The 56,423-nt window shown below is 61.4% G+C and carries 53 protein-coding genes (1 of these 53 running past the window's edge); 33 read left to right on the top strand and 20 right to left on the bottom strand.

Annotation, left to right across the window (positions count from 1 at the left end; all coding sequences use genetic code 11):
- From AC1DF8_RS17390 to AC1DF8_RS17355, 8 genes are all read left to right on the top strand, one after another.
- Positions 1–519: the 3' portion of an aldose 1-epimerase gene (locus AC1DF8_RS17390; protein WP_478154270.1), read on the top strand. The gene continues 372 nt to the left of window position 1, outside the view; 519 of the gene's 891 nt are visible here — the last part of the coding sequence; its start codon lies beyond the left edge, outside the window; the stop codon is at positions 517–519.
- A 29-nt stretch (positions 520–548) separates the two neighbouring features.
- Positions 549–1,325 carry an SDR family oxidoreductase gene (locus tag AC1DF8_RS17385; protein WP_478154269.1) on the top strand — a complete coding sequence of 259 codons (777 nt, stop codon included), beginning with the start codon at positions 549–551 and terminating at the stop codon, positions 1,323–1,325.
- Between the two features lie 133 nt (positions 1,326–1,458).
- Positions 1,459–2,445 carry a BMP family protein gene (locus tag AC1DF8_RS17380; RefSeq protein WP_113115528.1) on the top strand — a complete coding sequence of 329 codons (987 nt, stop codon included), beginning with the start codon at positions 1,459–1,461 and terminating at the stop codon, positions 2,443–2,445.
- Positions 2,446–2,457: 12 nt separating this feature from the next.
- Positions 2,458–3,906: an amidase gene (locus tag AC1DF8_RS17375; protein ID WP_478154268.1), complete on the top strand. Its 1,449-nt coding sequence runs from the start codon at positions 2,458–2,460 to the stop codon at positions 3,904–3,906.
- Positions 3,903–5,432, top strand: a complete 1,530-nt coding sequence (locus tag AC1DF8_RS17370; protein WP_478154267.1) for an ABC transporter ATP-binding protein — start codon at positions 3,903–3,905, stop codon at positions 5,430–5,432. The genes AC1DF8_RS17375 and AC1DF8_RS17370 overlap by 4 nt, the downstream gene beginning before the upstream one ends.
- Positions 5,422–6,471, top strand: a complete 1,050-nt coding sequence (locus AC1DF8_RS17365) for an ABC transporter permease (RefSeq protein ID WP_478154266.1) — start codon at positions 5,422–5,424, stop codon at positions 6,469–6,471. Before AC1DF8_RS17370 ends, AC1DF8_RS17365 begins: the two co-directional genes overlap by 11 nt.
- Positions 6,468–7,412 (top strand): ABC transporter permease, encoded by a 945-nt coding sequence (locus tag AC1DF8_RS17360; RefSeq protein ID WP_478154265.1) that lies wholly within the window; start codon positions 6,468–6,470, stop codon positions 7,410–7,412. The genes AC1DF8_RS17365 and AC1DF8_RS17360 overlap by 4 nt, the downstream gene beginning before the upstream one ends.
- Before the next feature lie 36 nt (positions 7,413–7,448).
- Positions 7,449–8,744 carry an amidohydrolase family protein gene (locus AC1DF8_RS17355; protein WP_478154264.1) on the top strand — a complete coding sequence of 432 codons (1,296 nt, stop codon included), beginning with the start codon at positions 7,449–7,451 and terminating at the stop codon, positions 8,742–8,744.
- Positions 8,745–8,756: 12 nt separating this feature from the next.
- On the opposite strand, the gene AC1DF8_RS17350 is transcribed toward AC1DF8_RS17355, so the two are convergent.
- Both AC1DF8_RS17350 and AC1DF8_RS17345 read right to left on the bottom strand, forming a co-directional pair.
- The gene (locus tag AC1DF8_RS17350; RefSeq protein ID WP_478154263.1) at positions 8,757–9,770 is read right to left on the bottom strand and encodes a GntR family transcriptional regulator; all 1,014 of its coding nucleotides are present in this window, start codon (positions 9,768–9,770) and stop codon (positions 8,757–8,759) included.
- Positions 9,742–10,731, bottom strand: coding sequence for an alpha/beta hydrolase (locus AC1DF8_RS17345; protein WP_478154262.1), 990 nt, complete (start codon positions 10,729–10,731; stop codon positions 9,742–9,744). Before AC1DF8_RS17345 ends, AC1DF8_RS17350 begins: the two co-directional genes overlap by 29 nt.
- 148 nt (positions 10,732–10,879) lie before the next feature.
- Between AC1DF8_RS17345 and AC1DF8_RS17340 the strand changes: the two genes are divergently transcribed.
- The 6 genes from AC1DF8_RS17340 to AC1DF8_RS17315 all read left to right on the top strand — a co-directional run bounded on the left by AC1DF8_RS17340 (position 10,880) and on the right by AC1DF8_RS17315 (position 16,934).
- Positions 10,880–11,905, top strand: coding sequence for a sugar ABC transporter substrate-binding protein (locus AC1DF8_RS17340; RefSeq protein ID WP_478154261.1), 1,026 nt, complete (start codon positions 10,880–10,882; stop codon positions 11,903–11,905).
- Positions 11,906–11,976: 71 nt separating this feature from the next.
- A complete protein-coding gene (locus AC1DF8_RS17335) occupies positions 11,977–12,996 on the top strand; it encodes an ABC transporter permease (protein ID WP_112969613.1) in 1,020 nt (339 codons plus the stop codon).
- Positions 12,993–13,949 (top strand): ABC transporter permease, encoded by a 957-nt coding sequence (locus tag AC1DF8_RS17330; protein ID WP_183879330.1) that lies wholly within the window; start codon positions 12,993–12,995, stop codon positions 13,947–13,949. Before AC1DF8_RS17335 ends, AC1DF8_RS17330 begins: the two co-directional genes overlap by 4 nt.
- 1 nt (position 13,950) lies before the next feature.
- The gene (locus AC1DF8_RS17325; RefSeq protein WP_478154260.1) at positions 13,951–15,474 is read left to right on the top strand and encodes a sugar ABC transporter ATP-binding protein; all 1,524 of its coding nucleotides are present in this window, start codon (positions 13,951–13,953) and stop codon (positions 15,472–15,474) included.
- Positions 15,475–15,482: 8 nt separating this feature from the next.
- On the top strand, positions 15,483–16,601 hold the full coding sequence (locus tag AC1DF8_RS17320; RefSeq protein ID WP_478154259.1) for a mandelate racemase/muconate lactonizing enzyme family protein: 1,119 nt from the start codon (positions 15,483–15,485) through the stop codon (positions 16,599–16,601).
- A gap of 3 nt (positions 16,602–16,604) precedes the next feature.
- Positions 16,605–16,934 carry an L-rhamnose mutarotase gene (locus AC1DF8_RS17315; RefSeq protein ID WP_478154258.1) on the top strand — a complete coding sequence of 110 codons (330 nt, stop codon included), beginning with the start codon at positions 16,605–16,607 and terminating at the stop codon, positions 16,932–16,934.
- A 38-nt stretch (positions 16,935–16,972) separates the two neighbouring features.
- On the opposite strand, the gene AC1DF8_RS17310 is transcribed toward AC1DF8_RS17315, so the two are convergent.
- The 6 genes from AC1DF8_RS17310 to AC1DF8_RS17285 all read right to left on the bottom strand — a co-directional run bounded on the left by AC1DF8_RS17310 (position 16,973) and on the right by AC1DF8_RS17285 (position 22,388).
- Positions 16,973–17,641 (bottom strand): hypothetical protein, encoded by a 669-nt coding sequence (locus tag AC1DF8_RS17310; RefSeq protein ID WP_478154257.1) that lies wholly within the window; start codon positions 17,639–17,641, stop codon positions 16,973–16,975.
- Between the two features lie 91 nt (positions 17,642–17,732).
- Positions 17,733–18,596 carry an efflux RND transporter periplasmic adaptor subunit gene (locus tag AC1DF8_RS17305; protein WP_478154256.1) on the bottom strand — a complete coding sequence of 288 codons (864 nt, stop codon included), beginning with the start codon at positions 18,594–18,596 and terminating at the stop codon, positions 17,733–17,735.
- Positions 18,593–18,802 carry a DUF1656 domain-containing protein gene (locus AC1DF8_RS17300; RefSeq protein ID WP_112542040.1) on the bottom strand — a complete coding sequence of 70 codons (210 nt, stop codon included), beginning with the start codon at positions 18,800–18,802 and terminating at the stop codon, positions 18,593–18,595. The genes AC1DF8_RS17305 and AC1DF8_RS17300 overlap by 4 nt, the downstream gene beginning before the upstream one ends.
- Before the next feature lie 5 nt (positions 18,803–18,807).
- The gene (locus AC1DF8_RS17295; RefSeq protein WP_478154255.1) at positions 18,808–20,877 is read right to left on the bottom strand and encodes an FUSC family protein; all 2,070 of its coding nucleotides are present in this window, start codon (positions 20,875–20,877) and stop codon (positions 18,808–18,810) included.
- Entirely contained in the window at positions 20,874–21,350 is a 477-nt protein-coding gene (locus AC1DF8_RS17290; RefSeq protein ID WP_113206371.1) for a MarR family winged helix-turn-helix transcriptional regulator, read from the bottom strand. Before AC1DF8_RS17290 ends, AC1DF8_RS17295 begins: the two co-directional genes overlap by 4 nt.
- A gap of 90 nt (positions 21,351–21,440) precedes the next feature.
- Entirely contained in the window at positions 21,441–22,388 is a 948-nt protein-coding gene (locus tag AC1DF8_RS17285; RefSeq protein WP_478154254.1) for a LysR substrate-binding domain-containing protein, read from the bottom strand.
- Positions 22,389–22,511: 123 nt separating this feature from the next.
- Between AC1DF8_RS17285 and AC1DF8_RS17280 the strand changes: the two genes are divergently transcribed.
- Together AC1DF8_RS17280 and AC1DF8_RS17275 are read left to right on the top strand one after the other, a co-directional pair.
- Positions 22,512–23,057: a peroxidase-related enzyme gene (locus AC1DF8_RS17280; RefSeq protein WP_113211025.1), complete on the top strand. Its 546-nt coding sequence runs from the start codon at positions 22,512–22,514 to the stop codon at positions 23,055–23,057.
- A gap of 53 nt (positions 23,058–23,110) precedes the next feature.
- The gene (locus AC1DF8_RS17275; RefSeq protein WP_113013815.1) at positions 23,111–23,725 is read left to right on the top strand and encodes a pyridoxamine 5'-phosphate oxidase family protein; all 615 of its coding nucleotides are present in this window, start codon (positions 23,111–23,113) and stop codon (positions 23,723–23,725) included.
- Between the two features lie 84 nt (positions 23,726–23,809).
- On the opposite strand, the gene AC1DF8_RS17270 is transcribed toward AC1DF8_RS17275, so the two are convergent.
- The gene (locus AC1DF8_RS17270) at positions 23,810–24,220 is read right to left on the bottom strand and encodes a hypothetical protein (protein ID WP_478154253.1); all 411 of its coding nucleotides are present in this window, start codon (positions 24,218–24,220) and stop codon (positions 23,810–23,812) included.
- Between the two features lie 215 nt (positions 24,221–24,435).
- Between AC1DF8_RS17270 and AC1DF8_RS17265 the strand changes: the two genes are divergently transcribed.
- Complete coding sequence (locus AC1DF8_RS17265; protein WP_113148004.1) at positions 24,436–24,990, top strand: hypothetical protein; 555 nt, start codon at positions 24,436–24,438, stop codon at positions 24,988–24,990.
- Between the two features lie 184 nt (positions 24,991–25,174).
- Complete coding sequence (locus AC1DF8_RS17260; RefSeq protein WP_113115509.1) at positions 25,175–25,918, top strand: SDR family NAD(P)-dependent oxidoreductase; 744 nt, start codon at positions 25,175–25,177, stop codon at positions 25,916–25,918.
- Between the two features lie 53 nt (positions 25,919–25,971).
- Here the strand turns inward: AC1DF8_RS17260 and AC1DF8_RS17255 are convergent, their stop codons facing one another.
- A complete protein-coding gene (locus AC1DF8_RS17255) occupies positions 25,972–26,676 on the bottom strand; it encodes a transcriptional regulator NanR (protein ID WP_478154252.1) in 705 nt (234 codons plus the stop codon).
- 182 nt (positions 26,677–26,858) lie between these two features.
- Here AC1DF8_RS17255 and oiaX point away from each other — a divergent pair, with 182 nt between their 5' ends.
- The 9 genes from oiaX to apnL all read left to right on the top strand — a co-directional run bounded on the left by oiaX (position 26,859) and on the right by apnL (position 37,678).
- Complete coding sequence (gene oiaX / locus AC1DF8_RS17250; RefSeq protein WP_183886679.1) at positions 26,859–28,115, top strand: 3-oxo-isoapionate-4-phosphate decarboxylase OiaX; 1,257 nt, start codon at positions 26,859–26,861, stop codon at positions 28,113–28,115.
- Between the two features lie 2 nt (positions 28,116–28,117).
- Positions 28,118–29,452 (top strand): four-carbon acid sugar kinase family protein, encoded by a 1,335-nt coding sequence (locus tag AC1DF8_RS17245; protein WP_478154426.1) that lies wholly within the window; start codon positions 28,118–28,120, stop codon positions 29,450–29,452.
- Positions 29,453–29,552: 100 nt separating this feature from the next.
- A complete protein-coding gene (locus tag AC1DF8_RS17240) occupies positions 29,553–30,380 on the top strand; it encodes a phosphogluconate dehydrogenase C-terminal domain-containing protein (protein WP_112542029.1) in 828 nt (275 codons plus the stop codon).
- Between the two features lie 134 nt (positions 30,381–30,514).
- Positions 30,515–31,456 (top strand): D-ribose ABC transporter substrate-binding protein, encoded by a 942-nt coding sequence (locus AC1DF8_RS17235; protein ID WP_112542028.1) that lies wholly within the window; start codon positions 30,515–30,517, stop codon positions 31,454–31,456.
- 77 nt (positions 31,457–31,533) lie between these two features.
- Positions 31,534–32,178 (top strand): DUF2291 family protein, encoded by a 645-nt coding sequence (locus AC1DF8_RS17230; protein WP_478154251.1) that lies wholly within the window; start codon positions 31,534–31,536, stop codon positions 32,176–32,178.
- Positions 32,175–33,725, top strand: a complete 1,551-nt coding sequence (locus AC1DF8_RS17225; protein ID WP_113013821.1) for a sugar ABC transporter ATP-binding protein — start codon at positions 32,175–32,177, stop codon at positions 33,723–33,725. Before AC1DF8_RS17230 ends, AC1DF8_RS17225 begins: the two co-directional genes overlap by 4 nt.
- On the top strand, positions 33,722–34,786 hold the full coding sequence (locus tag AC1DF8_RS17220) for an ABC transporter permease (RefSeq protein ID WP_112969595.1): 1,065 nt from the start codon (positions 33,722–33,724) through the stop codon (positions 34,784–34,786). The genes AC1DF8_RS17225 and AC1DF8_RS17220 overlap by 4 nt, the downstream gene beginning before the upstream one ends.
- Before the next feature lies 1 nt (position 34,787).
- Positions 34,788–35,822: a Gfo/Idh/MocA family protein gene (locus tag AC1DF8_RS17215; RefSeq protein ID WP_478154250.1), complete on the top strand. Its 1,035-nt coding sequence runs from the start codon at positions 34,788–34,790 to the stop codon at positions 35,820–35,822.
- The gene (gene apnL / locus AC1DF8_RS17210) at positions 35,819–37,678 is read left to right on the top strand and encodes a D-apionate lactonase (RefSeq protein WP_478154249.1); all 1,860 of its coding nucleotides are present in this window, start codon (positions 35,819–35,821) and stop codon (positions 37,676–37,678) included. The genes AC1DF8_RS17215 and apnL overlap by 4 nt, the downstream gene beginning before the upstream one ends.
- 285 nt (positions 37,679–37,963) lie before the next feature.
- Here the strand turns inward: apnL and AC1DF8_RS17205 are convergent, their stop codons facing one another.
- Both AC1DF8_RS17205 and AC1DF8_RS17200 read right to left on the bottom strand, forming a co-directional pair.
- Positions 37,964–39,487, bottom strand: coding sequence for an aldehyde dehydrogenase (locus AC1DF8_RS17205; protein ID WP_478154248.1), 1,524 nt, complete (start codon positions 39,485–39,487; stop codon positions 37,964–37,966).
- 13 nt (positions 39,488–39,500) lie between these two features.
- Entirely contained in the window at positions 39,501–40,133 is a 633-nt protein-coding gene (locus AC1DF8_RS17200) for a GntR family transcriptional regulator (RefSeq protein WP_112542021.1), read from the bottom strand.
- 136 nt (positions 40,134–40,269) lie between these two features.
- Here AC1DF8_RS17200 and AC1DF8_RS17195 point away from each other — a divergent pair, with 136 nt between their 5' ends.
- From AC1DF8_RS17195 to AC1DF8_RS17170, 6 genes are all read left to right on the top strand, one after another.
- Positions 40,270–41,070: an alpha/beta fold hydrolase gene (locus tag AC1DF8_RS17195; protein ID WP_113013826.1), complete on the top strand. Its 801-nt coding sequence runs from the start codon at positions 40,270–40,272 to the stop codon at positions 41,068–41,070.
- Positions 41,071–41,592: 522 nt separating this feature from the next.
- Complete coding sequence (locus AC1DF8_RS17190) at positions 41,593–42,846, top strand: extracellular solute-binding protein (RefSeq protein ID WP_478154247.1); 1,254 nt, start codon at positions 41,593–41,595, stop codon at positions 42,844–42,846.
- A gap of 96 nt (positions 42,847–42,942) precedes the next feature.
- On the top strand, positions 42,943–43,842 hold the full coding sequence (locus AC1DF8_RS17185) for a carbohydrate ABC transporter permease (RefSeq protein ID WP_478154246.1): 900 nt from the start codon (positions 42,943–42,945) through the stop codon (positions 43,840–43,842).
- Complete coding sequence (locus AC1DF8_RS17180; RefSeq protein ID WP_113013827.1) at positions 43,839–44,723, top strand: carbohydrate ABC transporter permease; 885 nt, start codon at positions 43,839–43,841, stop codon at positions 44,721–44,723. The genes AC1DF8_RS17185 and AC1DF8_RS17180 overlap by 4 nt, the downstream gene beginning before the upstream one ends.
- 30 nt (positions 44,724–44,753) lie before the next feature.
- Complete coding sequence (locus AC1DF8_RS17175; protein ID WP_478154245.1) at positions 44,754–46,274, top strand: DUF5060 domain-containing protein; 1,521 nt, start codon at positions 44,754–44,756, stop codon at positions 46,272–46,274.
- An 18-nt stretch (positions 46,275–46,292) separates the two neighbouring features.
- Positions 46,293–47,363, top strand: a complete 1,071-nt coding sequence (locus tag AC1DF8_RS17170; protein WP_478154244.1) for an ABC transporter ATP-binding protein — start codon at positions 46,293–46,295, stop codon at positions 47,361–47,363.
- Between the two features lie 77 nt (positions 47,364–47,440).
- Here AC1DF8_RS17170 and glpK read toward each other — a convergent pair whose 3' ends face one another.
- The 8 genes from glpK to glpD form a co-directional block, all read right to left on the bottom strand.
- Positions 47,441–48,937 (bottom strand): glycerol kinase GlpK, encoded by a 1,497-nt coding sequence (gene glpK / locus AC1DF8_RS17165; protein ID WP_113115496.1) that lies wholly within the window; start codon positions 48,935–48,937, stop codon positions 47,441–47,443.
- A 112-nt stretch (positions 48,938–49,049) separates the two neighbouring features.
- On the bottom strand, positions 49,050–50,780 hold the full coding sequence (locus AC1DF8_RS17160; RefSeq protein ID WP_112542013.1) for an ABC transporter substrate-binding protein: 1,731 nt from the start codon (positions 50,778–50,780) through the stop codon (positions 49,050–49,052).
- A gap of 79 nt (positions 50,781–50,859) precedes the next feature.
- On the bottom strand, positions 50,860–51,141 hold the full coding sequence (locus tag AC1DF8_RS17155; RefSeq protein WP_112969585.1) for a DUF2160 domain-containing protein: 282 nt from the start codon (positions 51,139–51,141) through the stop codon (positions 50,860–50,862).
- 12 nt (positions 51,142–51,153) lie between these two features.
- Positions 51,154–51,981 carry a carbohydrate ABC transporter permease gene (locus AC1DF8_RS17150; RefSeq protein ID WP_112542011.1) on the bottom strand — a complete coding sequence of 276 codons (828 nt, stop codon included), beginning with the start codon at positions 51,979–51,981 and terminating at the stop codon, positions 51,154–51,156.
- 14 nt (positions 51,982–51,995) lie between these two features.
- Entirely contained in the window at positions 51,996–52,862 is an 867-nt protein-coding gene (locus tag AC1DF8_RS17145; RefSeq protein WP_478154243.1) for a carbohydrate ABC transporter permease, read from the bottom strand.
- Between the two features lie 3 nt (positions 52,863–52,865).
- Positions 52,866–53,936 carry an ABC transporter ATP-binding protein gene (locus tag AC1DF8_RS17140; protein ID WP_112542009.1) on the bottom strand — a complete coding sequence of 357 codons (1,071 nt, stop codon included), beginning with the start codon at positions 53,934–53,936 and terminating at the stop codon, positions 52,866–52,868.
- Between the two features lie 9 nt (positions 53,937–53,945).
- Complete coding sequence (locus AC1DF8_RS17135) at positions 53,946–55,025, bottom strand: ABC transporter ATP-binding protein (protein ID WP_478154242.1); 1,080 nt, start codon at positions 55,023–55,025, stop codon at positions 53,946–53,948.
- 42 nt (positions 55,026–55,067) lie between these two features.
- A partial coding sequence (gene glpD, locus AC1DF8_RS17130; RefSeq protein ID WP_478154241.1) for a glycerol-3-phosphate dehydrogenase occupies positions 55,068–56,423 on the bottom strand: 1,356 nt, incomplete at its 5' end.

Below are 56,423 nucleotides of genomic sequence, written 5' to 3'. Positions count from 1 at the left end.
AGCTTCGCACTGACGGCAGACGAGCTGGAACTCTGCATGCGGGTGGAAAATACCGGCGACGAAGCCTTGCCTTTCGGGCTTGGCTGGCATCCCTTCTTTCCGCTGAGCGAGCGCACGACGCTTCTGGCAAAGGCCGATCGCTTCTGGACCGAAGCGGAGAGCTGGCTGCCGGGCGAGCCCGCCGAAATCCCCGCGGATCTTGATTTCTCGCGGGCAGCCGTACTGCCGCAGCGCTGGATCAACAATGGATTCGAGGGCTGGAACGGTACGGCGCGCATCACCTGGCCCGAGACGAAAACAGTGCTCGACCTGACGGCCGACCCGATCTTCCGCCACGCCGTCCTCTTCCTGTCGGACGAGCGTTTCGACCCGGGATTTCGCGGGGACTATTTCTGCTTCGAGCCCATGTCGCATCTTGCCAACGGGCACAATCTTCCTGGTCTCGGCGACCTCACCGTCCTGCGGCCAGGCGAAAGCCTCGCGGGCTCGATCCGTCTGCAGCCACAGGAAATCGGCTGATTATCACGCGCATAAGGAGGAAACAGACGATGCCAAACCGCCTTTCCGGAAAACGGGTCTTCATCACGGGTGCCGCCCAGGGGATCGGACAGGCGATCGCCGAGGCATTCGCGGCCGAGGATGCCCGCCTCTTCCTCGTCGACCGCGATGAAAAGCTGCTCGAGGAAACCGCTGCCGCCCTTGCTGCAAAGGGGGCCGTGCTCGGTTACCAGGCAGCCGATATCACTGATGGCGATGCGATCAAGGCGGCCGTTGTAAAAGCGGCAAGCGACATCGGCAGCATCAATGCCCTCGTCAACAATGCCGGCGTCAATGTCTTTGCCGAACCATTGCAGACGACAGACGACGAGTGGCAGCGATGCTTCGACATCAATCTCAAGGGTGCCTGGCACTGCTGCCGCTCAGTGCTGCCGCAGATGATCGCAGAAGGTGGTGGCGTGATCCTCAATATCGCCTCGACCCACGCCTTCACCATCATTCCCCACACCTTCCCCTACCCTCTCGCCAAACATGCGCTTCTCGGCATGACCAAGTCCCTCGGCATCGAATATGCGTCTCAAAACGTGCGTGTGAACGCGATCGCGCCCGGCTACGTCTCGACCCAGAAGGTCATCGATTACTGGAACGGCTTTGCCGATCCCGAAAAGGCAAAGGCTGAGACCATGAAACTGCATCCGGGCGGTCGCATCGCCACGCCGAAGGAAATCGCCATGGCGGCGGTTTTCATGATCTCGGATGAGTGCACCTTCATGAACGCCACCTGCCTGACGATCGATGGCGGTTTGAGCGTCATGCAGCACCAATAGGAGCGGCCCCTCTCCGTGGCCTCAGAGTGCAGCCGCTCACATCTATTGTCTAGTTTTTGCGCAGCAGCATTACTTGACACAATTTTGGGCGATCCATAGAGTTTTATCCATCTGGTAAAAAAGAGGGGAACTCATGAAAAATCAGATCATTATGTCTCGCCGCACGGTGCTTGCCTCTGGCATGGCACTCGGTGCAACCGCCTTTGCACCCAAGCTCTGGGCGCAGGAAAAACTGAAGGTTGCAGGCATTCACGCCTCGCCTGTAGAAAATGCCTGGAACTCCTGTCTGCACAAGGCCCTTCAGGACGCCGCTTCGGAAGGCGTGATCGAATACGTCTTCTCCGAAGGCGTTTCGGGCACCGACTATCCGCGTGCCATGCGCGAATATGCCGAGCAGGGCAACGCCCTCATCGTCGGCGAGGCCTATGCCGTCGAGCGCGAAGCCCGCCAGGTTGCCGCCGACTATCCGAAGACCGCTTTCATGCTGGGCTCCAGCGGCGAGCCGTCGGGCGACAATTTCGGCGTCTTCGGCACCTGGAACCATGACGGCGCCTATCTTGCCGGCATGCTCGCGGGCAAGATGACGAAGTCGGGCATTGTCGGCTCGGTCGGCGCGCTGCCGATCCCGGAAGTCAACATGCTGATGAATGCCTTTGCTGCCGGCGTGAAGGAAGTCCGCCCGGATGCCAAGCACCTCGTCGCCTTCATCGGCACCTTCTTCGATCCGCCGAAGGCGCGCGAGGCCGGCCTTGCCCAGATCGATGCCGGCGCCGACATCCTGTTCGGCGAGCGCATCGGCACGGCAGACGCTGCCAAGGAGCGCGGCATCAAGTCGGTCGGTTCGCTGATCGACTATACGCCGCGTTATCCCGACACCGTCTTTGCCAATGCCATCTGGGGTTTCCGGCCGATCCTCAATGCCGCGATCGCCGATGTGAAGGCTGGCAAGCCGACCGGCAACAACTACACCCGCTTTGGCCTGATGAAGGAAGGCGGCAGCGATATCGTCTACGTCAAGGGTGTCGCACCGGCCGACGCCGAAGCGGCGATGGAGGCCAAGCGCGCCGCCATCAAGTCCGGCGCCTTTGAGGTTCCGATCATGCCCGAGGAGCCGAAGTAAGCCGGCATCTGCATGAACGGGATTGAGAAAAGCAAGGGCTCTATACCGGGCGGCGACGCGATTGCGCTCGCCGCCCGGATCGGGACCGGTGCATTTGATTGCACCGAAGCGATGAAGGCTGCGATTTCCGCCGCCAGGGCGAAGGATGCGCTGGGCGCGATCTGTCATCTCGACGAAGATCTGGGCCTCGCGAATGCCGCCGCGCTTGATCGCGAATATCGAAACAATCCCGCCATATTCTCCGTCCGGCCGTTTGCCGGCGTGCCAACGCTTGCCAAGGATCTCGGCGGCCCGTTCAAGGGTCTTCCGGTTCGCGCCGGCTCGCATCTCTTCGACGACATGCTCGATCCGTCTGCCGATTCCGATCTGGCAGATCGTTTTCGTCAGGCCGGTTTCAGCCTCTTCGGTCTCACCACCAGCCCGGAAGTCGGCCTCTCCCTCGCAAGCGAACCCATGCGCGGACCCGTCTGCTGCAATCCCCTTGACCCCTCCCGTACCGCGGGCGGCTCTTCGGGCGGCGCTGCCGCTGCGGTTGCTGCCGGTATCGTGGCGATTGCCCACGCAACGGATGCCGGTGGTTCCATTCGCGTGCCCGCCGCCTGTTGTGGCCTAATCGGCCTGAAGCCCAGCCGCGGCGCCATTCCGGGCGGGCCGGGCTTCGGCAATCATCTCGGCGGCCTCGCCAGCGAGCTGGCAGTCTGCCGCTCGGTCCGCGATGCCGGTGCTATCTTCGACGCGCTTCATGGAAAACCCGCCGGACCTTACCCGGAGCCGGCGCTCGACAGGAGCGAAAGACCCCGCCTGCGCATCGGCCTGCTAACGGATACCGGCAGCGACTTTCCGACCGAGGCTGCACGACAGCAAGCCGTAGAGGCCGCGGCCCGCGGCCTCGAGGGGGACGGACATGAGATCGTCATCGTGGAATGGCAGCGGCTTGAAGCAAGCATCATCGCGAGTGCCGTCATTTTCGCCGATATCATAGCAATCAATCTGGCATGGCTCGTCGATAGCTTCCATCTTGACCTCTCGAAGGCCGAACCTCTGACGGCAGCCTTTGCGGTGCGCGGGGCCAGACTTGCGCCGACTGCGCTCTGGCAAAGCCTCAGCACCATGCCGCATGTCAGCCATGACGTCTGGCACCTGTTCGACGATATCGATTGCCTGCTGACGCCGATGCTTGCGACAGCCCCTCGGCCGATCGGCTCCTTCCCGACCGATCATCAGGATACCGACCTGCATCTGAACCGCATGGCGCGCTTTGCGCCACTTGCCTGTCTTGCCAATATTTCCGGCTTTCCGGCGCTGACACTGCCTTTTGGAAGCGATGCGGACGGAATGCCGCTGCCTGTGCAATTGCTGGCACCGATGGGCCGCGAACCACTGCTGCTTGCCCTTGCCTCGCGGCTGGAAGCAGAGCAACGTTGGATCCACCCCCATGCCATTGCGGGACTTGCCTCATGACGTCAGCTCCCGTGCTCCAGCTTGACAATATCAGCAAGCGTTTCGGCGCAATCCAGGCCAATGACGATATTTCGCTGAGCCTCGCCAAGGGCGAAGTGTTGGCCCTGCTCGGCGAAAACGGTGCCGGCAAGACGACGCTCATGAGCATCCTCTTCGGTCATTATGTGCCGGATGCAGGAACGATCCATATCGAAGGCAGCGAATTGCCGGCCGGCCGGCCGCGTGCGGCGATCCGCGCCGGCATCGGCATGGTGCACCAGCATTTCTCCTTGGCGCCCAACCTGACCGTTCTCGAAAACGTCATGACGGGGACGGAAAAACTCTGGTCCTTCAAATCGGAGAGAACGGCCGGCCGCGCCAGGCTTCTCTCCATCGCCTCCCGCTTCGGCCTCGGCGTCAACCCCGATGCCCGGCTCGGCGACCTCTCGGTCGGCGAGCAGCAGCGCGTCGAAATCCTCAAGGCGCTCTATAACGATGCCCGAATTCTCATCCTCGACGAGCCGACGGCGGTGCTGACCAATATCGAGGCCGAGCGCCTTTTCCAGACGCTTCGGGAAATGGCCCGGCAGGGCCTGTCGCTGATCTTCATTTCTCACAAGCTTGACGAGGTGATCGGTGCAGCCGACCGCGTCGTCGTGCTGCGCGGCGGAAAGGTGGTCGCCGAGCGGCGGACCGGCGAGACCAGCAAGGCGGAACTCGCCGAACTCATGGTTGGCCGCCGGGTGACGCGCCCGGTGCGCGAAGCGTCTACGCCCGGCGCGGTCGTTTTCGAGGCTGTCGGCGTCACCGTCACTGACGGCGGCCAGGAGCGGCTGAGAGATATCAGCTTTCAGCTCCATGCCGGCGAGACACTCGGCATTATCGGCGTCTCCGGGAATGGCCAGGCGACACTCAGCCATCTCGTCAGCGGACTGGTGGGCTGGAGCCGCGGCGATATCATGCTCTTCGGACAGCCGGTCACCGACGTCAGTGTCGAAAGTCTCATCGATGCCGGCATCGGCCGCATTCCGGAGGACCGCAATAAGGAAGGGGCGATCGGCGAACTCGCGGTCTGGGAAAATGCCGTGCTGGAGCGCATCGCCTCGCCGCGCTTCTCTCGCCATGGGCTGGTCGACCGCAAGGCCGGCATGGCCTTTGCCCAGGAGATCATCGCGGAGTTCGATATTCGCGGCGGCGGACCCTCGACGCGCACGCGGCTTCTGTCTGGTGGCAACATGCAGAAGCTGATCCTTGGGCGCAACCTGCATGACAGGCCGAAGATCCTGATTGCCGCGCAGCCGACACGTGGGCTCGACGAGGGCGCGGTCGCCGCCGTCCATGCCCGGATATTGCAGGCACGCAAGGAGGGCACGGCCGTGCTTCTGATATCGGAGGATCTGGACGAGGTGATCGGCCTTGCCGATCGCATCCAGGCGATCGTCAAGGGGCGCCTGTCGCCCCCTATCGATGCACAAAGTGCCGATCCCCGAAAACTCGGCCTGATGATGTCAGGTGAATGGATGTCCGAGGCCCAGCATGCGTCTTGAACGTCGCGACCACCGTCCGCTCTACCTGGTCGTGGCAGCGCCTGTCGGTGCCGTCATCGCCGCACTCGCCATTGCCGGGATTCTGATTGCGCTCGCAGGCGCCCCTGTCTTCGAAGCCTATTGGCGCATTCTGACCGGCGCCTTCGGCACGCGGCTTTCGGCGACGGAGACGCTGACGCGAGCGACGCCGTTGATGCTGACCGGCCTTGCCGCAGCTGTCGCCTTCCGCGCCCGGCTCTGGAATATCGGCGCCGAAGGCCAGTTCTATCTTGGCGCCATCACAGTTGCCGCACTTGGCTCCAAGCTCCTGGCAGGCCTGCCGGCGGTACTTCTCATCCCTGCTTTGCTGGTCGCGGGCGCCGTTGCCGGCATGGTGCTGATCCTTGTTCCGCTCTGGCTGCGGCTGCGCTTTTCGGTCGATGAAGTGGTCACCAGCCTGCTGTTGAATTTTGTCGCCCTTCTCTTCGTCTCCATGCTGATCGATGGCGTCCTGAAGGATCCGCTCGCCTTCGGCTGGCCGCAATCCATGCCGGTCAGCGATCATGCTCTGCTGCCGAAACTGGTGGCGCGCTCACGGCTGCATGTCGGCTTCATCATCGCCATCGTCATTGCATTTGCCGTATATTTTCTTCAGTCGCGCACTGTCTTCGGTCTGCGTTCGCGCGCCGCCGGTCTCAATCCTGCCGGCGCCGTCTTTGCCGGCGTTCCGCTTGGTATGACGCTGGTGAAAGTCGCATGCCTTTCCGGCGGTCTCGCGGGTCTCGCCGGTGCGATCGAGGTGATGGGCGTCAAGGGTTATGTAACGACCGATCTCTCGCCCGGCTTCGGCTATTCCGGCATCATCGTCGCCATGCTCGCGAACCTGCACCCGATCGGCGTGATTGCCGCGGCCCTCTTCACCGCCACGGTGTTCGTCGGCGCCGACGGCATGAGCCGGGCGCTCGGCATACCGACCTATATTGCCGACGTGACCGTTGCCGTCTCTCTGCTCACCATGCTGATTGCCCTGTTCTTCACCCAATACAGGATCCGCAGATGATGGCTCTGATCGACATTGTCTCCTCTGCAGGCCTCTGGGCCGCCGTGCTGCGCATCGCCACGCCGCTGATCTTCGGCACGCTCGGCGCGCTGCTCTGCGAGCGAGCGGGCGTGCTCAATCTCGGCATCGAAGGCATCATGACCTTCGGGGCGATGATCGGCTGGCTCGCGGTCTTTCATGGCGCCGATCTCTGGACCGGCCTTCTGGTCGCAGCCTTTGCCGGCGCGGTCTTCGGTCTGCTGCATGCGCTGCTGACCGTCACGCTTGGCCTGTCGCAGCACGTCACGGGCCTCGGCATCACGCTCTTTGCCGCCAGCCTCAGTTATTTCATTTTCCGCCTGGTCGTGCCGCTTGCCGGCACACCGCCGACGATCGTGCCCTTCCAGCCGATCGATATTCCCGTCCTCTCCGGCCTGCCCTTCCTTGGCCCTGCGCTCTTTGCACAGACGGCGCCGACCTATCTGGCGATCTTCCTGGCACTCGCGATGGGCTATCTGATCTTCCGAACGCCACTTGGCCTGACGATCCGCATGACCGGCGAAAACCCGCATGCCGCCGAGGCGCAGGGCATAGATCCGATCCGGATCCGTTATGGTGCAATCATTGCCGGAAGCGCCTTGATGGCGGTCGGCGGCGCCTTTCTGACGCTCTCTGCCTTCAACAGCTTCTTCCCAACCATGGTCCAGGGGCGCGGCTGGATTTCCATTGCGCTCGTCGTCTTCGCCTCGTGGCGGCCCGGCCGGGCCCTGCTCGGCGCGCTGCTCTTTGCCTTCTTCGATGCCTTCCAGCTGCGGCTGCAGACGGTGTTCGGCGGGGTCGTGCCCTATCAGCTTTTCCTGATGACGCCCTATCTCCTGTCGATCGCAGCTCTTGCCGTGATGGCGCGACGCGCCCGCGTGCCGCAGGCGCTGATGCAGCCCTATCGCCGCGGCGAGCGGTGATCCCATCCTTCAGAACCACAACAGACCGGTGCCGCCATGTTTGACCTGATCATCAGAAACGCAAATCTTCCCGATGGCCGCATGGGCATCGACATCGCCATAGAGAAGGGCAAAATCGTCGAGGTGGCGGCGAAGATCGAGGCCAGTGCCGGCGAGGAAATCGATGCGACCGGCCAGCTCGTCAGCCCACCCTTCGTCGATCCGCATTTCCACATGGACGCAACGCTCTCGCTCGGCCTGCCGCGCATGAACCGCTCCGGCACGCTTCTCGAAGGCATCGCGCTCTGGGGGGAACTGCGGCCGATCCTCACCCGCGAAGCCCTGGTGGAGCGGGCGCTTCGCTATTGCGATCTTGCTGTCTCGCAGGGGCTTCTCGCCATCCGCAGCCATGTCGATACCAGCGATCCCAGGCTGGTGACCGCCGAGGCACTGATCGAGGTGCGCGAGAAGGTCGCTCCATATCTCGACCTGCAGCTCGTCGCCTTCCCGCAGGATGGTTACTATCGTTCGCCCGGCGGCGTTGACGCCCTGAACCGCGCGCTCGACATGGGTCTCGATATCGTTGGTGGCATTCCGCATTTCGAGCGCACCATGGCCGATGGCGCAGCCTCGGTCGCAGCACTCTGCCGCATCGCCGCCGATCGTGGCCTGCCCGTCGACATGCATTGCGACGAGACCGACGATCCGATGTCGCGTCATATCGAGACGCTTGCCGCCGAGACGGTGCGCTTCGGCCTGCAGGGCCGGGTTGCCGGCTCGCACCTGACCTCCATGCATTCGATGGACAATTATTACGTCTCCAAGCTCATTCCGCTGATGGCGGAGGCTCAGATCAACGTCATCCCCAATCCGCTCATCAACATCATGCTGCAGGGACGCCACGACACCTACCCGAAGCGGCGCGGCATGACACGGGTGCGCGAACTGATGGAAGCCGGCCTCAATGTCTCCTTCGGCCATGATTGCGTGATGGACCCCTGGTATTCCATGGGCTCCGGCGACATGCTGGAGGTCGGCCATATGGCGATCCATGTGGCACAAATGGCCGGCATCGAGGACAAGAAGAAGATCTTCGATGCGTTGACAGTCAATTCGGCAAAAACCATGGGCCTCGAAGGCTACGGCCTGGAAAAGGGTGGGAATGCCGACCTCGTCATCCTGCAGGCGCGCGATCCGGTGGAAGCGCTCAGGCTGAAGGCGAACCGGCTGACCGTCATTCGCCGCGGCAAGATCATTGCCCGCTCGGCGCCGCGTATTGCCGAATTGAGCCTTGCCGGGCGCCCGGCAACGGTCGATGGCGCAGCTTACGCGCCGATCATCCCGAGCCCATGATGGCGCAAGCGATCAGCGCTCTCCCTTGACCTGGATCAGGTAAGGCGGCGTCAGGCCGGAAGGCATGGTGGGCAGGTGCTGGAGGATCTTCAGGTTGGGATCGAGCGCCCGGCGAAGATGATCGGAAAGTGCTGAACAGGCCTTCTCGATATCGTTGGCGAGCAACGCGTCATAGACACGTGTATGCTCCGAAATCATCATCGAAATCTCTTCCTTGGTGCGGAGCTTGGCGAAGGTCGAGTGGGTGGCGATGAGGACACGCTGGCTTCGGCGCACGGCGGAAAGAAGTACCGTGTTGGGGCAAGGCGCAAGCGAGTCCAGATGCAGATCTGCTTCCGCCTGCTCCAGCTTTTCCGGCGCCTGCGGGTAGGGACCGAGGGTAACAAGCCTTTGCCTGCGTTCCTTCAGGTCCGTCTTCGCGAGCAAGGGATAGGCCTGGCGCAAAGCTTCCGGTTCCAGCAGACGGCGCATGTCGTAATGGTGGCGGAAAACCTTGGCGCTGAGCGGTCCGGCGTACCACCGGTTATTGCTGTCCTGCTCGATGACGCCGCTGCGCTCAAGCTGTGTCAGCACTTCATGGGCGATGGTGCGGCTGACGTCATAGTGCTGGGCAAGTGCGGTCTCGTTCAACAGGAAGCGGCCGTAGGCAAGACAGACGGCGACGGCATGCTCGACTTCCGGGTAGATCTGTTCCCGGCGATTGACCACCGGCACCGTGAGTGAACGAGGCAGGTCGAGGCCCGCAGCAAAAAGGTCCCCGCGCTGCGGCTCGCCGCCCGGTACGATGTAGCCGCGCCCTTCGAAGGTGTGGATAAGGCCGTCCCCCAGGAGTCGCCCCAGCGCAATACCGGCCGGAATACGACTGACATTGAAGGCGCGCGCGACATTCGCCTGGCCGAGAACGAGGCCCGGCGTCAGAACGCGCCGTTCCAGATGGTCTCGAAGAACCTGATAGATCGTCAGGTAGATGGGCTCCGACCGAACCGCAGCGGCGGCTTCAGTCTCCACCTCGCTCGGCATCGTCATGTCTCTTCCAGAGGCTCTCTGCCCATTCCCCGATGTGCCCGATCAGTTTGCGGGCGGTCTTGCCTGCGCGATCCATGATGAAGAAACCGTGGATGGTTCCCTGCCACTCCTCGTAACAGACGTCATTTCCGGCGGCAATCAAACGCTGTGCATAAGCACGGCCCTCGTCCCGCAGCGGATCATGGTCGGCGGTAATCAGCAGGGTCAGCGCCAGGTTCGAGAGGTCGGCGGCAAGCAGCGGCGAAACACGCGGATCGGAAGGCGGCGTGCCGCCAGAGAGATAGTTTTCCGCAAACCAGATCATCGTCGACTGCTGCAGCGAAAAACCGTTCGAAAATTCAGCCCGGCTCGCCGTCGTGCCTGCGAGGTCGGTCGCCGGATAGACCAGAACCTGACCGGCAAGCGGGATTTCGAGATCCCGCGCCCGGATTGCCAGGGATGCGCAGATGCTGGCGCCGGCGCTGTCGCCTGCAAGGATCAGGCTCTCTGCATCAAGCCCGAGTGCCTCTCCCTTTGCTCGAAGCCACAGGAGTGCCACTTCGGCATCCTCCAATGCCGCCGGAAACGGCGCCTCCGGCGCCTTGCGATATTCGACCGAGAGCACATTGGCACGCGCCGCATTGCACAGCGTGCGCACCGGCCCGTCATGGGTTTCGATACTGCCGACCATCCAGCCGCCGCCATGGAAGAAGAGGATGGTCCGCCTGGCGTCGGACCTGCGGTAGAGCCTTGCCTTCAGCTTCATTTCACCGTTTGGGATTTCGAGGTTCTCGATACCCGCAACCTCGTCCTTTGCCCCCCAAAGAAGCGCCAGCCGAACCTCGGAATCGGCACGCGCTTCCTGGGGCGAAAGCGTTTCCAGAGCCGGCCCGCCCAATGCGTCGATCTCCTCCAGCAGGGTTCGATATTCCGGCAGAAGCCTCGATCGATCGACCGGGGCCTGGTTTTCTTGCGGCTTCATCAACTCCTCCCGCCGATTGCCTGCCGAGATGGAACCGGAAGATGACAAAAAAGTCAATGATCGAATATTGCATGCGATATTCGATCATGTTAGCGATTGGGTATGGCAATGCTGGAAGAGGACTGGCTTGCCCAAACGGGAGGATGTCATGACAATTCGCAGTTTCATTGCTGCAGGCCTTGCATGCTCTGTGGCACTTGCGCCGCTCGGCGCTTTCGCCTCGGACAACAAGATCGCCCTGGTTCCCGGCGGTCCGCACCCTTATTTTGCGCCCTGGGAACAGGCCGCCGCCGATGCCGCCAAGGATTTCGGCATTGCCGCGGTCGAATACAAAGTGCCGAGCGAATGGAAGCTCGAGGCCCAGACCGAGCTTCTGGAGAGCCTCGCGGCGCAAGGAACAAACGGCTTCGGCGTGTTTCCGGGTGACGCGGTCGGCGTCAACGCCATATTGTCGGAAATGAAGAGCAACAGCATTCCCTCGGTCGCGCTCGGCGGCTGCGCGCAGGATCCAACCGATGTCGGCCTTTGCCTGGCAACCGACGTTTCGCAATCGGCCTACCTTGGGACCAAGGCACTGATCGAGGCGATGGGCGGCAAGGGCACGATCGTCCATCTTGCCGGCCTGCTCGTCGATCCGAACACGACGCTGCGTGTCAAGGCGGTCGAAAAGGCCGTCGCCGAAACGAATGGCGCCGTGACCCTGCTGCAGACCGTCGGCGATACCGACAGCCAGGAACAGGGCGACCAGAAGATCAATGCCCTGCTTGCCGCGCAGAAAGACAAAATCAACGGGCTGATCGCGACCGGCTATATTTCCTCGGTCGTGGCTGCGACCGCGCTCAAGAACCTCGGGGACAAAAAGATCAAACTCGTCGGCATCGATGACGACAAGATCATCCTCGATGGAATCCGGGATGGCTTCGTCGCCGGCACCATGGCGCAGAACCCTTATGGTCAGGCCTATATCGGCGCCTATGCGCTGGACCAGATGGCCGGCGGCTGCAGCGTCAAGGCCGATGCCCCGTGGATCGCCACGCCGCAGACTGCGCATTTCGTCGATTCCGGCACGCTGCTGATCTCCGCCAAGAACGTCGACAGCTACAAGGACGATCTGAAGGCGCTGACGAAGAAGCTGCAGGCAAGCTTCAAGGACACTTACCTTTCCTGCAAGTAAGAGGAGCGGCGCGGGGACCATCCACCCCGCGCCCAACCATTCCTATTCCACGAGACCGGTCGTCCGAGCGCATGGCACCCATCGACAATGATAGTCCCGTCCCCGATGCAGGCAGACACAGCCTGCTGGGACTGCTGACCAGAGGACCCGCGCAGCTGGGCCTGCTGATCATCCTTCTGATCCTGTGGTTCGTTTTCACCAGCCTGGCGCCCGGCTTCCTGTCGCGTTTCAACCTGAATTCCATGGGCCGCTCGGTCGCGATCGACGTCGTCGTCGGTTTCGCCCAGATGGTGGTGCTGGCGACCGGCGGCATGAACCTTTCCGTCGGTGCGATCGGCGTCTGCTGCGTCATGATTGCCGGCTATCTCATGCAGGCGGCCGGCCTGCCTATTCCTGTCGCGATCCTGCTCACGCTCGCCTTCGGCGGTTTGCTCGGCGCGCTCAATGGGTTGGCGATCGTCAAGACCGGCGTCAACAGCTTCATCGTGACGCTTGCGAGCGCCAGCCTGTTTTCCGGCGGCATGCTGATCTTCACCAAGGGCGTGCCACTAAACGGCCTGCCGGCAACCTTCGGCGCCTTCGGGCGTAGCGGCGTCGGCCCAGTGCCGTCGCTCGCAATCGTTGCCCTCCTGATCGGTGCCCTGCTCTACATTCTCTTCAAGCATACGGTTCTCGGCCGGCAGATTCTCGCCGTCGGCGCCAATGCGCGCACGGCGGAAATGTCCGGTATTCCGGTCGGGCGGATCACGATCTTCGTGCATGTCCTCTCGGGTGTGCTTGCCGGCGCTGCCGCATTGATGCTGACATCGAGGCTTTCGGCCGCCATGCCCGCCGTTGCCGGTGACGACTGGCTGCTGCCCTCCTTCCTCGCTCCCGTCATCGGCGGCACCGCACTTGCCGGCGGCATGGTATCAGTGATCGGCACGATCCTCGGAGCACTGCTGGTTGCCACCATCCGCAGCGGCCTGCTTGTGCTGCAGGTCGGGAATTTCTGGCTGCAGCTCTTCCTTGGCGTCTTCCTGCTCTCGGCCATCCTCTTCGAGCGCTACCGCGCCAAACTCGCCATCCGCGAACAGACGAGGCGCGCATGAAAACGTTGCTTTCCTTCGCAGCGCGCACGCAATGGTCCGGCATCCTTGTCGGCGTCATTGCCGGCGGTATTGCACTTTCCTTCGCCTCGCCTGCCTTCATGACCGAATTCAACTGGTTCGTCATGCTGCGCAGCATCTGCGTTTCGCTGCTCGTCGCCTTCAGCCAGATGGTCATGCTGGGCGTCGGCCAGATGAACCTTTCGGTCGGCGCGCTCGGCGGTCTCGTCGCCGTCGTTACCGGCGGACTGATGGATGTCTGGGGCCTGCCGGCGATCGTCGCCATCGGCATCGGCATCGTCTTCGGCGGCCTTGCCGGCTTTATCAATGGCTGGCTGACGGTGAGGACCGGCATTAACGGCTTCATCGTGACACTTGCGACGGGATCGGCCTTTGCCGGCATCAATCTCGGGATAACCAAGGCCATCCCCTTCTACAATCTATCGCCTGCCTTCGTCGCCTTCGGCAACGGCCGTTTCGGACCCTTTCCGCTCCTGCTCATCGTGCCGCTGCTGGTGACCGTGCTGCTCGTCATCTTCTTTGCCCGCACGGTCGAGGGCCGCTACATGCTGGCGGTCGGCGGCAATGCCCATGCGGCGGAACTTTCGGGCATTTCGGTCGCCCGCGCCACCATCATGGCCCATGTCGTGTCAGGCCTGCTGGCCGCGACCGCCGGTGTGCTGGCCGTCGCCCAGCTCGGCTCTGCCCAGCCGACGATCGGCGCGGACTGGGTGGTCATTTCCTTTGCGGCACCGATCATCGGCGGTGCCAGCCTTGCCGGCGGCTCCATCTCCATTCTCGGCACCCTCATCGCCGTGTTGCTGGTCGGGCTGATCCAGAATGCCATGGTGCTGCTGGCGGTCGATCCCTACTGGGTCACCTTCCTGCTCGGTGCGCTGATCCTTGCCGCCGTCTGGATCAATCGCTACCGGGCGATCCGGGTCGGGGAGGATTGAGATGGCACTCATTCTGGACCGGATCGGCAAATCGTTCCCGGGCGTGCGGGCGCTCAACAATGCATCGCTGACCCTCAACGGCGGCGAGATACACGCGCTGATGGGCGAAAACGGCGCCGGCAAATCGACGCTGATCAAGATCATCACCGGCGTCCACCGGCCAGACAGCGGGACAGTCACGTTCGATGGTATGCCGCTGTCACTTGCCTCGCCGCGCGACGCGATCGCGCTCGGCATTTCCGCGGTGCACCAGGAACGCAACCTCATTCCGCGCTTCTCAGTGGCGGAGAACATTCTTCTGGAGAGCTTGCCGGTTCGCAACGGCCTCGTCGATTTCCGCCGCGCCAATGAAGAGGCGCGCATGCATCTGCGCAAGGTCGGCCTCGACGTCGATCCGGCAACGGAGGTGCGACGCCTCAGCGTCGCCCAGATGCAGATGGTGGAGATCGCCAAGGCGCTCAGCCATCAGGCCAAGGTACTTCTGCTCGACGAGCCAACCGCATCGATTACCGATGCCGAAACTGAAATCCTCTTTCGCCTCGTGCGACAGCTGCGCGATCAGGGAACGGCGATCCTCTTCGTCAGCCACAAGCTGGAGGAAGTCTTGAGCCTTTGCGATCGGGTCACGGTCCTGCGCGACGGCGAAACCACGCTACGCGGTGCGCCGATGACCGGCATGACGCGGCAGACGCTGATCGAGGCGATGATCGGCCGCGCTGAGCGCCCGGTCATCGCGCGCTCACGCAAGCCGCAGGAAGGGGTGGCGAAACTCGAGTTGCGTGATGTCGCCACCGCCGCCGGCCATGACAATGTCAATTTCTCGGTTCATCGCGGCGAAATCCTCGGCCTCTACGGCCTTGTCGGCGCCGGCCGGACCGAGCTTGTCCGTGCCGTCATCGGCAAGGACAAGCTGACATCGGGAACGGTGGTGATCGATGGCAAAGCCGTCCGCATCCGCTCGGTTGAGGAGGCGATCAAGCGCTTCCGCATGGGCTATGTCAGCGAGGATAGGAAGCACGAGGGCGTCATTCTCGCCCATCCGATCCGTTCGAATATCGCCATGACCGTCTGGGGCAGGATTGCCTCGACCCTTGGGCTGATCGGCGCTGGCAAGGAGCGCAAGACTGCCGCGCCGCTCGCCCGGCAGCTGGAAATCCGAACACCCAGCCTGGAACAACTCGTCGGCAACCTCTCGGGCGGTAACCAGCAGAAGGTCTCGCTCGCCAAATGGCTCGCCGCCGATGTCGATATCCTCTTCATCGACGAGCCGACCGTCGGCATCGACATCAAGGCCAAGGCCTATATCCATGAGCTGATCAACGGCCTTGCCGACAAGGGCATGGCGATCCTGCTGATCTCCAGCGACATGCCGGAAATGGTGGCGCTCGCCGACCGCATTCTCGTCATGCACGATTTCAAGATCGTCCACGAACATGAAAACGACCACAAGTATGAAACGGCCAGCCGCGCCATCATGTCGGCGATCCACGCTGCCGAACCCGCTCAGGCCCGTACGGCAAGCTAGGAGGAACCATGGCCCGCATTGAAAAGATCGAACTGCGCATGGTGGACCTGCCGCCGAAGGTGAAGCGTACCGATGCGATCCAGAGCTTCGTCAGCCAGGAAACACCAATCGTCACCATCACCGATTCCGACGGGGCTTCCGGCACCGGTTATTCCTATACGATCGGGACAGGCGGTTCCTCCGTCATGCGGCTTCTGTCGGACCATCTGGCCCCGCTCCTGATCGGCGAGGATGCCGATTGCATCGAGGCGATCTGGCACAGGCTGGAATTTGCCACACATGCCACAACGATCGGTGCGATAACAGCGCTGGCACTCGCCGCCGTCGATACCGCGCTCTGGGATCTCAGGGCAAAGAAGCAGGGTCTGCCGCTCTGGAAGCTAGCCGGCGGCGCGAAGGAGAGCTGCCCGCTCTATACGACCGAAGGCGGCTGGTTGCATATCGAGAAGGAAGCGCTTGTCGAAGACGCCCTGCAGGCGAAGGCCAAGGGCTTTTCCGGCTCGAAGGTGAAGATCGGCAAGCCGCACGGCGCCGAGGACTACGCCCGGCTGGCTGCAATGCGTGCGGCGCTCGGCGATGGCTTCGAGATCATGACCGACTGCAACCAAGGCTTTACCGTCGATGAAGTGATCCGCCGCGCGGCGCGGCTGAGAGAACTCGATCTCGCCTGGATCGAAGAGCCGCTGCCGGCCGACGATCTCGACGGCCATATCCGGCTGTCACGCTCGACCCCGACGCCGATCGCCGTCGGTGAATCCCTCTATTCGATCCGGCATTTCCGCGAATATATGCAGAAGGGCGCCTGCTCGATCGTGCAGGTCGACGTCGCCCGCATCGGCGGTATCACGCCCTGGCTGAAGGTGGCGCACGCGGCCGAAGCCTTCGATATCCCCGTCTGCCCGCATTTCCTGATGGAGCTGCATGTCAGTCTGGTCTGCGCCATCCAGAACGGCAAATATGTCGAATACATTCCGCAGCTGGACGACCTGACGGCCAAGGGCATGGAGATCCGAAACGGTCGCGCCGTCGCCCCTTCCGAACCTGGCATCGGCATCGAATGGGATTGGGATGCCGTGAAGGCCCGCAGCGTCGCCGAGTTCACCACGGAAATCACGCAAGGGCGGTAGAATATGCAGCGCATGGGCATGGTGATCGGGTTGGAGCCCGACAAGGTCGCAGACTACAAGGCACTGCATGCCGCCGTCTGGCCGGAGATCCTGGCGCTGCTCTCGGTTTGCAACATCACCAACTATTCAATCTACCTCAAGGAGCCGGAAAACCTGCTTTTCGGCTACTGGGAATATGTCGGCGACGATTTCAATGCCGACATGGCGAAGATGGCCGCCGACCCGAAAAACCAGGAATGGTGGGCGGCCTGCATGCCCTGCCAGAAGCCACTTGCTACGCGCAAGGAAGGCGAATGGTGGGCAATGATGCCGGAGGTGTTTCACCTGGATTGAAGTCCAGACTTGCGCATGCGTTGAAGCTCCGAGACCGCTCAATAGGATCTGTCGAAGCCGAGCTCAAACCAATCAAGCGCATCATCCGACAAGAGTTCCTTCTTCGCCAGGCCATCCAGTATCCATTTGCCATAGGTATCGCCCTTCGGGAGTGGCCCAATCTTCAGGCGCTCGGCGATCTGCAGGGTGATGGCGGTCTGATCCCTTGCTTTCAAGAGCAAGACCAGCCGCCCCGCAAGGTTTGGGCCGCCCTTCCTCCTCCTGTCCAGCGTTCCAGCCACACAGCCTGTGAAATAGCCGGCTCTCTTGGCCCTCGGAAACCAGGCGCTGCCGTCGTCGAAGGTCGGGGTGCCAAGCCTCTCCTGGATGGATTTGTCCCGTTTGCCCCAATGGAGCACAGCATCAAGCTGATCAACCACCTCGGCGGCCCTATCGCTCGCGAACATGAGACGCACATATTGGCAAAGAGCCGGCGCGCCGCTGCTCCTCTCGATCTCATCACTCACGCCGGCAGGATCGGCGATAATCGCCGCGCCGAGTTCACTAAGAATTTTCTTCCGCTTCTGCTCATTGAGGGCGGTCAGATCGTGCCTGCCCCTGATGAAATCGCTCCAGGTGGCGACGGCCTGGTTGTGCCCCATCGCGGAAATCGCGGATAACATCAGCACAACCGCGACAAGCGCATGCCTGAAAGCGGATTTTACCATTCTGACGGAACTCCGTGGTGTCATTTCGATCTGATGCAGCCTCGACTATTGTCCAGATTCGAAGGCTAGGCGAGAGCGTGGCGGCTTACGATCAGCTCTTATCCACCTCGACAGTCGCCGTCAGGCCGGCAATCAGCCTGACATCGTCAGGAACGTTGTCGATGCTGATGCGCACCGGCACGCGCTGGGCAAGACGCACCCAGCTGAAGGTCGGGTTGATATTGGCAAGCAGACCGGTGCCGGAAGTGCGTTCGCGATCCTCGATGCCGGTCGCAATACTTTCGACATGGCCGTCAAGGCTCTGCGAATGCCCCATCAGGTGGATGGAAACCTTATCGCCGGGGTGGATGCGCGGCAGCTTGGTTTCCTCGAAATAGCCTTCGACGCGCAGCGAATCCGTATCGATCAGCGCGATCTTGGCAGTGCCGGCGCTGACATAGTCGCCCGGTCGCAGGCTGAGATTGGAAACCGTGCCGTTGACCGTTGCCTTGATCTCGGAACGGTCGAGATTGAGCGCAGCGAGATCACGGTTGGCTTTCGCCTGTCGGAAGGCGGCCTCTGCCTGTTCTTCCGCCGTCTGCGCCTGTTCCTTCTGCTGCAGAGAGGCGGCGTCGCCGAGGCGGCCCTGACGCTCGTGCTCGCGATGCGCCTGGTCGAGGGCGGCCTTGCTGCTTTCAAGCGCTGCCTCAGACTGGGTGAGAGCGATCGCGAACCGTTCGCGATCAATGCGGAAAAGGACATCGCCTTTCCTGACCATCTGGTTGTCGGTAACGAGCACGTCGCTGACAAGGCCGGAAACATCAGGCGCGATCCCGACAACATCGGCGCGCAGGCGCGCATCGCGCGTCCAGGGTTCGTCCATGTAGTGGCCCCAGAGACCGCGGCCAACGAAGAGGGCGGCGATGACAACGGCAAGGGTGACGATAAGGCGGCCAGTGAATTTCAGGGCGTTCATGCAAAGTACCAGCGTGTGATGGAGGAGACGGCTCCGAGGACGAGCACGTAAAGGGCAAGGTCGAAGAGACCGCGATGCCAGACGAGGGAATAGGCACCGAGCCAGGCAAGCATCCGTCTGACGACGATAATCAAGAGAAGGCTCAGCACCATGAGAACAAGGAGGCGTGGCACATAGACGCCGTAAACATCAAATTCTGCGGGCATGACAATTACTCAGCGGCAAGCGGTAGAAGTTGCGGCGCAGCCTCGGCTGCCTGCCAGCTTGCTGGCGGAGCTGCGTCAGGGAAAAGTGCGCGCCTGACACCGACAAGCGCGTCGATACTCTCGGCGCCGCGCATGTCGTCTTCGAGCGCGATGATCTTCAGGCTGTCGTCGATCGACTGGCGCAGGCCATCCTGCGGATCGACCGCCCGGCCGGCCTCGATACGGCCGTGGTAGAAATCGGCAATGCCGGAGAGAACAGCGCCGAGCGAAGCCGCACTGGCGCCACGCAGTTTCTTGCGCTCGTTCTGCAGCACTAGCACGTTGAAGCCGATGCGCACTTCGGCAAAGCCATCCACTTTCTTCAGCTCGCGATCCTCGACGACGGCAAGGCGCGGAACGAGCTGGCCGAGGCGATCGAGAATGCGGCCGGAGAGTTTCTCGTGATCGGCGCGGCGCTCGCCGGCAGCCGTCTCGGCAAGATCGCTCCAGCCCGCCCGCACCAGGCGCCAGGCCGCAAGCTCTGCTCCGAAGGGGCGGGCAATCAGAGTCCAGACCAGGGCAAAGCCGATGCCGGCGAGGGCCGCGATGGCCTCATTGGTGAAGGTGGTGAAATCCGAGGCATAGCGATCCTGCAGCGCAATGAAGGAGGCGCTGTTCACGGTGAGCAGCATGGCGAGCATATTGAACTGCGGCTTCGGGATCATCAGGCCGAGCAGCAGGAAGGGCGGAGCGAAGACCAGAACCAGCAGCTCGTAGCTGTTGACCATCGGCAGGATGCCAAAAATGTAGACGAAGGAGATGACGAGGCTGACGCCGCACCAGATGAACATCGAGGTGATGAAGGGGGCCGGCCGATCGAGCGAGGCGAAGAAAGAGCAGGCAACGGCCGCCATGGTGACGAAACCGGCCCCGTTCTGCCAGCCGCTATAGATCCAGAACATGCAGGCGACGAGAATGCCGGCAACAACGGCGCCTGCCTGGAAGGCAAGCAACGCATAATCGAAATGCCTGATACGGCCGACGATCTGGCGATGGCGAAAGGCTGGCCGCCAGGGACCGGAATGTCTGCCGCTGACGATTTCGTCGCGCAGCGTCAGGCAATCCTGCCAGAGATCGACGATCTCCTTTAGACGCGCCAGCGCGCTCGACAAAAGCAGGTCGCTCCAGCGGCGGTCCGGATCGGTCTCGCGCAGGCTTTCGATCTGCCGCACCAGTTTTTCGGCCGTATCGTCAGCCTGCGATTTTGCGCCGCGGCCCAGCCAGTCGGCAACCTCGTTCAAGAGGCAGATCAGGTCTTTTGGGAGCGTCTCGCCTTCGGCCCGCAGGGCATGAAGCCGGTCGGCAAGCGAGGAGAAGAGCGGCAGAAGCATCAGGAGACGACCACGCAATTCGCGCGAATGGCGTACGATATCGCGGCTGCCGGCATCATAGCCGAGCTGGCTGATGATGAGATCGAGGCCGGTGACGTCAGCCGCCAGTTTCTGCCGCTTCAGGGGTGTCGCCGGTGTGGCGCCCTCGCCGCGCAGAATATCGTTCGCCCAGCTTCCGGCATCGTCGAGCCAGGTGGAGATGCGCTGGCCGAGCACGCTGCGCACGCTGGTCGGGAAGACGACGGCGCTGACGAGGCTCGCGCAGACGATGCCGATGATGATCTCTTCCGAGCGGGCGAGCGCCGTATCGAAGATCGTTTCGGGCGAACCGACCGACGGCAGGGCGATCAGCGGCAGGGAATAGCCTGCCAGCATGAAGACATAGCTGCGCGAGGATCGGTCCAGCATCGAAATGAAGAGCAGCGTGCCGGTCCAGAGCGCGATAACAATGCTCAAGAGCTCCGGCGCGTTGACGAAGAGCGGCACGAAGGAGACCGCTGCGCTGGCACCAAGCAGGGTGCCGAGCGCGCGATAAAGGCCCTTGGAGCTGGTCGCACCTGCAAGCGGATTGGCAACGACATAGACGGCCGCCATCGCCCAGTAAGGCCGTGGCAGATCGAGGGACAGGGCGACAAAAAGGGCAAGCATGGAAGCGAGAAAGGCCTTCGCCGAGAAGAGCCAGTCCCGCCAGGAGGGAAGGGTCACGGCGTCTCCTCGAACTTCTGGGTTACGGCCGCAACCTGCGACGGGCTGATCTCTTCGAAGGCAGCGAGGACGCGCACCGCCGCTTCGAGATCGGCTTCACTGACATCAGCGAGGATCCTGCCGCGCAGGTCGTCGAGAATGGCTTCCATGCGGGTTGCGAGGCTCTGGCCCTCCTCCGTCAGCCAGAGACCTTTTGCCCGCCTGTCGATCGGGTCGTCCTTGCGCACCACGAGCTCGAGCGCCTCCAGCTGGTCGAGCAGCCTCACCAGCGACGGCCCTTCGATACCGACATGATTGGCCAGCACGATCTGACGCACGCCGCCGCCGAGACGTCCGATCCACAACAGCGGCGCCGCGCAGGCTTCCGAAATGCCGTGGGAAGTCAGCGCAAGATCCACCGCCCGGCGCCAGTTGCGTCCGGTCGACAAAAGGTTCGCGGTGAACACGCGCTGCAGGGAGGTGAGCGATTGCATGGGCGCTTTAATAGCATCAAAATAGTTAGGATTCAAACGATATTCTGACGAATGCAAATTTCACCGGTATGGAGCGTCCATGATGCGGCGTCACGAAGAATGTGATGCGGCGTTTCGCTGCTGCGACGAGGATTGAAGGGCCGCGATGCTCGCCCGCAACCGAGGTGCGGCGAAATCAAGGAAATGACGCATCTTCAGCGGCATCTGCCCACGCGCAAGATGAATGAGGTGGATGGGCGCCGGTTCGGGTTCGAAATCCTCGAGCACCAGCCTCAGTGTGCCTGCGGAAACGTCTTGTGCCACCTGATAATAGAGCAGCCGGGTGACGCCGGCACCGCGGATCGCCGCCTCCGCAGCCGCTTCCGTCGTGGTGACGGAAAGCCGCGGCGTGACCGCCACCTCGATCGGTTTGCCGATGCCGGACTTCCGAAACTGCCAGCCTGCAAACGGGGTCAGCACTTCAACGCCAATGCAGGGCAGATCCAGGAGATCGGCCGGTTCCTTCGGCACGCCACGGCTGGCAAAGAGACCAGGACTGCCGCAAACCACCCGACGAACCGAGCCGACGCGTGTTGCGACCATGGCGCTATCGGGCAGATTGCCGATCCGCACTGCCATGTCGACATGCTCCTCGACGAGATCGATATTCCGGTCGGCCAGCATCAGACGCACGTTGATCGCCGGAAAGGCGGCCAGAAAATCGGTCACGACAGGCAGGACGTGAAGACGGCCGAACTGCACCGGCGCCGTGATCACCAACTCGCCCTTCGGCATCGCAAACTCTCCCGATGCCTGGCGTTCGGCTTCCTCGACCTGTTCAAGAATGCGTTTTGCGGCTTCCACATAGGTAGCCCCTGCATCTGTGAGGGCGATCTTGCGTGTGGTTCGGGTGAGCAGTTTTGTTGAAAGAAGAGCCTCGAGCTCGGTAATCTTGCGGCTCAGCGTCGGCAGCGGAATCTTCAGCGAACGGCTGGCCGCCGACAGGCTCCCCTTGTCCACCACCTCCAGCAGGATCGACATGGCTTCGAACCGGTCCACAGCATTCTTCCAATTTCTGGTAAAATCACTTTCACTTAAAGCATATTCTCTTTGTGGATGGAAAGCGACATATTCGTATCAACAAGCCAATCACGGTTTGCCCTGTTCCGAAGGAGATCTTCCATGTCCCGCATTTCTATTCCCGCCAAAGACGACGCCCCTGATGCGGCGAGGCCGATACTTGACGGCATCCAGAAGGCACTCGGTTTCGTTCCGAACATTTTTCGCCTGGTTGCCAACAGCCCGGCAGCGCTGACGGCTTTCACCGGCTTTCAGGGGGCGTTGTCGAAGACGCTCGACGTCAAGACCCGTGAACGCATTGCGCTCGCCGTCGCACAAGTGAACGGCTGCGACTATTGCCTTTCCGCCCATACCTATCTCGGCCTTAATCTTGCAAAAATCAGCCCGGAAGAAATCGCGCTGAACCGCAAAGGTGCGTCCGCCGATGCCAAGGCGAGTGCTGCCGTCAGCTTTGCGGCCAAGATCGCCGAGGCTCGCGGCCATGTCGCCGACACCGACATTGCCGCCGTGCGCGCTGCCGGCTTTTCAGATGCGCAGATCGTCGAAATCGTCGCTCTGGTCGCGGAGAACACCTTCACCAATTATCTGAACGAAGTTGCAAAGACCGATATCGACTTCCCGGCTGTGCCGGCCGCCAATGCGGCCTGACGGATGAGGAGCGGGGTGAAGCTCCGCTCCGTCCAACCTTGAGGAGATGGATCATGTCCTACGGATTTCTCGACATAGCCTCGACACCCAGCGTGCGCGCCGCCCAGGCAGAAATGGGACTCCAGGACTTCTGGACCAATCTGCCGACGGACCGGAGCTTCGACCGCTTCACGGAAAACGAAAGAGCCTTTATCGCCTCTCGCGACAGCTTCTACATGGCCACCGTTTCCGAAACGGACTGGCCCTATGTGCAGCATCGGGGCGGCCCGCAGGGTTTTCTGAAAGTGGTCGATGACCGCACGCTTGGCTTTGCGGATTATCGCGGCAATCGCCAGTACATCAGCACCGGCAATATTGCTGCCAATGACAAGGTCTGCCTGTTTCTGATGGACTATGCCCGTCGCGCAAGGCTGAAGATCTATGCGCATGCCGAAAAGCTCTCGCTCGACGCCGATCCCAAGCTGACGGACCTGCTGGCCACGCCTGGCTATCGGGCAAAGCCTGAACGCCTCTTCCGCCTGCGCCTCGAAGCTTTCGACTGGAACTGCCCGCAGCATATAACGCCGCGTTATACCGAGGCGGAAATTGCTGTCGCCGTCGAGCCGCTCCGCCAGCGCCTCGCAGAACTGGAAGCCGAGAATGCCGCCTTGCGGGCGAAGGCCGGTTAACGACAAAAAAAGGCGCTGAACAATGCGCCTCGTAGTGATCGCCGCCCGTGCCTTCTCGCCTGTGTCGGCTGGCCGGGCGGACCGTCAGTCGGAAACCGTCACATCGATCCAGCGTCCGGTCCCCTGGCTGCCATAGATATCGACGTCAATCCAGACATTGCCGTGAACGATCATTGCAGCAGCTTCCCTGGTCATGGTCCCGTTGCGGAGCATGACTTCAAGGGATTGACGATTGGCGGGATCGGCAAAAAAGGAGTCCGACTGGTCATCATTGTCGCGGATACCGTATTGATGGAAATTCGCTCGATCCTGGCGGATGATCTGCCAAGGTTGCGTGAGCCGCGTCCCTTTCGAATTGAAGAGATCCGCCTCGCCGATATAGGCGCGGTAGTGCTCAATGGGGCGGTTCGTATGCGTGGCAGTCACGCTCGACTGCGCAAGCACGGGCGTGCCGACAAAGAGCATGCTTACCGCGATCGAAATAAGTTTCTTCATGGTGATCCCCTCCGGGCATGAATATTGCGAGTTGACGATCTTTGCCAGGGGCAAGGCCGTGGATGGTTAACGCCGCGATCGGGCCTTCTCGCCGTGATCGACATGCACCCATCGCAAGCTCCGGGGGCACGGCGGCCATGATTTCTCCCTTTTCATTGCAATGGTAAGGTGGATCGCGCCAGCGCGAAACATCCGGGGAGGCATTGGGCTGACATATGGCAAGCAAGCGCAGGATAACAGAATGCCTTTCGACGGCGATCCTTCTCACCGGCCTTGCCGGCGTTGCGGCGGCCGACCAGCCGGATCCGTATGGTCAATTCAGCGAACGTTGCCTCGGGCGGGGGCCGGATTTCCAGCGCACCGTCGCCGCTGCGAAGGACCGGGACTGGCCAGCTCTCGCGACGGACATGACCACCAGCCTCACGCCGGTGGAAAATCCGGTCGCGCTCGAAGGCTGGAATCTGACCACAGAAGGAGATGGGTCATTCGAGGCCCTCGTCGTCGCGCGGGCGTCTGTAGGCGACAGCAAGGTGGAAAGCTGCACCATGGCCTATGCGGAAGTCGACGCTGCGGCATTTGAGCGTCGCCTCGTCGATGAGACGCGCGCCAAGGCGTCCGGCACGAAGAATGGTCAGGGGCGCATCAGGAAATTCTTCGAGGCATCGTCTTCCGAGCGCAAGCAAGCGATCACGCTCGACCTGCCCCTCTATCCGAACGGGCACGACGAAGTCATCGTCAGCGTCGTCTCGGAGCAGCAGATCGAAAACTGATCGACTGCTCTGGTTCGCTCTCCTGCCGCCCGTGGGACCGTCGCTTGCGCGGCGGTCAGCGATCCGCGCAGGGGCTGAAATCCCGCCAGACTTGTTACTCCCGCGTGTCCATACCTGGGCCTAGGCTCCACGATGACCATCCGGAAACCCCTCCTGATGGCACGACCATTTACAGGAGCAAGCCTTGAACATCGAAAACAAAACGGTCCTGATATCAGGCGCCAATCGCGGCATCGGCCGGGCTCTCATGGACGAAGCGCTGCGGCGCGGCGCAAAACGCATCTATGCAGGATCGCGCGGCGAGCAGCACCATGAGGATGACCGCGTGGTCTTCGTGAACCTCGATATTACCGACGAGTGGGACGTCCAGAAAGCGGCCGCCGCTGTCGAGAACCTCGATATCCTCATCAACAATGCCGGCATCTTCATACCTGACGATCTCGGCGATACGGACATCATCAATCGCCATCTGGCAGTCAATTTCTTCGGGCCGCTAAGGGTGACCCAGGCCTTTCTCCCGGCACTGGTGCGATCGAAAGGCGCCATCATCAACAACCTCTCCCTGTCGGCGCTCGTGCCGGTCGCGTCCACACCGGCCTATTCGATTTCGAAAGCGGCGGCACATAACCTGATGCAAGCCTTCCGAGCGCTCCTGTCGGCGCGTGGCGTGGCGGTGCACAGCTGTTTCACCGGACCTGTTGATACCGACATGACGCGCGGATTCGAGGTGCCGAAGTCGCCGCCCGGCCTGGTGGCGTCAGGAATATTCGACGGCTTCGAAAGAGGCGAGGAGGATATCTTCCCCGATCCCTATTCCGAACGCTTTGCCGATCGCTGGCGCACCGGCGTCATCAAGGCTCTCGAACAGGAATTTGCCGCCTACGTTCCGCCGACGGCCGAGGTGGCTGAGGACTGCTGCCACCACTGACATTCTGTTTGCGCGCGAACGGCATTGGCGCGCCGTTCGCCGCAAGCGACTGTCTACTTCATGTAAAGCGAGCGAGAGCGCTCCAGATGCTTGAGCACCGCGGCTTCGGCGCCGTCGGCATCGTTGGCGGCAAGCTGCTCCAGGATCTCTTCATGTTCGGCGAGCGTATATTTTTCCTTGCCGGTCCAGATCAGCATTTCCGTGTGATATTCCTTCAGCCATGCCAGCATGGCTTCGCTGACGGCCACATAGATCGGATTGGCGGAAATCTGGGCGATGCGCGTATGAAATCGCATGTCGGCGGAGATGAATTCCTCGGCATGGCCGAGGGATGCGCGCTGATGGTCGATGATCTCGCGAAGCGCCTCGACGTCAGCCTGTTTGGCGCGTTGCGCCGCTTCACGCGCCATGCCGCGTTCGAAGAAGATACGGGCGCTCTTCAGGTGCTCCAGAGAATCGGCCGATTGCGCCAGCATGATCTTTGCCGTCAGATCGACCTGCCGGAAGATCGACTGGGCGGTCAGTTTCAGGACCTTCGCACGCTCACCGTGCGAGATGCTGACGAGACCCTTGTTGGCGAGAGACTGCATCGCCTCGCGGATCGCCGGACGGCCGACGCCGAAACGTTCCATCAGAACGCGCTCGGAGGGCATCTCGTCGCCCGGTTGCAACTCTCCTGACGTAATCAGCCGTTCCAGCCGGTCAAAAACCTCATCGGACAGTTTTCGACGGACTATTGGCTCGATGGCTGAGGTCATGGCGTCTCGCTGGCTCAAATCTTCTCTCCCCTTAGCATTTCCACCGACCGACGACAAAGCGCGCCACGCGAAATTCACACCTGTTGAAAATTTCCGTTGCAGAAAATGGAATACTCATTATACCAGATTACAAGTTGACGCCATGGCTTCTTGATGTGGCGAGAGGAGCAACCGGCAATTTCATGATGATAGTCCTGACCTACCGCATCGAGACGCCCGGCAGCGTCGAAGCGATGGCGAACAAGATCGCTTCCGATCAATCGACCGGAACCTTCGTTCCGGTTCCGGGCGAGACTGAGGAATTGAAGTCGCGTGTCGCCGCCCGGGTGCTCGCCATCCGGCCGCTGGAAGATGCAAGTCACCCGTCCTGGCCGGAAGCGCCTGACGGAGTGCGGCTCAATCGCGCCGATGCCGATATCGCCTTCCCCCTCGATGCGATCGGCACCGACCTTTCGGCGCTGATGACGATTGCGATCGGCGGCACCTTCTCGATCAAGGGCATGACGGGCCTGCGCGTCATCGACATGAAGCTTCCCGAGGCTTTCAGGGATGCCCATCCCGGCCCGCAATTCGGCATTCCCGGCAGCCGGCGCCTGACTGGCGTCGAGGGACGGCCGATCATAGGCACGATCGTCAAACCGGCGCTCGGTCTGCGTCCATATGAGACGGCCGAGCTCGTCGGCGAACTGATCGAATCCGGCGTCGACTTCATCAAGGACGACGAGAAGCTGATGAGCCCCGCCTATTCGCCGCTGAAAGAGCGCGTGGCGGCCATCATGCCCCGCATTCTCGATCACGAGCAGAAGACCGGAAAGAAGGTCATGTATGCGTTCGGCATCTCGCATGCCGATCCCGACGAGATGATGCGCAACCATGATCTCGTGCTCGAGGCAGGCGGCAACTGCGCCGTCGTCAATATCAATTCCATCGGCTTCGGCGGCATGAGCTTCCTGCGCAAGCGCTCCGGCCTCGTGTTGCATGCACATCGCAATGGCTGGGACGTGCTGACGCGCCATCCCGGCATCGGCCTCGACTTCAAGGTCTATCAGCAGCTCTGGCGGCTGCTTGGCGTCGACCAGTTCCAGATCAACGGCATTCGCGTGAAATATTGGGAGCCGGATGAAAGCTTCGTTGCCTCCTTCAAGGCGATCAGCACGCCGCTCTTTAGCCCCTCCGACTGCCCGCTTCCTGTCGCCGGCTCCGGCCAGTGGGGCGGCCAGGCGCCGGAGACCTATCAGCGCACCGGCAGGACCACCGATCTGCTCTATCTCTGCGGCGGCGGCATCGTCAGCCATCCGCAGGGGCCAGCCGCCGGCGTGCGCGCGGTCCAACAGGCCTGGCAGGCGGCGGTTGCCGATATTCCGCTCGACGACTATGCCAAAGATCATCCGGAACTTGCGGCATCGATCGCCAAGTTCGGCGACGGGAAGGCTGCGTGACGATGCGCAACCTGCTCGTCAGTTACTACGGCGACGACTTCACCGGCTCCACCGATGTGATGGAGGCGCTCGCCAGCAACGGCATTCCGACCGTGCTCTTCCTCGGCATTCCCGATCAGGCCCTGCTCGATCGCTTCCAGGATTGCCGGGCCATCGGCATTGCCGGAACGAGCCGCAGTGAGAGCCCGGCCTGGATGCAGGAACATCTTGCACCGGCCTTCCAATGGCTGAAGGGGCTGCAGGCGAGCATCTGCCACTACAAGGTCTGCTCGACCTTCGATTCCGCGCCTGAGGTCGGCAATATCGGCAAGGCGATCGAGATCGGCAAAGACATATTCGAGCAAGAGCTCGTGCCCGTCATCGTCGGCGCGCCGCAGCTCAAGCGCTATACGGCCTTCGGCAACCTCTTTGCTGCCTATCAGGGACGTGTCTTCCGCATCGACCGGCATCCGGTCATGAGCCGCCATCCGGTTACACCGATGCATGAGGCGGATCTTGCCTTGCATCTCGGCAAGCAGACCGAGCTTGCCGTTTCGCTCGCGGACTTGACAATGCTTGCATCATCCGATGCCGATGCCAGGATCGACCAGCTGACGAACAAGGGCTCGGGCATCCTGCTTCTCGACGTCGACTCTGGCGACAGCCAGTCTTCCGCCGGACGACAGTTGCAGCGCATCGCGGCTGCCAAGGGCGGCTTCGTCGCCGGTTCCTCCGGCATTGAATATGCGCTTCTCAACGCGTGGCGCGAAAAAGGCCTGATCGGACAGAGTGTAGAGTTCCCGTCGCCGGGCAAGGTGGATCGGCTCGCCGTCGTTTCCGGCAGCGTTTCGCCGACGACGGAGCGACAGATTCGCACGGCAATATCCGACGGTTTCCATGACATTCCACTCGATCCTCTGGCACTGGTCGGCGCGAATGCCGAGGTGGTACTGGACGTCGCGGTCGCCGCGGGTCTCGCCGCTCTGAAAGCCGGCCGCAGTGTCATACTGCATACCGCACTTGGCCCCTCGGCCGATCGCGGCGCCGATATTGATCAGCTGCCAGGCGCCCGTCATCGGCTCGGTCGCGCGCTCGGAACCATCCTGCGCCGTCTTGTCGAAACCGAAGGGCTTTCGCGGGCCGTCATCGCCGGTGGCGACACGTCGAGCCACGCGCTGAAGGAACTGCGCGTCGATGCGCTGACGACCCTGCTGCCGCTGCCCCAGACCCCTGGTTCGCCGCTCTGCACCGCTCATGGCGGCCATGGGCCGACGGACGGACTGCAGATTGCCCTGAAAGGCGGGCAGGTCGGGTCCGATGGTTACTTCGCGCAGATCCGGGACGGACGAACATCCTGATTATCGATCAGGTGTGATCGGCGCCTCGAATGACAATGGAATGGTGATTGACTCATCATACCAGTTACGATACCAATCCCACATACGAAGGTGAGGAAAAATGACTGCAATTGCCCTCTTTGGCGCCGGCGGAAAAATGGGATACCGGCTGGCCAAGAATCTCAAAGGTTCCCGTTTTGATGTGCGCCATGTCGAGGTAAGCGATGTCGGCAAGGCGCGCCTGAAGAACGATCTCGGCATCGACTGCACGCCCGCCGATGCAGCGCTCGACGGCGCAGAGGTCGTGATCCTGGCCGTGCCGGATACAGCGATCGGCAAGGTTGCCGCCGGTATCGTCGACAGGCTGAAGCCCGGCACGATGGTCGTCGCCCTCGACGCCGCCGCTCCGTTCGCCGGTCACCTGCCCAAGCGTGACGATCTCACCTATTTCGTCACCCACCCCTGCCATCCGCCGATCTTCAACGATGAGACGGATATGCAGGCGAAAAAGGATCATTTCGGCGGCCTCTTTGCCAAGCAGCACATCGTCTCGGCGCTGATGCAGGGGCCGGAAAGCGCCTATAGCCTCGGCGAGGAGATTGCCAAGGTAATATGGGCGCCGGTCATGCGCTCGCACCGCGTCACTGTCGATCAGATGGCGATGCTGGAACCCGGGCTTTCGGAAACCGTCTGCGCCTCGCTGCTCGTCATCATGCGCCAGGCGATGGACGAATGCATCGCACGCGGCGTTCCGGCGGAAGCCGCTCGCGACTTCCTGCTCGGCCACATGAACGTGCTCGGCGCCGTCATCTTCAAGGAAGTCGACGGTGTGTTCTCGGATGCCTGCAACAAGGCGATCGAGTTCGGCATTCCAGCCCTCATGCGCGACGACTGGAAGAAGGTCTTCGAACCTCAGGAGATCGCCGACAGCATCCGGCGCATCACCTGACACTGCTGCGGCAGGGCTTAGCCTTGCCGCCTTGCCGGCCCGGGGGGACTTTGAAGACGGGCCGGTTTTCATTTCGCATGGATTCAGCCGAACCGGGGTTGGTTCGGCCATGCGTCAAACCTGGGAGGAAAACCATGAACCTTACGCGTAGACTGACCCTTGCAGCCTTCGCCGGCGCCCTGTCGCTCGGTGTTGCCATGCCGGCATTTTCGGCTGACCTGATCGCCATCATCACGCCGGCCCACGACAACCCGTTCTTCAAGGCGGAGGCCGTCGGCGCCGAAGCCAAGGCCAAGGAACTCGGCTATGAAGCCCTCGTCATGACCCATGACGACGATGCCAACAAGCAGTCGGAAATGATCGATACCGCGATCGGCCGCGGCGCCAAGGCGATCATCCTCGATAATGCCGGCGCAGACGCTTCGGTTGCCGCCGTCAAGAAGGCCAAGGATGCCGGCATCCCCTCCTTCCTGATCGACCGCGAAATCAATGCGACCGGCGTTGCCGTCGCCCAGATCGTGTCGAACAACTATCAGGGTGCCCAGCTCGGCGCGCAGGAATTCGTCAAGCTGATGGGCGAGAAGGGCAACTATGTCGAGCTCGTCGGCAAGGAGTCCGATACCAATGCCGGTATCCGCTCGCAGGGCTATCATGACGTCATCGACGACTATCCGGACCTGAAGTCCGTCGCCAAGCAGTCGGCCAACTGGAGCCAGACGGAAGCCTATGCCAAGATGGAAACCATCTTGCAGGCCAATCCCGATATCAAGGGCGTGATCTCCGGCAACGACACGATGGCCATGGGCGCAATCGCCGCCCTCCAGGCTGCCGGCCGCAAGGACGTGATCGTCGTCGGCTTCGACGGTTCCAACGATGTCCGCGACTCCATCAAGTCGGGCGGCATCAAGGCGACCGTGCTGCAACCGGCCTACGCACAGGCCCAGATGGCTGTCGAACAGGCTGACGCCTATATCAAGAACAAGACGGCACCGAAGGAAGAAAAGCAGCTCATGGACTGCGTTCTCATCAATGCCGACAACGCCGGCAAGCTCGAGACCTTTGCCATCGCAAAGTAAGGCGGACCGACTGTTGCAGGGAGCGTGGGCGACCACGCTCCCTGCAACTTATTTCCATTGATTTCGAGGTTGACAGCATGTTGAGGATCAGGGGCGTCCTGATTGCCGCGATCGTCGTGGCAGCTTTGCCCGGATGCAAGATCATCAAGACACCGACTGCGGAAGAAAAAGCCGCAGCGACGGCCAAGAGCGCATTCGATCCGAATGCCAAGGTCGAGGCCATTTGGCAGTCCGAGGTCGTCCCCTACTATGAAAAGCGTGCCGGCGGGCTCAAGGACGTCGTGGCACTCGCCGCTTCAAGCCCCGATCAGGCGGGCGAAAAATATGGCAATCCGCACAAACAGGCGAGCTCTCCCTGGACCTATGCCGTCAAGTTCAACGGCAAGGTCATTGCCGCCGATACGGCGTCACGGGCGGCGACGCTTGATGTCGATGCCGATGGTGACGGCAAGGCCGACGCAAAAGTGCAGATCGGGCCGGCCATTCGTGGCACGGCGCTGCGAGACACGCTGGATTTCGTCAATTTCAACGAGTTCAAGAACCAGATCGAATGGGCGCAGTTCGGCAAGTCCTTCAATGAGAAGGCCAACAGCGCCTTCCTATCGGCGGTTCCGCGCGACGGGCTGGTCGGCAAGATGGTGACCGTGACAGGCGCTTTCCCGTTGCCATCAGGCAGCGACCTCCCACTCGTGACCCCTTCGGCGCTGACGGTGGCACCATGACGGTGGCCGAGGCTCCCAAGGACGATATCATCCTGCGCCTCGACGATGTGTCGAAGGTCTATTCCGGCATCGTCGCAGTCAAGCGCGCCAATCTCGAACTGCGCCGCGGTGCCGTCAACGTGCTGGTCGGTGAAAACGGCGCCGGCAAATCGACACTGATGAAGATTATCGCCGGCGTCGAACGGCCGACGCTCGGGAATATCATCCTTGATGGGGAAACCGTTTCCTTCGCGAGCCCCGCGGATGCGCAGGCGCACGGCATCGGCATGATCTTCCAGGAGCTCAATCTCTTCGCCAACATGTCGGTTGCCGAAAATATCTTTGCAACGCGCGAACTGACCCGCGGCGTGCTTGGCATCGACCACAGGGAACAGGTCCGCAAAGCGAATGAATTCCTTACGCGACTCGATGCCGGGATCGATGCCGAGACCATGGTCGAGGACCTGCCGATCGGCCAGCAGCAGCTTGTCGAGATCGCCAAGGCAATGTCGCTGAATGCCCGCATCCTGATCATGGACGAGCCGACATCGGCGCTGTCGGCAGCGGAAGTCGATATCCTCTTCAAGGTGATCGGCGAACTGAAGGCGCAAGGGGTGGCGATCGTCTATATTTCGCATCGCCTGGAAGAGCTGATGCGGATCGGCGATTACATCACCGTGCTGCGCGACGGGCAGATTACCGGCCAGGCGATGGTGAGGGATATAGACACGCGCTGGATCGTACGCTCGATGATCGGTTCGGACGCCAAGGATTTCGCCAAATCCGTCGAACATGCAGTCGGCAAGGAAATGTTTCGGGCCGAGAACATCAGCCTGCCGCGCCCGACCGGCGGGCTTGCCGTCGACGATGTTTCATTGACGGTCAAAGCTGGCGAGATCCTCGGTATTTACGGCCTGATGGGCGCCGGGCGAAGCGAATTCTTCGAATGCGTCATCGGCCGCCATGCGCATTCGACCGGCAAGATCTTCATCGACGGCAAGGAAGTGCGCGCTCGGGACACCACGCGACGCATCCGCCGGGGTCTCGCGCTCATTCCCGAGGACCGGCAGCGTGAGGGCCTGGTGCAGGTTCTCTCCATCGCTTCCAACCTGACGCTAGCGAGCCTCGGCCGGTTCACCCGTCTCTTCCATATCAATGCCAAGGCGGAGAAGAACGCCATCGCGGAGGCGATCCGCGATCTCTCCATCAAAGCACCGAACCCGGACTTCGAGGTGACCTCCATGTCCGGCGGCAACCAGCAGAAAGTGGTCATCGGCAAGGCGCTGATGACCAATCCGAAGGTCCTTTTGATGGACGAACCGAGCCGCGGCATCGATGTCGGCGCCAAGGCGGATGTCTTCCGCACGATGCGTCGGCTTGCTGCCAACGGTCTCGCCATCCTGTTTTCAACCTCCGACCTCGAAGAGGTCATGGCGCTCTCCGATCGCATCGCAGTGCTCAGCAACGGCCATCTCATCGCCGTCTTCGACCGCGCGCAGGCAACAGAAGAAGCCATTATCGCGGCCTCCGCCAAGGGGCACGAACATCAAGGGAAACTCGCGTCATGACGGCGGCTACCGCATCCAATTCCGCGCCGAAGGGCGCGAACGGCTCCTTCCTGCTGACGCTGATGAAGCTTCGAACCTTCATCGCGCTCTTTGCCGTCATCATCTTCTTCTCGATCTTCGCGCCGAACTTCACCTCGACCGCAAACATGATCCTGATGTCGAAGCACGTGGCGCTGAATGCTTTCCTGGCGATGGGCATGACCTTCGTCATCATCACCGGTGGCATCGACCTCTCGGTCGGCTCGATCGTCGGCCTCTGCGGCATGGTCGCCGGCGGGCTGATCCTTTATGGCATCGAACTGCCGATCGGCTATACGGTCTATTTCAACCTCGCCGAGATTGTGCTGATCACGCTGGCGATCGGTCTCTTCATCGGCCTGATCAATGGCTTGCTGATTACCAAGCTCAACGTCGCGCCCTTCATCGCCACACTCGGCACGCTCTATGTCGCCCGCGGCCTGGCGCTGCTTTCCTCCGACGGCCAGACCTTCCCGAACCTCGTCGGCCGACCGGAATATGCGACGACCGGTTTCGATTTCTTCGGTGCCGGCCGCATTCTCGGCCTGCCGGTCTCGATCTGGATCCTGATCGTGCTGGCGCTTCTTGCCGCCTACGTGGCGCGCTCGACGCCGATCGGGCGACATATCTTCGCTGTCGGCGGCAATGAGCGCGCCGCGCGCATGTCGGGTATCCGCGTCGATCTGGTGAAAATCTTCGTCTATATGTTCTCTGGCCTGTGTGCTGCGATCGTCGGCATCGTCATCTCCTCGGAGCTGATGGCCGCGCATCCAGCAACGGGTGAAAGCTTCGAACTCAACGCGATTGCCGCGGCCGTTCTTGGCGGCACCTCGATGTCGGGCGGACGCGGCACGATTGGCGGCACGATCATCGGCGCCTTCGTGATCGGCATTCTCTCCGACGGTCTGGTCATGATGGGGGTTTCCTCCTTCTGGCAGATGGTCATCAAGGGTCTGGTGATCATCATCGCCGTCGTCGTCGATCAGGCGCAGCGCCGGCTGCAGCAGCGCGTGACCCTCATGCAGATGGCAAAGGCAGGTTGAAATGGCTGAATTGAAAGGTGCTTTGATCGGTTGCGGCTTCTTTGCGATCAACCAGATGCACGCGTGGAAGGATGTCGACGGCGCCTCGATCGTGGCGATCTGCGACCGCGATCCCGAGCGCCTGAAAATTGTCGGCGAACAGTTCGGCATCAACAGGCGCTACACGGATGCCGCGGCCATGTTTGCCGATGGCGGCTTCGATTTCGTCGACATCGCCACCACGGTCCAAAGCCACCGGGCGCTGGTGGAGATGGCGGCGAGCCACAAGATCCCCGCCATCTGCCAGAAGCCCTTCGCCAAGACGCTTGTCGACGCCAAGGCGATGGTCGAGGCCTGCCGAAGTGCCGGCATCCCGTTGATGGTGCATGAGAATTTCCGCTGGCAAACGCCGATCCAGGCCGTCCGCCGGCTGCTCGACAACAAGGCGATCGGCACGCCCTTCTGGGGCCGTTTCTCCTTCCGCTCAGGGTATGACGTCTTTTCCGGCCAGCCTTACCTCGCCGAAGGCGAACGTTTCATCATCGAGGATCTCGGCATCCACACGCTCGATATCGCCCGCTTCATCCTTGGCGACGTGAAGACGCTGACGGCGCGCGCAAAACGCGTCAATCCCAGGATCAAGGGCGAGGATGTGGCAACGATCCTGCTCGACCACGAATGTGGGGCGACCTCTATCGTCGACGTCAGCTACGCGACGAAGCTTGCCGCCGAGCCTTTCCCGGAAACGCTGATCGAGCTCGACGGCACCGATGGCACGATCCGCCTTTCATCCGGCTATCGGCTCGAGGTCACGAATGCTGCCGGCACGGTCGTTTCCGATGCGTCGCCGCAGCTTCTCTCCTGGGCATCGCGACCCTGGCACAATATTCAGGAAAGCGTCTACGCCATCCAAAAGCACTGGATCGAGCGGCTGAAGAACGGCGGCGAGCCGGCAACCTCAGGCGCCGACAATCTCAAGACATTCGCCCTTGTCGAAGCGGCCTATGACAGTGCCGCATCGGGAAAGACGATCGACGTGGGGGCCATGCTGAAATGATGACGGACGCCTTTGCCCTCTACGGCACGCATGAGGCCGAAGAGCATCCGGTCCGCCTGGCTGCCGGGCGCCTCTCGGTCGATCTTGCCAAGGGCAATCTGCGGACGATCCGCTATGACGGCGTAGAAGTATTGCGTGCCGTCTCCTATCTGGTGCGTGACCGCGACTGGGGGACCTATAGTCCGACAATCGACAATCTCTGGGTCGAGCAGGGCAAGGATAGCTTTTCCGTCCGTTATGTCGCCCATTGCAAGGGACCGGAAGACACAAGGCTTGCCATTTCGGTGCATATTGCAGCCACCGAGCGGGAGCTGATCTTCGAGGCGGGAGCCCTTTCGCCAACTGGTTTCGAGACCAATCGCTGCGGCTTCTGCATCCTGCACCCGATCGTCGGCATTGCCGGAAGCCCGGCCAAGGTCGAGCATGTCGACGGCAACGTGAACGAGACGCGCTTTCCCGATCAGATCGAGCCCTGGCAACCTTTCAAGGATATGCGGGCGATTACCCATCAGGTGTTGCCGGGTATTTCGGCCGAATGCCGGATGGAAGGCGATACGTTCGAGATGGAGGATCAGCGCAACTGGTCCGACGCTTCCTACAAGACCTATGTGCGCCCGCTGGCGCTGCCCTGGCCGTATCAGATCACCGCGCACGAACCGGTGCGGCAGAGGATCGTCCTTTCCATCCGCGATACCAGAAGCGGGCAAGTGGCGGCCCTCGGCTCGACCGCTGATGACATCCGGCTCGAACCGGGTGAGCGCGGCGGCACCATGCCGGCGATCGGCCTGCTCGTCACCCCCGATGAAGCGAAAGCGACGCTTGAAGCCCGCAATCTGCTTTCCGAGATCGCTCCGCAGGAACTGCTGTTCCACTTCGACCCGAATGCCGGCCACGGGATGCGGGCTCTAGTGGATTTCGCTGCCGTCGCCGCTATCAACGGCGGCAGATCGACGCTGGAAATCGCCTTGCCCTGCAAGCAGGCGCCAGCCATCGAGACGGCAGAGATCGCACGGCAGATGCAGGATGCAGGCTTCCACCCGGACGCCATCCTGATCTCGCCTGCCGTTGATCGGCAGTCGACGCCTCCGGGCAGCAAATGGCCCGAATGCCCGCCACTCGAGGAGGTTTATGCTGCGGCCCACGAAGCCTTTGCCGGCATTCGTATCGGCGGCGGCATGCTGAGCTACTTCACCGAACTCAACCGCAAACGGGTGCCGGCCGACCGCCTCGGTTTCGTCAGCCACTGCACAAATCCCATCGTCCATGCCGCTGATGATCTCAGTGTCATGCAGACGCTGGAGGCTCTGCCCTTCATCACCGGTTCGGTGCGCGCCATCTATGGCGACAAACCCTACCGGATCGGCCCCTCGACCATTCCCATGCGGCAGAACCCCTATGGCAGCCGCACAATGGACAATCCCTCCGGCAGACGCATTCCGATGGCAAACCGCGATCCGCGTCATAATGGCCGCTTCGCGGAGGCGTTTGCGCTCGGTTATGCCATCCGGATACTTGATGCCAATATCGAATGCCTGACGCTCGCGGCACTCACTGGTCCTTTCGGCCTCATTGCCGGCAAGGCAGAGCCAACGGACGAAGGCGGCAATCGGCCGCTCTTCAAAGTCGTCAAGCTACTGTCGAGCCTTGCCGGATCGCCATGGAGCAACTGCATTTCTTCGCGCCCGTCGGAACTCCTGGCTTTCGTTTCCCGGCAATCGTCAGCTGCGACGCTGCACATCGTCAACCTGACCGCGGAAGAGCAAAGCATCGATATCAGTGCTTTCGGGTCAGCCTCGCAAGGCACGAGCATGGCACTCGCGCCTTTTGGTACGGCGTCGATCATACTTGCCGTTTAGGATTTTCAGGCACATCGCGCAGACCGTTGGGCATCACTATGGGTGCCGTGGATATTCCATGCGACTGGAAAAGCGAGACGACGATGAAGGCGTTGCGAGCTGGCCCCTCGCCCCAGGTTCTGGCATATCCCGCTAGCGCGCAGGCGCACTTCTGTCGGAAACAGCTCGGGGTGGGCAGCCGATCGAGGCGCCCACCTGCATTGACGATGGTCGACGTTATCTTCTCCTGAGATCAATTGTGATCGCGAGGCGGAGAATTCTTCCGCTGCCGCCACGCGCTGTCCGTCAGTTGAGACGGGTTTGCGTTGCGGTGGCGCTGTACCAGTCGAAGGGCTTGTCTGCGGTTGCCACCATGACGCTCTTGACGCTGAAATGATCGTTGAAGCTTTCCAGTCCGAACTCACGGCCGATGCCGCTTTCACCGACACCTCCCCAGGGAGAGGCCGGATCCAGGCGGTGATGGTCGTTGACCCAGACAATTCCGGCCTTGACGCCAGCCGCGACGCGGTGCGCGCGGGCAACATCGCGGGTGCGGATTGCAGCTCCGAGACCGAACGGCGAATCATTGGCGAGGCGCAGCGCCTCTGCTTCATCCTTGAAGGGCGTAACGCTGGTGAATGGCCCGAATACCTCTTCCTGAAAGACGCGCATGTCCGACTTGACGTCGGCAAACACGGTCGGCTGGACGAAATAGCCGCCTTCAAATCCCGGTACGTTTGCGATGTCGCCGCCCGCGACCGCACGGGCTCCGGCCTCCCGGCCGAGCTGGGAATACCTCAGGACACGCTCGCGTTGCTTGGCCGAAATAACGGGGCCAAGCTGCGTCTCAGGATCGAACGGGTTTCCGATCCGGAGGGAACGCGCCTTTGCGGCAAGTTTTTCGACAAAGGCATCGTAGATCGATTCCTGGACGAGATGCCGGCTGCCGCACACGCATGTCTGGCCCGCCCCGATGAAGGCGCCAAACGCGGCATAGTTCACTGCCTGATCGACGTCGAAGTCGTCAAAGACCATGACGGGGGTCTTGCCGCCGAGCTCCAGCGTCTGATGCGCGAACACTTTCCCGGCGGCGCTGCCTGCAATCCGGCCGGCTTCCGTGCCGCCGGTCAGCACGAGTTTGTTGATGTCGGGATGCTCTGCCAGGAATCGGCCAGCTTCGGGGCCGTAGCCAAGGACGACATTGAACACGCCTTTCGGCAGTCCGGCTTCAACGAAGATCTCCGCAAGTTTCAAGGTGGTCAGCGGGGTATATTCCGACGGCTTGACGACGGTCGTGCATCCAGATGCCAAAACCGCGGCAAGGGACTTGCACATGATCATCAGCGGATGGTTGAACGGCGTGCAGTTGGCGACGACGCCGATCGGCGTGCGCAGCGTGTAGTTGAGATAGGACCCTTCGACCGGAATGACATCGTCGCGGCGGGCAATTGCAAGGCCAGCAAAGTAGCGGAAGAAATCCGGAAGCCGGGACAGTTGCGCCCGCGTCTCATTGAGCGGCCTGCCGTTGTTCAGCGTCTCCAGGCGGTACAGAGTTTCAAGGTTGGCCTCAAAAGCATCCGCCAGTCTGTTGACGAGGCGGGCCCGCGCGCGAATATCCATCCCGCCCCATTCGCGGCCTTCGAAAGCCGCACGCGCACTCTTCATCGCGCAATCGATATCGCTAGGCGTCGAGTTCGGAATGCGCGCGATCACCATTCCGGTCGCCGGGTTGCGGACATCGATGAACGCGCCGTTGCCAGCGTCGATTTCCTTGCCATCTACGAAATTACCGTGGGTCTCCACGGCAGGATTACGGGTCGTTTGGTTCATGACTTTTCTCCAATCAAGACCTGACAGCGCTCCGCCCGAGGGCGGATAGGACACGCTTCTGGCCATCAATCACGTGGGCACGGATGAGTTTACGCGCCACACGGGCATCATGCCGCTGCACGGCATCGATGATATCGCCGTGTTCATCGACGAGCTTTTGCGGGTCTCGTCCCTTGATGGCGCTGACGGAAAGGCGAACGAGGCGGTCGGCCTGATCAAGAACATCCCGGATGGCGGCCTCCATCCGGCTGTTGCCGGAGGCGGCCGCGAGCGCATCATGAAAGGCCCTGTTGTAGTCGATAAATTCCTCTTCGGGTCCGATGGATCGAAAACGATCCAGGGCCGACAGTGTCTGATCGTCGGCGCTCTCGATCGCAGCGGCGACACATGCGGGCTCCAGCGCAAGGCGAAACTGGAAGAGATCCCGGACGTCTTTCATCGAAATCGGATTGACCTGATAGCCTTGGCGCGGCTGCACGGTCACCAGGCGATCCTGCTGCAACCGCAGTAACGCTTCGCGGATTGGCTGTCGGCTGACCTCATAACGGGCAGCGAGATCCTGTTCGCGGATTTCCTCGCCCGGCATCAAGCGGCAGGTCAAGATTTCGGTGCGAAGCGCGTCGTAGATATTTTCTCTGAGCAGCAAGTTCGTATCTCGCTTCTAGCATTTCCGTATTTCGTGATATTTCACAATATGAGTCATACGCCTGAAAAATAACGACTTGCAATACACAAAAATGGGATTTATGAAATATCAAACCCTGCGCAGTTAGGGATTTGTGATGGACAAGAAAATGAACCTTTACGTGGCCGGTCGTGGACAGCCGCTGATCCTGCTTCATTCGTTGCTGTCCGACCGTGAAAGTTTCGATAGAATAATGCCCGCGCTCACTGCGCACTATCGAGTGATCGTCCCCGATCTTCCAGGTTTTGGCGGATCTCCCGCGAGCGTGGAAGGTTTTGACGAAACCGCGGATCGTATCGCAAACCTGATCGAAGCATTTGCGGCGAATGAGGAAGCTGCCCTGCTCGGAAATGGTTTCGGCGCGTTTGTGGCGCTCCAGACTGCGATCAGGCATCCTACGCTAGTATCCCGTCTCGTTCTGATAGGCTGTGGGACAAGATTTTCGGACGAGGGCAGGGAGGCGTTTCGAAAAATGGCGACGGTCGCGTCCGCGGCCGGGCTTGCTGCGGTTGCCGAAACCGCGATGAACAGATTGTTTGCCGCCGAATTTCAAGAGAGCCATCCCGATCTAATGCAGGATCGTCGACAGGCGTTTCTCCGCACGAATGTGGGTGTCTTTTGCGAGGCCTGTGACACACTCGCTTCGCTTGATCTGTCGACCGGCGTTTCGGCGGTGCGCTGCCCGACACTGGTCATTGTCGGAGATGAAGATCGGGCAACACCCTCAGAGATGGCCCATGATCTGGTCGGACGGCTTCGCGATGCCAGATTATCCATACTCAAGGGCTGTGCCCATGTACCGCCACTGCAAGCGCCCGACGAGGTTATCGCCCTGCTTGATCAATTTCTCGCAGCCCCTGTTTCTGCCCACCCACAGACGATCTCACTCGAACGGTAGGAGGGGTTTCTTCGTGTCGCTGCCCAGGCTCTACAAAGTTCGATCACGATCGCATCTAGAAAGAGACATCTTCCGCTGAGCGGAAAACGACGCGACTATCTTTTGCAGTCGAGGTCTAAGGATTTGAGCATAGCCTCGTCGAGCTCCGGTCTGCCTGGCGCATCATCGGCCTGATCGTTCACACGGGTCATACTTCAGAAGCATTTGCATGGCTTGCAACAGCGGCAGCAGCGCATGGCTCAACGCCAGATCGCTTTCGATCGTGTCGCGGACAGCCGTTTCGAACGCGCTACCGTGCACGCACGAATCCGGACACCGAAGCTAGAAGGCGCCACGTTTTTCCAACCCGAGATAGCCATTCCGACAAACGGATCCTCCGGCCGCTGCCGCCTTCCCCCGCAAGGCCCCAATGAAACGGGCATCGATCATAAGACGCCTATTCTCATGGTTAGCTCATCATACCAGTTGACATGTCAATGAGCATCCGGCAAGAAAGGCCCCAGCTTACAAGAGGAGGACGTAATGCTGACGCTTTCTGCAAAATTGAAGTCTTCATGCATGGCTGCCATCGCTGTTGCGGCCGTTGCAGTCACCCCCGTCAAGGCTGAAGACATCACGCTCTGGACGCTGAACTTCGACAACAATGCCGCCAACGTGGCCCTGAAGAAGGTTGCCAGCGACTTCGAAGCGGCAAACCCCGGAACCCATATCGAGATCGTCCAGCGCGCTGTCGACGAACACAAGACGGCGCTGCGCGTTGCCGCCGGCTCCAACCGCGGCCCAGACATCTATTTCAGCTGGGCAGGCCTTGGCCTCGGCGGCGAATATGTGAAGGCCGGCCTGTCGCTGCCGCTCGACAAGTACTACACCGAATACAAGTGGAACGACGAGCTGCTTCCCTCGGCAGCGGCCTTTGCCGACCTTTATCCGGGCGGCAAGCACGGCACGCCTTTTACCTTCAAGGGTGAGGCCGTCTATTATAACAAGAAACTCTTCCAGCAAGCCGGCATCACCGAGGAGCCGAAGACCTATGAAGAGCTTCTGGCCGCAGCCGACAAGCTGAAGGCAGCCGGCATCCCGGCCTTCACCTTCGGCGGGACGGTCAACTGGCACGTCATGCGCCTAATAGATGTGATCCTCGAAACCAAGTGCGGCGCTGAAAAGCACGACCAGCTGAAGCTGATGAAGCTCGACTGGTCGAAGGAGCCCTGCGCCACCGACAGTTTCGCCGAATTCGCCAAGTGGACGAAGGACTATACGCTGCAGCCCTTCATGGGCATCGACAACAAGCAGTCCTATAGCCTCTTCACCGCCGGTCGCGCAGCGATGATGCTGGAAGGCGACTGGCTGGTCGGCCAGCTCTCGGGCAGCGGCGCCAATCTCGACGATTACGGGATCTTCCCCTTCCCGACCAATACCAACCGCCTCTACGGTTTCGCCGAGTACAATTACATCAGCACCAAGACCAAGAACCCGGATATGGCTGCGAAATTCGTCGACTATTTCCTGTCGACGAAGGTGCAGCAGGATCTCGTCGGGCAGATCAGCTCGATCTCGGTCAACAAGAACGTCCAGTACACCAACCAGAAGCCTCTGGAAGCCGAGTGGCTGGATATCTTCAAGACCTACGACAAGATCTATATGAACGGCGACCAGGCCTTCCCGCTTGATGTGACGACGGAATATTTCCGCGTCATCAACGATGTCGCCTCCGGCAGCATCGAACCGGCCGACGCCGCCAAGCAGATGCAGGCCTTCATCGCCGGCAGAACCTGACCCCTCCCGAGACGCCGGCTGGCCGACACCTTGTCGGTCGGCTGGCGCCGCATCCGCAAGACCGGCAGGGTGGATATCCTGCCCCCGGAGGTGAGAATGTCCTTGCGCCAAACAACGCATGATCCGCGCGTGCAGGCCTTCATCCTGCTCGTCCCGGCTCTGGCCATCTACGCGATCTTCGCGCTCTACCCGATGCTGAACGTGGTCGTCATCAGCTTCCAGAAATGGAACGGGCTAGACCCGCAGCGCCCATTCGTCGGCCTTGCAAACTACACGGCGATCTTCACGCGCGACCCGGTCTTCTGGGTCGCCTTCAAGAATACCGTGATCTGGACGCTGATGAGCCTGGTCTTCCCGCCGCTGGTCGGGCTGCTGCTCGCGCTCAGCCTCAACCAGAAGATTTTTGGCCGCAACAGCCTGCGCGCCATCTTCTACCTGCCCGTCATCATCGCGCCGATCGCCGTCGCCACGATGTGGAAATGGATGTACGATCCCTTCTTCGGCCTGTTCAGCCAGATGCTGACCACATGGGGCATGCAGACCTGGATCAAGGACTGGCTCGGCAACAAGGATATTGCGCTCTATTCCGTCTTCATCGCCTACCTCTGGCAGACCGTCGGCTTTTCGATGGTGCTGTTCCTGGCAGGTCTTCAGAACGTCTCGCAGACGCTGGTGGAAGCCGCCCGCATCGATGGTGCCGGCCGCTGGGCAGTCTTCAAGCATGTCACCCTTCCGGCGCTGCGCCCGACGATCACCATCGTTCTGGTTCTCTCAATCATCTCCTCGCTGAAGGCCTTCGATATCGTCTATGGCCTGACCGGCGGCGGCCCGGCCCAATCGACGCAGATGCTGGCGCTCTGGGCCTTCACCCAGGCCATGCAGATCTTCGATTTCGGCCGCGGTGCAGCGATCTCGGTCGTGCTGCTTCTCATCACCGTGGCGATCGTCATCCCCTATCTGCGCTGGACGCAAAAGCATGAGGAGGTCGAATCGTGACAGTTCTCGGAGCGCAAGCCGATGATCTCGACATCGATACCAAGCCGCTTCGCCTGAAGCGGGATCCCATCCTCATCGGCTTGTGGATCGCCCTCATCCTTGTCGCGCTGATCTGGGTGGCACCCTTTGTCTTCATCGTCTTTACCTCGCTGAAAACACCGGCTGCGGTCACCAGCACCGGCGCCTTCATGCCGCCGACGGAACTCGCCTTTCAAAACTACGCCGACGCCTGGAGCCGCGGCAATTTCGCAAGCTCCTTTTTCAACAGCGTGATCATCACCGTGATCAAGGTGCCGCTCGGCCTGGCGCTGTCGGCAATGGCCGCCTACGCACTTGCCAAGATCAAGCTCAGGATCAGCAAGGCGCTGCTTCTGCTCGTCGTCTTCGGCACGATGATCCCTTTCCAGGTGATGCTGGCGCCGCTCTTTACACTGGTGAATTCCTTCGGACTGATCGACACCTATCCCGGCGTCATCCTGCCCTACATCGCCTTCGGTGTTCCCTATCAGGTCTTCATCCTGCACGGCTTCTTCAAGGGCATTCCGAAGGAGTTGTCGGAGGCTGCCCTCATCGATGGCGCAACACATTTCACCATCTTCCGGCGCATCTTCCTGCCGGTTTGCCTGCCGGTTCTTGCCGCCTTGCTGATCCTCGACTTCGTCTCAACCTGGAACGAATTCGCCATGGCGCTCGTCCTTCTGCAGGACCAGCATATGTGGACCCTGCCGCTCGGCCTGATGTCGTTCCAGGGCCAGTTTTCCAGCAATTACGGCCAGCTCAACGCCGCGATCGTGATGACCGTGCTTCCGGCGACGATCGTCTATCTCATGTTCCAGCGCTACTTCGTGTCCGGACTGACCTCCGGCGCCGTGAAGGGCTGATACCGAAATCTGTTCTACGAGGAGAGACATATGTCCGATGCAGCAGTCGAAAAATGGGGTGTGTTCGAAGCGGCCTTCGCCGGCCCATCCGAAGGCAATCCCTATCTCGACGTGGCATTCGATGCCGTGTTCACGCATAAGAGCCGCGAGGTCCGTGTGCCTGGCTTTTACGACGGCAACGGCACCTACCGCATCCGCTTCATGCCCGATGTCGAAGGCGAATGGTCCTTCAGGACGCGTTCGAAGACCGCTGCCCTGGACGGCAGGACGGGGCAGTTTGCAGCAACCGCCCCGTCAGCCGGCAATCACGGCCCGGTGCGCGTGCGCAACAAATTCCATTTCGGCTATGCCGACGGTACGCCCTTCTTCTCCTTCGGCACTACCTGCTATGCCTGGACGCATCAGCCCCTGGAGATGCAGCAACAGACGTTGGAGACGCTGAAGAAGACCCGCTTCAACAAGATCCGCATGGGCGTCTTCCCGAAGGACTATCCCTATAATACCAACGAGCCGCTGCACGCCTGCTTCGAGAAGGATGCTGACGGCAAGGAGGATTTCGACCGGCCGAACCCGGCCCTCTTCCAGCATTTCGACCGGCAGGTGGCCGCCCTTTGCGCGCTCGGCATCGAGGCCGACATCATCATCTTCCATCCCTATGACCGCTGGGGTTATGCCGACATGTCGGCCGAGCAGGATTTCCGCTATGTCGCCTATCTGGCGGCGCGGCTTTCTGCCTATCGGAACGTCTGGTGGTCGCTCGCCAACGAATATGACTTCCTGATCGACACCAAGCCGATGGAACAATGGGACCGCTATTTCCACATCCTGGAAGAAAACGATCCCTACCAGCACCTGCGTTCGATCCATAACGGCGACGTGACGGCAAATTTCGATCATCGCAAACCGTGGGTCACCCATACCTGCATCCAGAATCCCGACGTCAAGCGCACGCAGGAATGGCGCAACGCCTATGGCAAGCCGGTCGTCAACGACGAGCCGGAATATGAAGGCGACATCGTGCAGTCCTGGGGCAATCTCTCCGCCCAGGAGCTGGTGCATCGCTACTGGATCACCATGGCGCGCGGCGGTTATGCCGGCCACGGCGAGACCTATTCGCATCCCAAGGACCTGATCTGGTGGGCGAAGGGCGGCGAGCTGCGCGGCGAGGCCTGGAAGCGCATCGGCTTCCTGCGCGATCTACTCGAGGCCGACGTCAGGCACGGGCTGGAACCGCTCGGCGTCCTCGGCGAATGGCCCTGGTCACGCGTCTCTGGCGCAAGGGATGGCGACGGCGATTTCCGGCTGATCTATCTCGGCGAGCACCAGCCCGTCATCTGGTCATCAGGCCTGCCGCTCGACGACGACAATTACGAGGTCGATATCATCGACACCTGGGAGATGACGATCACGCCGGCCGAGAAGGTTGCCGCACCCGTCCCGCACCCCACTCGCCACGGCGCGATCGTGCGTGGCGGCAAGCCGGACGCGGCTTTCGGCGTCAAGCTTCCGCGCAAGCCGCATCAGGCGCTGCGTGTGCGCAGAAAGCGCTAGGGATTTAAGGAGGAGCCCATGTCCGGCTTGAACATCCAGAACGTCAAGAAATCCTTCGGCGCGGTCGACATCATCCATGGCATCGATGTCGATATCGCCGATGGCGAGTTCGTCATCCTCGTCGGCCCGTCCGGTTGTGGCAAGTCAACGCTCTTGCGCATGATTGCCGGTCTTGAGGATATCAGCGCCGGCAAGATCAGCATCGATGGGCGCGTCGTCAACAATCTGCAGCCGAAGGACCGTGACATCGCCATGGTCTTTCAGAACTACGCGCTCTATCCGCAGATGACGGTCGCCCAGAATATGGGCTTTGCGCTGGAGCTCGCCGGCGCCAAGCGGCCGGAGATCGACAGGAAAGTCTCCGAAGCTGCCGCCATCCTCGGCCTGCAGCCGTTGTTGGAGCGCAAGCCGGCACAGCTTTCCGGCGGCCAGCGCCAGCGTGTTGCCATGGGTCGCGCCATCGTTCGCGATCCGAAAGTCTTCCTCTTCGACGAGCCGTTGTCGAACCTCGACGCCAAGCTGCGCGTCAAGATGCGGGCCGAGATCAAAGCCCTGCACCAGCGCCTGAAGACGACGATCGTCTATGTCACACATGACCAGATCGAAGCCATGACCATGGCCGACAAGATCGTCGTGCTGCAGGGCGGCAAGGTGGAGCAGATCGGCAGTCCGCTCGAACTCTACGACCGGCCGCGCAACATCTTCGTCGCCGGTTTCCTCGGCTCGCCGGCGATGAACTTCCTCGAAGGCACGCTCGAGACTGGCGGCAGTCCGAGCCTCGCTCTTTCCGGCGGCGCGCGCGTCAAACTCTCGCAGGCGCCTGAGAATTCCGCCGGCAGGCAACTGACACTCGGCATCCGCCCCGAAGATATTTCGCTCGGTGGCGAGGAAGGTGTCGAAGCGATCGTGAAGGTGATCGAGCCGACCGGGTCGGAAACCCACGTCGCCGTCGAGGTCGAGGGCAAGGAACTGACTTGGGTCCTGCGCGAACGGGTGAACCTGGCGCCTGAACAGCGGGTGAGACTGTCTTTTGCGACCCCGAAAGTGCATTTCTTCGACCGGCAGACGCAGAACCGGCTTGACGCCTAGGACGGTCATGGATGGAGCGACGAGCCGGGCGGCCTGACACCACCCGGCTCCTTATTTACGGTGGCGGTCCGCCCCAGTCAGGCCACCGTACTGAGTGTTCGCGCAATCGCGTTGCGCCAGCCGACAATTCTCGCCTGCCTGTCTATGTCAGCCATATCAGGCTCAAAGCTGCGGTCGCTCGCCCAGGCGCGCGCAAATTCCTGCCGATCCGGCCATACACCGGCTTTCGATCCAGCAAGCCAGGCTGCGCCGAGCGCCGTCGTTTCCAACGTCGCTGCCCGATCGACGGGACTTGAGAGAATATTGGCGAGATGCTGCATGGTCCATTCGGATGCGGACATGCCGCCATCGACGCGCAGTACCGTCTCAATCGGGTGGTCGCCCCAGTCGCTTCGCATCGCCACAAGCAGGTCGAGCGTCTGGTAGGCAACCGATTCCAGGACGGCGCGCGCCAGTTCCGCCGGGCCGCTGTTGCGTGTCAGGCCGAAAATCGCGCCGCGGGCCTCCGGATCCCAATAGGGGGCGCCGAGCCCGGTGAAAGCGGGCACGACATAGACCCTTTGCTGCGGATCGGCTCTGTCGGCCAGCGCGCCGGTTTCCGATGCATTTCCGATAATGCCGAGACCATCACGCAGCCACTGCACGGCAGCACCGGCAATGAAGATCGACCCTTCCAGCGCGTAAGTGCTCTTGCCGTTCAAACGGTAGGCGATGGTGGTGAGCAGCCGGTTCTTCGAATGCACGCGGTCGTCACCCGTATTCAGAAGTGCAAAACAACCAGTGCCGTAGGTCGATTTCACCATGCCCGGTTCGAAACAGGCATTGCCGATTGTCGCCGCCTGCTGGTCGCCGGCGACACCGAGGATTGGGATCGCGGCGCCGAAAATGCCGGGATCGACCGTGCCGAAATCGTCGGCGCTATCCTTGACCTCGGGCAGCAGCGCCCGCGGGATGCGCAGGATCTTGAGAAGCTCGTCATCCCAGCAGTTCTCGGCGATGTTGTAGAGCAGGGTTCGCGAGGCGTTGGTCGCATCGGTGACATGCGCCCGCCCGCCGGTCAGCTTGTAGATGAGCCAGCTGTCGATCGTGCCGAAACAGACCTCGCCGGCCTCGGCCCGGGCACGCAGTCCCTCGACATTGTCAAGCAGCCAGCGCAGTTTCGTTCCGGAGAAATAGGGATCGAGAAGCAGGCCGGTCTTGGCAGTGAAGAGCTTTTCGTAGCCATCGACCTTCAGCCGGTCGCACATTTCCGCTGTGCGCCTGTCCTGCCAGACGATCGCCCTGTGCAGCGGCCTGCCGGTGTCTTTTTCCCAGACGACGGTCGTTTCCCTCTGATTGGTGATGCCGATGGCAGCGATTGCGCCCGGCGCCACACCGCTCTTTGTGAGAGCGTCGCGCGCGGTCGACAGTACCGTGTCCCAGATCTCACTGGCATCATGCTCCACCCAGCCGGTCTGCGGGAAATGCTGGGTGATCTCAGTCTGCGCCGAGGATGCGATCCGCATCTGAGGATCGAAAATTATGGCCCGCGACGATGTCGTGCCCTGATCGATGGCAAGGATATGGCCGCTCATGACTTTACTTCCTGCGCAACAGCTATCGTTCCGCCGGAACGGCAGCTCTGTCCCCATTATTGTTTTGGAAAATCGGGAATGGCCGGGTGCTATCGCACCCGGCCGATGACGCTTATTTCTTGGCGTCGGCCCAGCTCTTGACGAGCTCGTCGTAGTTGACGGTGATGGGCTTTTCTTTCTCGTTCTCGATCTTCAGCTGCGGAGCGAGGTTGCCCTTCTTCACCGCATCTGCGTTCCAGTAAGCGAGATCATGCTCCTCGGCGAGCTTCGGGCCGATATCGCCCTGCACCTTGGCGCGTTCGAGGCGCTGCAGCACCTTTTCCTGTTCGGCGCACAGCGAGTCCATGGCCTCCTGCGCGGTCTTTGCACCGGAAGCGGCATCACCGATTGCCTGCCACCACAGCTGCGCGAGCTTCGGATAGTCAGGAACGTTGGTACCGGTCGGCGACCACTGGACGCGGGCTGGCGAGCGGTAAAACTCGATCAGGCCGCCGAGCTTGGGAGCGCGCTCCGTGAAGCTCTTGTCGCGGATTGTGGATTCGCGGATGAAGGTGAGGCCGACATGGCTCTTCTTCACGTCCACAGTCTTCGAGGTGACGAACTGCGCATAGAGCCATGCGGCCTTGGCGCGGTCGTCAGGCGTCGACTTCATCAGCGTCCAGGAACCGACGTCCTGATAGCCGAGCTTCATGCCGTCCTTCCAGTAGACGCCATGCGGGCTGGGGGCCATGCGCCACTTCGGGGTACCGTCTTCGTTCATGACCGGCAGGCCGGGCTTGACCATGTCAGCGGTAAAGGCCGTATACCAGAAGATCTGCTGGGCAACCGCACCCTGCGCCGGAACCGGGCCGGATTCGGAGAAGGTCATGCCACCTGCTTCCGGCGGAGCATAGCCCTTGATCCAGTCGAGATATTTCTGGATCGAATAGACGGAAGCCGGGCCGTTTGTGTCACCGCCGCGTGCGACGCAGGAGCCGACCGGACGCGAATTCTCGTCGACCTTGATGCCCCATTCGTCGACCGGAAGACCGTTCGGCAGGCCCTTGTCGCCGTTGCCGGCCATGGACAGCCAGGCATCGGTGAAGCGCCAGCCGAGCGACGGGTCCTTCTTGCCGTAGTCCATATGGCCGAAGACCTTCTTGCCGTTCACGTCGCGGCCGGTGAAGAATTCGGCAATGTCCTCATAGGCCGACCAGTTGACGGGAACGCCGAGGTCGTAGCCGTATTTCGCCTTGAAATCGGCCTTGTTCTTTTCGTCGTTGAACCAGTCGTAGCGGAACCAGTAGAGGTTTGCGAACTGCTGGTCGGGAAGCTGGTAGAGCTTCTTGTCCGGCGCGGTCGTGAACTTGGTGCCGATGAAGTCGTCGAGATCGAGGCCGGGATTGGTGACATCCTTGCCTTCATTGGCCATCCAGTCCGTCAGCGAACGGGCCTGCTGGTAGCGCCAATGGGTACCGATCAGGTCGCTATCGTTGACATAGGCGTCGTAGATGTTTTCGCCCGACTGCATCTGCGTCTGCAGCTTTTCGACCACGTCGCCTTCGCCGATCAGGTCATGGGTGACCTTGATGCCGGTAATCGCGGTGAAGGCGGGCGCCAGCACCTTGGATTCGTATTCATGCGTTGTCAGCGTTTCGGACACRACCTTGATGTCCATGCCGGCGAAAGGCTTGCCCGCATCGACGAACCATTGCATTTCCTTTTCCTGGTCCGCGCGCGTAAGCGTCGAGAGATCGCCGACCTCCTTGTCGAGGAAGGTTTTCGCCTCATCCATGCCGGCATAGGCGGAGCCCGCCATGGCCAGCAAAATGCCTGCTGTCGTCACTAGTAGATGCCGTCGCATAATATCCTCCCAGGTTTAGCGATTGCAGTCCTTACGTCTCAGGCGGCCAGTACCCCCGGCCATCCGTATCAGCTTGGAATCACACGTAACGGAACACGCCGATGGCGTAGATCACGGAGATGCCAAGAGCCCACCACAGGCTGGGTCCGACAAGACCCAACCATGCGAGATGAATGAATGCTGCGCCGAGCAGCGAGATGAAGAGCCGGTCGCCGCGCGTCGTCTCGAACCGAAGCAAGCCAACGCGCGGCGAGCCGCCCGGCGAAAAATATTCCCAGACGCTCATGGCGATGAGCAGGGTCAGGATCGTGAGAAAGAAGAGCGCCGTCGGCAGCGTCCAGGCCATCCACGAAAGGGTCATATCCTGATCTCCTCAGACGCGGCCCAGGGCAAAGCCCTTGGCGATGTAGTTGCGAACGAAATAGATGACGAGCGCGCCGGGAATGATGGTCAGCACGCCGGCTGCCGCGAGCACACCCCAGTCCATGCCAGCCGCCGAGACCGTGCGGGTCATGATCGCCGAGATCGGCTTCGCCGCCGTCGTCGTCAGCGTGCGCGCAAGCAGGAGCTCAACCCACGAGAACATGAAGCAGAAGAAGGCGGCGACACCGACGCCGCTCGCAATCAGCGGCATGAAGATCTTCACGAAGAAGCGCGGGAAGGAATAGCCGTCAATATAGGCGGTCTCGTCGATCTCCTTCGGCACGCCGGACATGAAACCTTCGAGGATCCAGACAGCGAGCGGCACGTTGAACAGGCAATGGGCAAGCGCCACTGCGATATGCGTGTCGATCAGGCCAAAGGCCGAATAGAGCTGGAAGAACGGCAGTGCGAAGACGGCCGGCGGCGCCATGCGGTTGGTCAAGAGCCAGAAGAACAGGTGCTTGTCGCCTAAAAAGCGATAGCGCGAGAAGGCGTAGGCGGCGGGAAGTGCGGCGAGCACGGAGATGACCGTGTTCATCGCCACATAGATGATCGAGTTGATATAGCCGTTATACCAGGACGGATCGGTGAAGATGACCGCGTAATTCCTGATTGTCGGGTTCTGCGGCCAGAGCGAGAAGGTGCCGGTGATCTCGGCATTCTCCTTGAAGCTCATGTTGACCAGCCAGTAGATCGGCAGCAGCAGGAAGAGAATGTAGATCGTCGTGACCACCCAGGAGAGGTTTCCGGCGGGCTTGTATTTCATTTTTGAAACCATGGATCTCTCCTTTCTCAAGCGTTTGCGTCGCTGCTGGTCATGACCGTGTAGAAGATCCACGACAGCAGCAGGATGATCAGGAAGTAGACGATCGACATGGCCGCCGCGGGCCCGAGGTCGAACTGACCGACGGCCATCTTGACGAGATCGATCGACAGGAAGGTCGTCGAATTGCCCGGCCCGCCGCCGGTAACGACGAAAGGCTCGGTGTAGATCATGAAGCTGTCCATGAAGCGCAGCAGCACGGCGATCAGAAGCACCCGCTTCATCTTCGGCAGTTGGATGTAGCGGAAGACGGACCAGCGCGAGGCGCCGTCGATCTTGGCAGCCTGGTAATAGGCGTCGGGGATAGACACGAGGCCGGCATAGCAGAGCAGCACGACGAGGCTCGTCCAGTGCCAGACATCCATGACGATGATGGTGATCCAGGCATCGAGCGGATCGCGGACATAGTTGTAGTCGAGGCCGATCGCTTCCAGCGTATGGCCGAGCAGGCCGATATCGACGCGGCCGAAGACCTGCCAAATCGTGCCGACGACGTTCCACGGGATCAGCAGCGGCAGCGCCATCAGGACGAGGCAGATCGGCACGCCGATACCCTTCTTCGGCATGTTGAGCGCGATGAAGATGCCGAGCGGAATTTCGAGCGCCAGGATGATGATCGAGAAGAGCAGGTTGCGCTGCAGGGCTGCCCAGAAGCGATCCGACTCCAGGGTCTGCACGAACCAGTCCGTGCCGGCCCAGAAGAACTCGTTATTGCCGAACGTATCCTGCACCGAATAGTTGACGACCGTCATCAGCGGGATGGCCGCCGAGAAGGCGACGAGCACCAGGACAGGCAGAACCAGAAACCAGGCCTTGTTGTTCCAGGTCTTTTCCATGATTCAGGCCTCCCTGCCGACACGCCAGGAATCGGCGTAGATGCTGATCGCTGCGGGGTCGAAACTGACCCGCGCATCTTCCGGGATCTCGGCGTCCTCCGATAGGACGATCGCCAACGGCTGGCCGGCAAAACGGGCGCGTACGATCTTCTGGCGTCCGATATCCTCGACCTTGGAGATCGATACCGGCATGCCGTCACGGCCAAGCCGGATGAATTCGGGACGGATGCCGAGCTCGACCTTGGCGGCCCGCGACGTGTCGGGCGCATAATCGAGATTGATGGTCTCGCCGCCGACACTGACGCTGGAACCAGCGACCTTCGCGGGCATGACGTTCATGCCGGGCGAGCCGATGAAATAGCCGACGAATGTGTGGCTCGGCCGCTCGAAGAGTTCGGCCGGCGTGCCGATCTGGACGATCTCGCCTTCATACATGACCACCACCTTTTCGGCGAAGGTCAGCGCTTCCGTCTGGTCATGCGTGACGTAGACCATGGTGAAGCCGAACTGCTTGTGCAGGCGCTTCAGCTGCGAGCGCAGCACCCATTTCATATGCGGATCGATGACGGTCAACGGTTCGTCGAACAGGATGGCGTTGACGTCATTGCGCACGAGGCCGCGGCCGAGCGAGATCTTCTGCTTCTGATCGGCCGTCAGGCGCTGCGCCTTGCGTTTTGCCCAGTCGGTCAGATCGATCATCTCGAGGATTTCGCGGACGCGCCGGTCGACCTCGGGTTCGGCAACGCCCCTGTTGCGCAGCGGAAAGGCCAGATTGTCGTAGACGGTCATCGTGTCGTAGATAACCGGGAACTGGAAGACCTGCGCAATATTGCGCGCCTGCGTCGAAAGATTGGTGACATCGCGGCCATCGAAAAGGATGCGCCCGTGCGAGGGCTGCAACAGGCCGGAAATGATATTGAGCAGCGTGGTCTTGCCGCAGCCGGAGGGACCGAGCAGCGCATAGGCGCCGCCATCGGTCCATTCGTGGTCGACTTCCTTCAGCGCATAATCCTTGTCCGACTTCGGGTCGGGCCCATAGGCGTGGCGGATATGGTCGAGCGTGATGCGTGCCATTGAAACCTCCTATGCCGCCTGGTTGCCGGTTGCGATTGCCCGCCCATCAGGCCCGAAGGCCATGAGATGGCGGGTGTCGAGGAAGACGGCGATCTCGGTATCGGGATCGATGTCGTGAATGCCATGCGCCAGCATCACCCAGCGCACACCATTGAAATCGACATGCACGAAGCTTTCCGAGCCGGTGATTTCGGAAATCTGCGTGCGCGCCGTCAGTCGCGGCGAAGCCGAAGTCTGGGCTTGCAGTGACAGATGATGCGGGTGGAAGGCGATCGTGACGGCGCCATCCGGCGTAGCGGCAAGATGTGCCGGCACGACGATCTCAGCGCCAGCTCCATGGCGGAAGATGCTGCCGTTCTTCTCCACCTCGATGAAGTTCAGCGGCGGGTCGGCGAAGGTCTTGGCGGTGACGAGATCGACCGGGCGGCGATAGACCTCGATCGTCTTGCCGAACTGCGTCACGCGGCCTTCGCTCAGCGTCACCGTATTGCCGCCGAGCAAAAGGGCTTCGGAGGGTTCGGTCGTCGCATAGACGAAGATGGCGCCGGATTGCGCGAAGATACGCGGCAGCTCTTCGCGCAGTTCCTCGCGCAGCTTATAGTCCAGATTGGCGAGTGGCTCGTCGAGCAACACGAGGCTGGCATTCTTGACGAGCGCGCGGGCAAGGGCGGTACGCTGCTGCTGGCCGCCGGAAAGATTGAGCGGCGTACGGTCGAGATAGGGCGTCAGCTTCAGAAGCTCTGCGGCCTTGCGCACTTCGATATCGATCGTCTTGGCATCGTGCCGGGCAATGCGCATCGGCGAGGCGATGTTTTCATAGACGCTGAGTGCGGGATAATTGATGAACTGCTGGTAGACCATCGCAACATTGCGCTTCTGCACCGGCATGCCGGTGACGTCGGCGCCGTCGAAATGCACGGAACCGCTGGTCGGCCGATCGAGACCGGCCATCAGCCGCATCAATGATGTCTTGCCGGAGAGCGTCGGTCCGAGCAGGACGTTCAGCGATCCCCGTTCAAATGTCAGGTCCGTCGGGTGAATATGATATTCACCGCCGACCATCTTTGCGGCATGGCGCAATTCGAGCATTCCGGTTCCCGTGCCTCCTCAAGACGGGGACCACATGCCGGCTTAGCCTGCGAGTTTCGCGGGCAGAGCGGCGATGTACTCCTCCAAAATATCTATCTGTTGTGGTGTCATGTGCAGGCCGGCCTTGGTTCTCCGCCAGAGCACATCGTGGGCAGTGACGGCCCATTCATTGTCGATCAGGTAGCGGACCTCGGCCTCGTAGAGGTCGGATCCGAACAACCGGCCGAGATCGTCGATCTTTGCGGCATTGCCGAGAAGCGTTGCAGCCTTCGTGCCGTAGCGGCGGACAAGCCGTCGGGCATGGGCATCGGCCAGGAACGGATAGCGGCTCTTGAGCTTGACGACCTCGCCCTCATAGCCCTGCACCGGAAAATCCCCGCCCGGCAGATGGCTGCCCGCCGTCCACGGCCTGCCCTTGACGCCGATCGCTTCGCCGATCTTCTCCAGCGCATGTTCCGACAGACGCCGGTAGGTGGTGAGCTTGCCGCCGAAGACGTTGAGAAGCGGCGCCTCGCCCGCCTTGCCCTCGACCTTCAGCACGTAGTCACGYGTCGCCTCCTGCGCCTTCGAGGCGCCGTCGTCGAAGAGCGGRCGYACCGCCGAATAGGTCCAGACGATATCCTCCGGCTTGACCGGCTCCTTGAAATATTCCGAGGCCGCATTGCAGAGATAGACGGTCTCCTCCTCGGAGATCTTCACATCCTTCGGATCGGCGGTGTAGTCGCGGTCGGTGGTGCCGATCAGGGTAAAATCGGTCTCATAGGGAATAGCGAAGATGATGCGGTTGTCGGGGTTCTGGAAGAAATAGGCGCGCGGCCCCTCGAACTTCTTCTTCACGATGATGTGGCTGCCCTGGACGAGGCGCACATGGCGGGCCTCGTTATGGCCGAAGGCGGAGCGGATGACATGGTCGACCCAGGGACCGGCGGCATTGATCAGCATGCGGGCCTGATGGCGCTCGCTCTTGCCGGTGAGACTGTTGATCGTCTCGATCTGCCAGACGCTGCTTGCCTGCGCATCCTTTTCCTGATGGGCGGAGACGACCTTGGTGCGTGGCATGATCGTGGCGCCCTTGTCGGCGGCATCGCGGGCATTGAGCACCACCATGCGGGCATCGTCGACCCAGCCGTCGGAATATTCGAAAGCCTTCGTAAACAGCGCTTTCAGCGGTTTTGCCGCCGCATCGCTGCGCATGTTCAGGACCGCAGTCGGCGGCAACAGCTTGCGGCCGCCGAGATGGTCATAGAGGAAGAGGCCAAGCCGGATCATCCAGGCCGGCCTGATCCCGCCCTTGTGATAGGGCAGCACGAAGCGCAAAGGCCAGATGATATGCGGGGCCATGGCCCAGAGGATCTCGCGCTCCATCAGCGATTCCCGCACCAGGCGGAACTCGTAATG

This window comes from Rhizobium sp. 05N49 (assembly GCF_056396805.1).
This window is presented reverse-complemented; position numbering and strand designations above follow the sequence as displayed.

What these genes read in the sequence shown, in the direction of transcription:
- AC1DF8_RS17385 (WP_478154269.1), top strand. Translation starts at nt 549, where the DNA reads ATGCCAAACCGCCTTTCCGGAAAACGGGTCTTCATCACGGGTGCCGCC.
- AC1DF8_RS17380 (WP_113115528.1), top strand. Translation starts at nt 1,459, where the DNA reads ATGAAAAATCAGATCATTATGTCTCGCCGCACGGTGCTTGCCTCTGGC.
- AC1DF8_RS17375 (WP_478154268.1), top strand. Translation starts at nt 2,458, where the DNA reads ATGAACGGGATTGAGAAAAGCAAGGGCTCTATACCGGGCGGCGACGCG.
- AC1DF8_RS17370 (WP_478154267.1), top strand. Translation starts at nt 3,903, where the DNA reads ATGACGTCAGCTCCCGTGCTCCAGCTTGACAATATCAGCAAGCGTTTC.
- AC1DF8_RS17365 (WP_478154266.1), top strand. Translation starts at nt 5,422, where the DNA reads ATGCGTCTTGAACGTCGCGACCACCGTCCGCTCTACCTGGTCGTGGCA.
- AC1DF8_RS17360 (WP_478154265.1), top strand. Translation starts at nt 6,468, where the DNA reads ATGATGGCTCTGATCGACATTGTCTCCTCTGCAGGCCTCTGGGCCGCC.
- AC1DF8_RS17355 (WP_478154264.1), top strand. Translation starts at nt 7,449, where the DNA reads ATGTTTGACCTGATCATCAGAAACGCAAATCTTCCCGATGGCCGCATG.
- AC1DF8_RS17350 (WP_478154263.1), bottom strand. Translation starts at nt 9,770, where the DNA reads ATGACGATGCCGAGCGAGGTGGAGACTGAAGCCGCCGCTGCGGTTCGG.
- AC1DF8_RS17345 (WP_478154262.1), bottom strand. Translation starts at nt 10,731, where the DNA reads ATGAAGCCGCAAGAAAACCAGGCCCCGGTCGATCGATCGAGGCTTCTG.
- AC1DF8_RS17340 (WP_478154261.1), top strand. Translation starts at nt 10,880, where the DNA reads ATGACAATTCGCAGTTTCATTGCTGCAGGCCTTGCATGCTCTGTGGCA.
- AC1DF8_RS17335 (WP_112969613.1), top strand. Translation starts at nt 11,977, where the DNA reads ATGGCACCCATCGACAATGATAGTCCCGTCCCCGATGCAGGCAGACAC.
- AC1DF8_RS17330 (WP_183879330.1), top strand. Translation starts at nt 12,993, where the DNA reads ATGAAAACGTTGCTTTCCTTCGCAGCGCGCACGCAATGGTCCGGCATC.
- AC1DF8_RS17325 (WP_478154260.1), top strand. Translation starts at nt 13,951, where the DNA reads ATGGCACTCATTCTGGACCGGATCGGCAAATCGTTCCCGGGCGTGCGG.
- AC1DF8_RS17320 (WP_478154259.1), top strand. Translation starts at nt 15,483, where the DNA reads ATGGCCCGCATTGAAAAGATCGAACTGCGCATGGTGGACCTGCCGCCG.
- AC1DF8_RS17315 (WP_478154258.1), top strand. Translation starts at nt 16,605, where the DNA reads ATGCAGCGCATGGGCATGGTGATCGGGTTGGAGCCCGACAAGGTCGCA.
- AC1DF8_RS17310 (WP_478154257.1), bottom strand. Translation starts at nt 17,641, where the DNA reads ATGGTAAAATCCGCTTTCAGGCATGCGCTTGTCGCGGTTGTGCTGATG.
- AC1DF8_RS17305 (WP_478154256.1), bottom strand. Translation starts at nt 18,596, where the DNA reads ATGAACGCCCTGAAATTCACTGGCCGCCTTATCGTCACCCTTGCCGTT.
- AC1DF8_RS17300 (WP_112542040.1), bottom strand. Translation starts at nt 18,802, where the DNA reads ATGCCCGCAGAATTTGATGTTTACGGCGTCTATGTGCCACGCCTCCTT.
- AC1DF8_RS17290 (WP_113206371.1), bottom strand. Translation starts at nt 21,350, where the DNA reads ATGCAATCGCTCACCTCCCTGCAGCGCGTGTTCACCGCGAACCTTTTG.
- AC1DF8_RS17280 (WP_113211025.1), top strand. Translation starts at nt 22,512, where the DNA reads ATGTCCCGCATTTCTATTCCCGCCAAAGACGACGCCCCTGATGCGGCG.
- AC1DF8_RS17275 (WP_113013815.1), top strand. Translation starts at nt 23,111, where the DNA reads ATGTCCTACGGATTTCTCGACATAGCCTCGACACCCAGCGTGCGCGCC.
- AC1DF8_RS17270 (WP_478154253.1), bottom strand. Translation starts at nt 24,220, where the DNA reads ATGAAGAAACTTATTTCGATCGCGGTAAGCATGCTCTTTGTCGGCACG.
- AC1DF8_RS17265 (WP_113148004.1), top strand. Translation starts at nt 24,436, where the DNA reads ATGGCAAGCAAGCGCAGGATAACAGAATGCCTTTCGACGGCGATCCTT.
- AC1DF8_RS17255 (WP_478154252.1), bottom strand. Translation starts at nt 26,676, where the DNA reads ATGACCTCAGCCATCGAGCCAATAGTCCGTCGAAAACTGTCCGATGAG.
- oiaX (WP_183886679.1), top strand. Translation starts at nt 26,859, where the DNA reads ATGATGATAGTCCTGACCTACCGCATCGAGACGCCCGGCAGCGTCGAA.
- AC1DF8_RS17245 (WP_478154426.1), top strand. Translation starts at nt 28,118, where the DNA reads ATGCGCAACCTGCTCGTCAGTTACTACGGCGACGACTTCACCGGCTCC.
- AC1DF8_RS17240 (WP_112542029.1), top strand. Translation starts at nt 29,553, where the DNA reads ATGACTGCAATTGCCCTCTTTGGCGCCGGCGGAAAAATGGGATACCGG.
- AC1DF8_RS17235 (WP_112542028.1), top strand. Translation starts at nt 30,515, where the DNA reads ATGAACCTTACGCGTAGACTGACCCTTGCAGCCTTCGCCGGCGCCCTG.
- AC1DF8_RS17230 (WP_478154251.1), top strand. Translation starts at nt 31,534, where the DNA reads ATGTTGAGGATCAGGGGCGTCCTGATTGCCGCGATCGTCGTGGCAGCT.
- AC1DF8_RS17225 (WP_113013821.1), top strand. Translation starts at nt 32,175, where the DNA reads ATGACGGTGGCCGAGGCTCCCAAGGACGATATCATCCTGCGCCTCGAC.
- AC1DF8_RS17220 (WP_112969595.1), top strand. Translation starts at nt 33,722, where the DNA reads ATGACGGCGGCTACCGCATCCAATTCCGCGCCGAAGGGCGCGAACGGC.
- AC1DF8_RS17215 (WP_478154250.1), top strand. Translation starts at nt 34,788, where the DNA reads ATGGCTGAATTGAAAGGTGCTTTGATCGGTTGCGGCTTCTTTGCGATC.
- apnL (WP_478154249.1), top strand. Translation starts at nt 35,819, where the DNA reads ATGATGACGGACGCCTTTGCCCTCTACGGCACGCATGAGGCCGAAGAG.
- AC1DF8_RS17205 (WP_478154248.1), bottom strand. Translation starts at nt 39,487, where the DNA reads ATGAACCAAACGACCCGTAATCCTGCCGTGGAGACCCACGGTAATTTC.
- AC1DF8_RS17195 (WP_113013826.1), top strand. Translation starts at nt 40,270, where the DNA reads ATGGACAAGAAAATGAACCTTTACGTGGCCGGTCGTGGACAGCCGCTG.
- AC1DF8_RS17190 (WP_478154247.1), top strand. Translation starts at nt 41,593, where the DNA reads ATGCTGACGCTTTCTGCAAAATTGAAGTCTTCATGCATGGCTGCCATC.
- AC1DF8_RS17185 (WP_478154246.1), top strand. Translation starts at nt 42,943, where the DNA reads ATGTCCTTGCGCCAAACAACGCATGATCCGCGCGTGCAGGCCTTCATC.
- AC1DF8_RS17175 (WP_478154245.1), top strand. Translation starts at nt 44,754, where the DNA reads ATGTCCGATGCAGCAGTCGAAAAATGGGGTGTGTTCGAAGCGGCCTTC.
- AC1DF8_RS17170 (WP_478154244.1), top strand. Translation starts at nt 46,293, where the DNA reads ATGTCCGGCTTGAACATCCAGAACGTCAAGAAATCCTTCGGCGCGGTC.
- glpK (WP_113115496.1), bottom strand. Translation starts at nt 48,937, where the DNA reads ATGAGCGGCCATATCCTTGCCATCGATCAGGGCACGACATCGTCGCGG.
- AC1DF8_RS17155 (WP_112969585.1), bottom strand. Translation starts at nt 51,141, where the DNA reads ATGACCCTTTCGTGGATGGCCTGGACGCTGCCGACGGCGCTCTTCTTT.
- AC1DF8_RS17150 (WP_112542011.1), bottom strand. Translation starts at nt 51,981, where the DNA reads ATGGTTTCAAAAATGAAATACAAGCCCGCCGGAAACCTCTCCTGGGTG.
- AC1DF8_RS17145 (WP_478154243.1), bottom strand. Translation starts at nt 52,862, where the DNA reads ATGGAAAAGACCTGGAACAACAAGGCCTGGTTTCTGGTTCTGCCTGTC.
- AC1DF8_RS17140 (WP_112542009.1), bottom strand. Translation starts at nt 53,936, where the DNA reads ATGGCACGCATCACGCTCGACCATATCCGCCACGCCTATGGGCCCGAC.
- AC1DF8_RS17135 (WP_478154242.1), bottom strand. Translation starts at nt 55,025, where the DNA reads ATGCTCGAATTGCGCCATGCCGCAAAGATGGTCGGCGGTGAATATCAT.